Origin of the sequence: Blautia sp. MSJ-19 (genome assembly GCF_018918125.1) — a bacterium.
GTDB lineage: Bacteria > Bacillota > Clostridia > Lachnospirales > Lachnospiraceae > Blautia_A.
In genome coordinates this window covers 115,343-173,013 of record NZ_JAHLQA010000042.1, presented here as the reverse complement: position 1 = coordinate 173,013, position 57,671 = coordinate 115,343, and the positions used below count along the sequence as shown (strand labels likewise).

General features: G+C 44.7%; 52 protein-coding genes, 3 tRNA genes and 1 other RNA gene (2 of these 56 running past the window's edge). 11 read left to right on the top strand and 45 right to left on the bottom strand.

The features are described from left to right. The 8 genes from KQI91_RS14600 to KQI91_RS14565 all read right to left on the bottom strand — a co-directional run. Positions 1-400: the beginning of a DNA gyrase/topoisomerase IV subunit B gene (locus tag KQI91_RS14600; RefSeq protein WP_216393487.1), read on the bottom strand. The gene continues 1,526 nt to the left of window position 1, outside the view; 400 of the gene's 1,926 nt are visible here — the first part of the coding sequence; it begins with the start codon at positions 398-400; its stop codon lies off the left edge, out of view. A gap of 184 nt (positions 401-584) precedes the next feature. After that, positions 585-656: transfer RNA gene (locus KQI91_RS14595), tRNA-Glu, on the bottom strand. Positions 657-760: 104 nt separating this feature from the next. After that, on the bottom strand, positions 761-1,897 hold the full coding sequence (locus tag KQI91_RS14590) for a PTS transporter subunit IIC (protein ID WP_216393486.1): 1,137 nt from the start codon (positions 1,895-1,897) through the stop codon (positions 761-763). A 67-nt stretch (positions 1,898-1,964) separates the two neighbouring features. Further along, the gene (locus KQI91_RS14585; protein ID WP_216393485.1) at positions 1,965-4,118 is read right to left on the bottom strand and encodes an RNA degradosome polyphosphate kinase; all 2,154 of its coding nucleotides are present in this window, start codon (positions 4,116-4,118) and stop codon (positions 1,965-1,967) included. 19 nt (positions 4,119-4,137) lie between these two features. After that, a complete protein-coding gene (locus KQI91_RS14580; RefSeq protein WP_216393484.1) occupies positions 4,138-5,673 on the bottom strand; it encodes a Ppx/GppA phosphatase family protein in 1,536 nt (511 codons plus the stop codon). A gap of 34 nt (positions 5,674-5,707) precedes the next feature. Next, positions 5,708-7,024 carry an ATP-binding protein gene (locus KQI91_RS14575; RefSeq protein WP_216393483.1) on the bottom strand — a complete coding sequence of 439 codons (1,317 nt, stop codon included), beginning with the start codon at positions 7,022-7,024 and terminating at the stop codon, positions 5,708-5,710. A gap of 2 nt (positions 7,025-7,026) precedes the next feature. Continuing rightward, entirely contained in the window at positions 7,027-8,178 is a 1,152-nt protein-coding gene (gene pheA, locus KQI91_RS14570) for a prephenate dehydratase (RefSeq protein ID WP_216393482.1), read from the bottom strand. Then, positions 8,175-9,473: a bifunctional folylpolyglutamate synthase/dihydrofolate synthase gene (locus KQI91_RS14565; protein ID WP_216393481.1), complete on the bottom strand. Its 1,299-nt coding sequence runs from the start codon at positions 9,471-9,473 to the stop codon at positions 8,175-8,177. The genes pheA and KQI91_RS14565 overlap by 4 nt, the downstream gene beginning before the upstream one ends. A gap of 162 nt (positions 9,474-9,635) precedes the next feature. Between KQI91_RS14565 and KQI91_RS14560 the strand changes: the two genes are divergently transcribed. From KQI91_RS14560 to KQI91_RS14550, 3 genes are all read left to right on the top strand, one after another. Beyond that, the gene (locus KQI91_RS14560) at positions 9,636-10,031 is read left to right on the top strand and encodes a putative ABC transporter permease (RefSeq protein WP_216393480.1); all 396 of its coding nucleotides are present in this window, start codon (positions 9,636-9,638) and stop codon (positions 10,029-10,031) included. A gap of 111 nt (positions 10,032-10,142) precedes the next feature. Further along, positions 10,143-11,063, top strand: a complete 921-nt coding sequence (pyrB, locus tag KQI91_RS14555; protein ID WP_216393479.1) for an aspartate carbamoyltransferase — start codon at positions 10,143-10,145, stop codon at positions 11,061-11,063. Next, the gene (locus tag KQI91_RS14550; RefSeq protein ID WP_022214906.1) at positions 11,063-11,500 is read left to right on the top strand and encodes an aspartate carbamoyltransferase regulatory subunit; all 438 of its coding nucleotides are present in this window, start codon (positions 11,063-11,065) and stop codon (positions 11,498-11,500) included. The genes pyrB and KQI91_RS14550 overlap by 1 nt, the downstream gene beginning before the upstream one ends. Before the next feature lie 41 nt (positions 11,501-11,541). On the opposite strand, the gene rnpB is transcribed toward KQI91_RS14550, so the two are convergent. From rnpB to eno, 21 genes are all read right to left on the bottom strand, one after another. After that, positions 11,542-11,893: RNase P RNA component class A (rnpB, locus tag KQI91_RS14545), an RNA gene on the bottom strand. Between the two features lie 46 nt (positions 11,894-11,939). Further along, complete coding sequence (locus KQI91_RS14540; protein WP_216393478.1) at positions 11,940-13,607, bottom strand: nucleoside kinase; 1,668 nt, start codon at positions 13,605-13,607, stop codon at positions 11,940-11,942. A 25-nt stretch (positions 13,608-13,632) separates the two neighbouring features. Then, positions 13,633-14,415 (bottom strand): Nif3-like dinuclear metal center hexameric protein, encoded by a 783-nt coding sequence (locus KQI91_RS14535; protein WP_216393477.1) that lies wholly within the window; start codon positions 14,413-14,415, stop codon positions 13,633-13,635. Beyond that, on the bottom strand, positions 14,393-15,112 hold the full coding sequence (locus KQI91_RS14530; RefSeq protein ID WP_216393476.1) for a tRNA (adenine(22)-N(1))-methyltransferase: 720 nt from the start codon (positions 15,110-15,112) through the stop codon (positions 14,393-14,395). Before KQI91_RS14530 ends, KQI91_RS14535 begins: the two co-directional genes overlap by 23 nt. Beyond that, on the bottom strand, positions 15,112-16,236 hold the full coding sequence (rpoD, locus tag KQI91_RS14525) for an RNA polymerase sigma factor RpoD (RefSeq protein ID WP_216393475.1): 1,125 nt from the start codon (positions 16,234-16,236) through the stop codon (positions 15,112-15,114). The genes KQI91_RS14530 and rpoD overlap by 1 nt, the downstream gene beginning before the upstream one ends. Positions 16,237-16,275: 39 nt before the next feature. Beyond that, entirely contained in the window at positions 16,276-18,075 is a 1,800-nt protein-coding gene (gene dnaG / locus KQI91_RS14520) for a DNA primase (protein WP_216393474.1), read from the bottom strand. A gap of 19 nt (positions 18,076-18,094) precedes the next feature. After that, positions 18,095-19,102, bottom strand: coding sequence for a deoxyguanosinetriphosphate triphosphohydrolase (locus KQI91_RS14515; RefSeq protein ID WP_216393473.1), 1,008 nt, complete (start codon positions 19,100-19,102; stop codon positions 18,095-18,097). A 196-nt stretch (positions 19,103-19,298) separates the two neighbouring features. After that, positions 19,299-19,383 (bottom strand) — tRNA-Leu (locus KQI91_RS14510). A 233-nt stretch (positions 19,384-19,616) separates the two neighbouring features. Beyond that, positions 19,617-19,701 (bottom strand) — tRNA-Leu (locus tag KQI91_RS14505). 113 nt (positions 19,702-19,814) lie between these two features. After that, positions 19,815-21,083: a peptidoglycan-binding protein gene (locus KQI91_RS14500; RefSeq protein ID WP_330654588.1), complete on the bottom strand. Its 1,269-nt coding sequence runs from the start codon at positions 21,081-21,083 to the stop codon at positions 19,815-19,817. Positions 21,084-21,209: 126 nt separating this feature from the next. Next, entirely contained in the window at positions 21,210-22,499 is a 1,290-nt protein-coding gene (gene rseP, locus KQI91_RS14495; protein WP_216393472.1) for an RIP metalloprotease RseP, read from the bottom strand. 1 nt (position 22,500) lies between these two features. Next, positions 22,501-23,643: a 1-deoxy-D-xylulose-5-phosphate reductoisomerase gene (gene dxr, locus KQI91_RS14490; RefSeq protein ID WP_216393471.1), complete on the bottom strand. Its 1,143-nt coding sequence runs from the start codon at positions 23,641-23,643 to the stop codon at positions 22,501-22,503. A 12-nt stretch (positions 23,644-23,655) separates the two neighbouring features. Next, the gene (locus KQI91_RS14485; RefSeq protein ID WP_216393470.1) at positions 23,656-24,450 is read right to left on the bottom strand and encodes a phosphatidate cytidylyltransferase; all 795 of its coding nucleotides are present in this window, start codon (positions 24,448-24,450) and stop codon (positions 23,656-23,658) included. A gap of 2 nt (positions 24,451-24,452) precedes the next feature. Further along, the gene (locus tag KQI91_RS14480; RefSeq protein ID WP_216393469.1) at positions 24,453-25,169 is read right to left on the bottom strand and encodes an isoprenyl transferase; all 717 of its coding nucleotides are present in this window, start codon (positions 25,167-25,169) and stop codon (positions 24,453-24,455) included. A gap of 83 nt (positions 25,170-25,252) precedes the next feature. Next, a complete protein-coding gene (gene frr / locus KQI91_RS14475) occupies positions 25,253-25,804 on the bottom strand; it encodes a ribosome recycling factor (protein ID WP_216393468.1) in 552 nt (183 codons plus the stop codon). A 44-nt stretch (positions 25,805-25,848) separates the two neighbouring features. Then, the gene (gene pyrH / locus KQI91_RS14470) at positions 25,849-26,544 is read right to left on the bottom strand and encodes a UMP kinase (protein WP_216393467.1); all 696 of its coding nucleotides are present in this window, start codon (positions 26,542-26,544) and stop codon (positions 25,849-25,851) included. Between the two features lie 46 nt (positions 26,545-26,590). Continuing rightward, complete coding sequence (locus tag KQI91_RS14465; protein ID WP_216393466.1) at positions 26,591-27,550, bottom strand: hypothetical protein; 960 nt, start codon at positions 27,548-27,550, stop codon at positions 26,591-26,593. Between the two features lie 117 nt (positions 27,551-27,667). Further along, positions 27,668-28,135, bottom strand: coding sequence for an SsrA-binding protein SmpB (gene smpB, locus KQI91_RS14460; protein ID WP_216393465.1), 468 nt, complete (start codon positions 28,133-28,135; stop codon positions 27,668-27,670). Between the two features lie 14 nt (positions 28,136-28,149). Further along, positions 28,150-30,177, bottom strand: a complete 2,028-nt coding sequence (rnr, locus tag KQI91_RS14455; protein ID WP_216393464.1) for a ribonuclease R — start codon at positions 30,175-30,177, stop codon at positions 28,150-28,152. 70 nt (positions 30,178-30,247) lie between these two features. Then, on the bottom strand, positions 30,248-30,487 hold the full coding sequence (gene secG, locus KQI91_RS14450; protein ID WP_216393463.1) for a preprotein translocase subunit SecG: 240 nt from the start codon (positions 30,485-30,487) through the stop codon (positions 30,248-30,250). Between the two features lie 81 nt (positions 30,488-30,568). After that, the gene (gene eno, locus KQI91_RS14445) at positions 30,569-31,912 is read right to left on the bottom strand and encodes a phosphopyruvate hydratase (protein ID WP_216393462.1); all 1,344 of its coding nucleotides are present in this window, start codon (positions 31,910-31,912) and stop codon (positions 30,569-30,571) included. A gap of 509 nt (positions 31,913-32,421) precedes the next feature. Here eno and KQI91_RS14440 point away from each other — a divergent pair. After that, positions 32,422-33,243 carry a polysaccharide deacetylase family protein gene (locus KQI91_RS14440; protein WP_216393461.1) on the top strand — a complete coding sequence of 274 codons (822 nt, stop codon included), beginning with the start codon at positions 32,422-32,424 and terminating at the stop codon, positions 33,241-33,243. Positions 33,244-33,278: 35 nt separating this feature from the next. On the opposite strand, the gene tagD is transcribed toward KQI91_RS14440, so the two are convergent. From tagD to KQI91_RS14425, 3 genes are all read right to left on the bottom strand, one after another. Then, positions 33,279-33,689 carry a glycerol-3-phosphate cytidylyltransferase gene (gene tagD / locus KQI91_RS14435; RefSeq protein ID WP_216393460.1) on the bottom strand — a complete coding sequence of 137 codons (411 nt, stop codon included), beginning with the start codon at positions 33,687-33,689 and terminating at the stop codon, positions 33,279-33,281. A 34-nt stretch (positions 33,690-33,723) separates the two neighbouring features. Beyond that, a complete protein-coding gene (locus KQI91_RS14430; RefSeq protein WP_216393459.1) occupies positions 33,724-35,127 on the bottom strand; it encodes an InlB B-repeat-containing protein in 1,404 nt (467 codons plus the stop codon). 155 nt (positions 35,128-35,282) lie between these two features. Continuing rightward, positions 35,283-36,455: an SGNH/GDSL hydrolase family protein gene (locus KQI91_RS14425; RefSeq protein ID WP_216393458.1), complete on the bottom strand. Its 1,173-nt coding sequence runs from the start codon at positions 36,453-36,455 to the stop codon at positions 35,283-35,285. Between the two features lie 189 nt (positions 36,456-36,644). Between KQI91_RS14425 and KQI91_RS14420 the strand changes: the two genes are divergently transcribed. Next, complete coding sequence (locus KQI91_RS14420; RefSeq protein ID WP_216393457.1) at positions 36,645-37,526, top strand: RluA family pseudouridine synthase; 882 nt, start codon at positions 36,645-36,647, stop codon at positions 37,524-37,526. A 72-nt stretch (positions 37,527-37,598) separates the two neighbouring features. Here KQI91_RS14420 and KQI91_RS14415 read toward each other — a convergent pair whose 3' ends face one another. From KQI91_RS14415 to coaBC, 3 genes are all read right to left on the bottom strand, one after another. After that, a complete protein-coding gene (locus tag KQI91_RS14415; RefSeq protein ID WP_216393456.1) occupies positions 37,599-38,363 on the bottom strand; it encodes a type III pantothenate kinase in 765 nt (254 codons plus the stop codon). Positions 38,364-38,388: 25 nt separating this feature from the next. Then, on the bottom strand, positions 38,389-39,027 hold the full coding sequence (locus KQI91_RS14410; protein WP_216393455.1) for an ECF transporter S component: 639 nt from the start codon (positions 39,025-39,027) through the stop codon (positions 38,389-38,391). Between the two features lie 96 nt (positions 39,028-39,123). Beyond that, complete coding sequence (coaBC, locus tag KQI91_RS14405) at positions 39,124-40,332, bottom strand: bifunctional phosphopantothenoylcysteine decarboxylase/phosphopantothenate--cysteine ligase CoaBC (RefSeq protein WP_216393454.1); 1,209 nt, start codon at positions 40,330-40,332, stop codon at positions 39,124-39,126. A gap of 174 nt (positions 40,333-40,506) precedes the next feature. Between coaBC and KQI91_RS14400 the strand changes: the two genes are divergently transcribed. After that, the gene (locus KQI91_RS14400) at positions 40,507-41,070 is read left to right on the top strand and encodes a tRNA (mnm(5)s(2)U34)-methyltransferase (RefSeq protein WP_216393453.1); all 564 of its coding nucleotides are present in this window, start codon (positions 40,507-40,509) and stop codon (positions 41,068-41,070) included. A gap of 56 nt (positions 41,071-41,126) precedes the next feature. On the opposite strand, the gene KQI91_RS14395 is transcribed toward KQI91_RS14400, so the two are convergent. Continuing rightward, positions 41,127-41,870 carry a peptidylprolyl isomerase gene (locus KQI91_RS14395; protein ID WP_216393452.1) on the bottom strand — a complete coding sequence of 248 codons (744 nt, stop codon included), beginning with the start codon at positions 41,868-41,870 and terminating at the stop codon, positions 41,127-41,129. Between the two features lie 156 nt (positions 41,871-42,026). On the opposite strand from KQI91_RS14395, the gene KQI91_RS14390 reads away from it, so the two are divergent. Further along, complete coding sequence (locus tag KQI91_RS14390) at positions 42,027-42,506, top strand: S-ribosylhomocysteine lyase (RefSeq protein WP_216393451.1); 480 nt, start codon at positions 42,027-42,029, stop codon at positions 42,504-42,506. Positions 42,507-42,588: 82 nt separating this feature from the next. Here the strand turns inward: KQI91_RS14390 and KQI91_RS16220 are convergent, their stop codons facing one another. From KQI91_RS16220 to hydA, 3 genes are all read right to left on the bottom strand, one after another. Beyond that, positions 42,589-43,047, bottom strand: coding sequence for an SH3 domain-containing protein (locus tag KQI91_RS16220; protein ID WP_216393450.1), 459 nt, complete (start codon positions 43,045-43,047; stop codon positions 42,589-42,591). A gap of 96 nt (positions 43,048-43,143) precedes the next feature. After that, entirely contained in the window at positions 43,144-44,181 is a 1,038-nt protein-coding gene (hydE, locus tag KQI91_RS14380) for a [FeFe] hydrogenase H-cluster radical SAM maturase HydE (RefSeq protein ID WP_216393449.1), read from the bottom strand. A 23-nt stretch (positions 44,182-44,204) separates the two neighbouring features. Then, positions 44,205-45,578: a dihydropyrimidinase gene (gene hydA, locus KQI91_RS14375; RefSeq protein ID WP_216393448.1), complete on the bottom strand. Its 1,374-nt coding sequence runs from the start codon at positions 45,576-45,578 to the stop codon at positions 44,205-44,207. A gap of 205 nt (positions 45,579-45,783) precedes the next feature. On the opposite strand from hydA, the gene KQI91_RS14370 reads away from it, so the two are divergent. Next, a complete protein-coding gene (locus tag KQI91_RS14370) occupies positions 45,784-46,431 on the top strand; it encodes a helix-turn-helix transcriptional regulator (RefSeq protein ID WP_216393447.1) in 648 nt (215 codons plus the stop codon). Positions 46,432-46,498: 67 nt separating this feature from the next. Here the strand turns inward: KQI91_RS14370 and KQI91_RS14365 are convergent, their stop codons facing one another. The 6 genes from KQI91_RS14365 to KQI91_RS14340 all read right to left on the bottom strand — a co-directional run bounded on the left by KQI91_RS14365 (position 46,499) and on the right by KQI91_RS14340 (position 53,713). Further along, positions 46,499-47,509 (bottom strand): cytidylate kinase-like family protein, encoded by a 1,011-nt coding sequence (locus KQI91_RS14365; protein ID WP_216393446.1) that lies wholly within the window; start codon positions 47,507-47,509, stop codon positions 46,499-46,501. A 12-nt stretch (positions 47,510-47,521) separates the two neighbouring features. Next, positions 47,522-48,922, bottom strand: coding sequence for a sodium:proton antiporter (locus KQI91_RS14360; protein WP_216393514.1), 1,401 nt, complete (start codon positions 48,920-48,922; stop codon positions 47,522-47,524). Between the two features lie 319 nt (positions 48,923-49,241). Then, a complete protein-coding gene (locus tag KQI91_RS14355; protein ID WP_216393445.1) occupies positions 49,242-50,078 on the bottom strand; it encodes a TPM domain-containing protein in 837 nt (278 codons plus the stop codon). Next, positions 50,079-51,176 (bottom strand): hypothetical protein, encoded by a 1,098-nt coding sequence (locus KQI91_RS14350; protein WP_330654586.1) that lies wholly within the window; start codon positions 51,174-51,176, stop codon positions 50,079-50,081. A gap of 17 nt (positions 51,177-51,193) precedes the next feature. After that, a complete protein-coding gene (locus KQI91_RS14345; protein WP_216393444.1) occupies positions 51,194-52,393 on the bottom strand; it encodes an SPFH domain-containing protein in 1,200 nt (399 codons plus the stop codon). A 75-nt stretch (positions 52,394-52,468) separates the two neighbouring features. Next, positions 52,469-53,713, bottom strand: coding sequence for a DUF1015 domain-containing protein (locus KQI91_RS14340; protein ID WP_216393443.1), 1,245 nt, complete (start codon positions 53,711-53,713; stop codon positions 52,469-52,471). Positions 53,714-53,946: 233 nt separating this feature from the next. Here KQI91_RS14340 and dpaL point away from each other — a divergent pair, with 233 nt between their 5' ends. The 3 genes from dpaL to ygeW all read left to right on the top strand — a co-directional run. Beyond that, the gene (gene dpaL, locus KQI91_RS14335) at positions 53,947-55,176 is read left to right on the top strand and encodes a diaminopropionate ammonia-lyase (RefSeq protein WP_216393442.1); all 1,230 of its coding nucleotides are present in this window, start codon (positions 53,947-53,949) and stop codon (positions 55,174-55,176) included. Between the two features lie 39 nt (positions 55,177-55,215). After that, the gene (locus KQI91_RS14330) at positions 55,216-56,526 is read left to right on the top strand and encodes a YgeY family selenium metabolism-linked hydrolase (RefSeq protein ID WP_216393441.1); all 1,311 of its coding nucleotides are present in this window, start codon (positions 55,216-55,218) and stop codon (positions 56,524-56,526) included. A 112-nt stretch (positions 56,527-56,638) separates the two neighbouring features. After that, positions 56,639-57,671, top strand: the 5' portion of a protein-coding gene (gene ygeW / locus KQI91_RS14325) for a knotted carbamoyltransferase YgeW (protein WP_216393440.1). It continues 161 nt past the right edge of the window; only the first 1,033 of its 1,194 coding nucleotides appear in the window; its start codon is at positions 56,639-56,641; its stop codon lies off the right edge, out of view.

Here is a 57,671-nt window from a genome sequence, read left to right as displayed (position 1 = left end):
CCTTGATATCCAGATAAGTGGAAAGCGCATTGACAACTGAAGAACCAACACCATGAAGACCACCGCTTGTCTTATACGCAGAATTATCAAACTTACCACCTGCATGAAGCGTAGTAAATACCAGACGTTCTGCAGACATTCCTTTTTCATGCATATCTACCGGGATTCCTCGTCCGTTGTCTGTTACTGTACAGGATCCGTCTTTTTCCAGTACTACGTGTATCTGGCTGCAGTAACCCGCCAGATGTTCATCCACCGCATTATCCACGATCTCGTAGATCAGATGATTCAATCCTTTCCGCGATACACTTCCGATATACATACCCGGTCGTTTGCGGACGGCTTCAAGTCCTTCCAAAACAGATATACTCCCAGCATCGTAGGTTTCCTTTTTTGCCATCGATCTATTTTCCTTTCTTATCTTATTTTTTATTTAAATCTCTGTTACTCAAACATTTGTTCTTTATCATACATGATTTTTCCCGAAAAAGTCAAATACTATCTTCCGGATCTACTTTCTCTCCATTCAGGGCAAAAAAATAACCCGAACCTTCCGTTCGGGTCATCTTATCGTTTATTTGGAGCAGCCAGTACGGGAATCGAACCCGTGTTTTCGCCGTGAGAGGGCGACGTCTTAACCCCTTGACCAACTGGCCTTGCGTCAACCGACTCACTTAGTATATATCAGCTTGTCGGAAAATGCAAGCCTTTTTTTCAATTTTTTTAAAAAATTTTTTAAAGGCAGTTTTTTCGCCATTTTTCAGCCAAGATCGATCTTCAGATCACCTGGTTTTATCAGGCCTTTTGCGCGAAAGATCTTGCCGATCACCCAGGTGATCAGAAGTGGCAGCACGAAACAGATCAGTATCATTCCAATCCATTCAAAGGCGCCTGTCTGATACCCTTCCGGCATCTGTGCCCACCCGGTCACAACCCCGATCGGGCCTACCAGACCGGAAGTACCCATCCCGGAAGAAATCGCCGGTCCATTATTTCTCATATGGAACACACAGGTTGCGATCGGTCCGGTGATTGCAGATGTGATCACCGGTGGCAGCCACAGAACCGGTTTCTTCATAAGATTTGGAACCTGCAGCATAGATGTGCCAAGCCCCTGCGCCACAAATCCGCCAATTCCGTTATCCGGAAAACTTAAGATTGCAAAGCCAAGCATATGCGCACAGCATCCTGCTGTTGCTGCCCCGCCTGCAAGTGCCAGACCATTCCAGATCTCCATAGTCACGCTGCCGTCAGCAAGGCCCGCAAGCACTGCTCCGCCACTGATCCCGACAGCCGCACAGATTGCAGCAGAACTGATCGGAAGTGTCAACACGATTCCGACAACTAGAGAAATGATCATTCCCATCCAGAATGGCCGCAGGTCCGTCGCCCATCCGATAAAAGCTCCAAGTGCATCACAGATATTCTTGCAGACCGGAGCCAGCAGCATGGCAAGAACTACACCAACAATAACCGTCACTGCCGGTGTCACGATAATGTCAATCTTTGTCTCCTTTGAAACCAGTTTCCCGATCTCGCAGGTAATGACCGCAACAAAAAACACAGCCAGCGGTCCGCCGGAGCCGCCGATCGCATTGCAGGCAGCCCCGACTGCACATAGTGAGTACATGACCAGAGGCGGTGCCTGCAGAGCATAGCCGATTGCCAGTGCCATCGCCGCACCGGTCACGCTGGTCGCATAACCGCCGATCTCCAACAGCTTTTCTGAAACAAAACTACCCGGGCAGACATTCTGTCCGATGGTATTGATGATCGTACCGATCAGAAGAGACGCAAAAAGTCCAAGTGCCATGGATCCCATTGCATCAATGCCATATCTTTTGAAGGATATGATCACATTCTTTCTTTTCAGAAAGCTCTCTTTTTCGTTATTCATTTTTCTCTTTCCTCTCTTTTTCTCTCCGTCTTGTTCTGAATCTCAGTCTTCCTGCAATCTGGTCAGATCAGTCCTCCGGATCTGCCACAGGCTCTGCCGGAATAAAGACGCGAGAATGTTTTTTCTCTTCATTTTTCTGCTTTTTGGCCCTTTTCTGTGCCTCTGCGCAGAATTCCATCTGAGAATTCACAAGAGCTTTGCCTCTCTTATCCTGCTTCTCGTAAGTGCCATCCGGCTGCAGAAGATGTGCTTTTACATTATCACGGAATTCCAGGTCCAGCACATGCATGATCTCTTTTTTGATCTGCTCATCTTCCACCGGGAATACAATTTCTACCCGGCGGTCAAGATTTCGCGGCATCCAGTCTGCACTTCCCATATAAATCTCATCAATTCCATCATTTTTGAAATAGAAAATACGACTGTGCTCCAGAAATTCTCCAACGATCGAACGTACATGAATATTTTCACTGATACCCGGAATGCCGGTTCTCAGGCAGCAGATGCCGCGGACAAGCAGATTGATCTGCACACCACAGGAGGAAGCATAATAAAGTGCCGCAATGATCGCAGGGTCACACAGCGAATTCATCTTTGCCGTAATCTCTGCCGGTTTTCCCTGTTTTGCATTCTCTGCTTCTCTCTCAATCATCTGCAGAAAACGATTTTTCATCCAGATCGGTGCAACGATCAGACGATTCCATTTCTTCGGTTCAGAATAACCGGAAAGCATGTTAAATACAGCAGTCGCATCCTCGCCAAAGCGTTCATCACAGGTAAAGATGCCACAATCCGTATACAGTTTCGCTGTAGAATCATTGTAGTTTCCGGTTGCCAGATGCACATACCTGCGGATACCGGTCTCTTCACGGCGAACGACCAGTGTGATCTTGCTGTGAGTTTTCAGACCTACCAGGCCATAAATAACATGACAGCCGGCTTTTTCCAGCATCTTCGCCCATACAATGTTGTTTTCCTCATCAAATCTCGCTTTCAGCTCAACCAGAACTGATACCTGTTTTCCATTTTCTGCAGCCTGTGCAAGTGCCGCAATGATCGGAGAATGTCCGCTGACACGATACAGAGTCTGTTTGATTGCAAGGACACCCGGATCCTTTGCTGCCTGACGCACAAAATCCACAACCGGATCAAAACTCATATATGGATGATGCAGGAATACATCTCCCTCCCGTATCACCTGGAAAATGTCCTTGTCATTCTGGAACTGCGGTACCGGAGCCGGTGTATATTTCGGACTCTTATATTCATCAAAGCCCTCCAGCCCATACACTTTCATCAGCATAGTCAGATCCAGAGGTCCCTGAATGCTGTAAATGTCAGCGTCTTTGATCTCAAATTCTTCTTTGAGGATATCCAGAAGTCGTTTATCCATTTTTTCCTCTGCTTCCAGACGGATAACTTCACCCCACTGACGTTTCTTGAGCTGTTTCTGAATCTCAACCAGAAGATCCTCTGCCTCATCTTCGTCAATCGTCAGGTCAGCATTTCTCATGATTCTGTATGGGTGTGCACATACTACATCATTACTTAAAAACAGTTTGCCGATGTTTCGTTCGATAATCTCTTCCAGAAGGATCACCGTTCTCTCACCCTTTTTGGCAGACGGGATCTCTACGATCCTCGGAAGGACAGATGGAACCTGCACTGTCGCAAATTCCAGTTCTTTTGTATGTTTTTTATTGTTTTTCTTGGCAATCAAAGCACCAATGTTCAGTGTCTTATTTCTGATCAGTGGAAATGGTCTGGAAGAATCCATCGCCATAGGAGTCAGTACCGGATATACGTTGTCTTCAAAATAACGGTCTACAAACTCTGCCTGCTTTTCACTCAGATTCTCATGTTCTGCCACCAGATGCAGTCCTACCTTTTCCAGTGCCGGAAGAACCGAACGGTTAAACGTACTGTACTGTACACGCACCAGATCATGTGTCTGTTTGCTTATCTCTTTTAGCTGTTCCTCAGACGACATGCCTGCAATATCTTTTTTCTTATATCCGGCATGCACCTGATCCTTCAGAGATGCCACTCGAACCATGAAGAACTCATCCAGATTGGAAGATGTGATACTCAAAAACTTCAGTCGTTCAAATAATGGCAGACTTTTGTCCCGTGCTTCACTCAGAACACGCTCGTCAAATTTCAGCCAGCTCAGTTCTCGGTTTACATAGTATTCCGGTTTTTCATATTTGCTAAGATCCATGATTTTCCTCCTCACCCGCTTACACTCTGCGTTTGCGTTTCAATACAAGACGAATTCCAAAAACTTCTTCAAAAAACTGCACTTTATCACGAAGCAGCCCCAGTTCCAGTGAAATATCCCGGCTGGAATCAATGATCATCTGCAGTTCTCGGTCTTTCAGTACCACTCTCAGAGCTTCTACCTTCTGATAATGGCTGCGGTCCATTGCATTTGCAAGGCGAAGGATCGCAGTCAGTTTTGCCACCAGAAGATAGCGCTCCCTGTCGATTCCCGGACCATCGGCATAGTTTCCATAGTAGACAAACTCTGTTGTATTATATCTGACAGCGCTGGCAATGATCTTACGTTCTTCTGTTGAAAGCCCGATGATCTCAGTTGCCATAATGATCCGGTAGGAACACTCTGCCACATCTGCCATGCTGATATACTTTCCGCAGTCGTGAAGCTGTACTGCGATCTGCAGAAGTAGACGTTCCCTCGCCCCCATTCCATGAACTCTTTTCATGCTGTCAAAGATCGTCAGTGCAATATCCGTCGTTCCTTTAATATGATCTTTTCCTGTAGAATATCTTTTTGCTATGTTTCTGGATGCTACCAGAATGTCATTTTCAAAATTATGGACACTTTTGATGAATTTTTTCTTTTCACCGTAATCATATGCAATTCCATCCAGCAGCGATACTCCAGGCGCCCATACGGACTCTGCCTGGAATATCTCCAGAAAGCTCTTGCAGATAACCATCGTCGGAATGACCAGAGACGCATATTCCGGGTCAATATCCATCTCCTCGGCAAGTGCCTGTTCCGTCTTGTAGATAGTCTTTTCGTAACGTTTCGTGAATTCATCACTGGTTATGATATGGTCTTCCAGCTCTTCACGAAAGATTGTATCTGTCAGGAAATCTCCCATCAGAATCACATTCCTGATGTCTCGGTCTTTGAGATACAGCCTCTGAAAAGCCGTCAGATCATTTCGAATAAATTCTTTGATCAGCTCATCATAATGTGTCGTTGTTTTTTCCAGCTCTTTCAGCCTTTCACGGATGCGCATACTTCCCATTTTGAAGCTCTGTGTCGTTACCAGCGCATCTTTGTCAAACAGAGAAACCTGCAGGTTTCCTCCACCCACATCCAGGATCGCTGTCCCCTTCTGAATGATTTTCTTGAAACCTGATTCAATTGCCGCAATAGACTTATATCCCAGGAAATGCTGTTCTGCATTACTTAAGATCTCGATCCGGATTCCTGTCCGCTGATAGATCTGTTCCTGCACGATCACCGGATTGACGATCTCTCGAAATGCACTTGTTGCGCATGCACGATAATCAGAGACCCCAAACTCCTTCATCATGCCGCTGAAATCTTTCAGAATAACACAGATCTCATCTACCATCTCCGGTTCCAGACGTCCCTTAGAATATGCTCCTTTGCCAATCTCCAGACGATATCTGACATCATTCAGTTCCCGAAACCCTATTTTCTTTGAGAATTCAAAAATCTTCATGCTGATCTCATAGGAACCTATGTCAATCGCCGCAAAAGTTGTTGCTGCCATACCCCAAACTCCTTCCCATTTGTGTTATGTATTTTTACGCTTCCTTTGTTTCCTCTTTTCCAAGGAGATGATCAATAAACTGCTGCGCAGTACGTCCTGTCAGGCCTCCATGAGAAATCTCCCATTTGCCTGCTTCCAGAAGAAGTTCATCCTCCGGCATTGTAATACCATTACGTTCCGCAAGTGTTTTGACGATCGTATGGAATTCTTTTCTGTCCGGCGCACCGAAGTAGATACGCACACCAAAACGGTATACCAGAGAAAGCTTTTCCTGTACGGTATCAGAGGAATGGATATCATCATCTGCTCCAACTTCCAGTTTGTCTCCGGCTCTTTCTCTTACCAGATGGCGACGATTACTTGTCGCATAGATCAGGATATTTTCCGGTTTGCGTTCCAGCCCGCCCTCAATGACTGCTTTCAGATATTTATATTCAATCTCAAATTCTTCAAAAGAAAGATCATCCATGTAGATAATAAATTTGTAGTTACGGTCTTTAATCTGTGCAATGATCTGATTCAGATCTACAAACTGATGCTTATACACCTCTATGATTCGCAGACCCTCATCATAATATTTATTCAGAATACCTTTGATACTGGAAGACTTGCCGGTTCCTGCATCGCCAAACAGCAGACAGTTATTTGCCTTTCTCCCTCTGACAAATGCCTCCGTGTTCTCAACCAGTTTCTGTTTTGGGATCTCATAGCCAACCAGGTCTTCCAGATTCACATGCGCGATTCTGGTAACCGGCACGATCACTGCACGGCCATTCTGATCATGATCGATACGGAATGCCTTGTGCAGGCCAAGTTTACCCACACCAAAATCTTTGTAGAACTGAACCATATCTGCCATAAATTCGTCAGTATCTTTGGCAACTGCAAGTGTCTTGCTCATATCGCAGATCCTGTCACGGATACGCTTGTTGAACATTTTGCCGGTATCCTGTGGAGCTTCGTAATTACACAGAATACTGCAACAGGATGTATGGAACAGTTTGTCCAGAACATTCAGGTCAAAATCATACAACTCTTTGAAAATCGCAAAATCATGCAATGCAAGCTGATTGATGCTTCCTTCGATCGCACCGCGGATCTCACTTGCTGTACTGAATGCATTTTCATGGTTGACCAGAAGAAGTGTCAGATAATCATGCCACAGGTTTCCGGAAAATCCATAAGAACCCGCAATCTCTATCAGACCATTTACACATTCATAAAATTCTTCTTCCATTTCACTTGCATTAACGGCAGATTTCTCACTGGCATCCATCAATGCAGTCATTTTATCTAAAATGTCTCCGTGCTCAAATCCTCTGTAAAGCACGCATTCTTTTACTCTGGTCATCTTTATTGTTCCTCCTGCTGTCCGTAATTTCCAAGTACTCTCATCCGGTTTGCCTCCGCTTCCAGTCCGCGAAGAGCATTTTTGACTGCCGGATCTTCAAGATTGCCCTCGAAGTCCACAAAAAATCTGTATTCCCATTTCTTACCGGTGATCGGACGGGATTCGATCTTGGTCATGCTCAGTCCGTTGTATATAAAATGAGAAAGCATGTTGTAAAGCGTTCCGCTTTCGTGAGGCAGTTCGAAGCATACACTTACTTTTGCCGCACTCTTTTCATATACCGGATGCGCACTGACAATGATAAATCTGGTGACATTCTCATTGTTGTAACAGATGTTTTCTGCCATAACAGAAAGTTCATAGAGTTCTCCTGCGGCCCTGCTTGCGATCGCCGCCTGTGTTTTATTCAGCTCTTCATGAACTTTTTTGGCTGCTCCGGCTGTATTTTCTGTCTTTACGATTTTCCAGTCCGGATGACCCTCCAGATATTTCTTGCACTGTGCCAGTGCCTGCGGGTGAGAATAAACCGTTTTGATCTCATCCAGAGATGTTCCAGGAATTCCAAGAAGGACATGTTCCACTTTGACACCCTGCTCTCCAACGATATACAGCTGGTATTCTGTCAGAAGATCATAAATATCTGTTACGATCCCTTCCGTAGAATTCTCGATCGGAAGTACCGCATAGTCAGCCTTACCGGATGCAACTTCTTCCATGGCAGCGCGGAAAGTTTTGACATGGTAACTGTTGATATCCTCAGAAAAATATGCCCGCATAGCGGCATAACTGTATGCTCCTTCCACACCCTGAAATACAACGTTGACTCCGGTTAACGGAAGCGCATCTACCATCTGATAATCTTTTTCATCATTTTCTACACCATTCTTGGTCAGAAGCTGATATTGTCTTTTACGACTGATCGCCATGATCTGCTGAAACAGCTCCTGTGCACCAAGCTCATTAAATTCTCCATGTGCAGAATCCTTGAGAACATTGATCTTATCCTGCTCTCTCTTTGGATCCAGCACCTTTTTGCCTGTATGTATCTTATATTCTGCAACATCTTCGCAGACTTTCATTCTCTTTTCAAAAAGTCGTAAGATTTCTTTGTCGATCACGTCGATTTCTTTACGACATTCCAGTAAATCTGTCATGAATCTTTTTCCTCCTGAGTCTTAACAATTGCTGTGATCTCTCCTATAAATGATAGAGATCCGAAAGAAAGGATGACATCCTCCTGTCCCGCCATGGCAAATACTTTTTCTACCGCATCCTGAATACTCTCTGCTGCCTGTACATGCGGATTGCATGGTCTGATTGCCTCTGCCAGCTCTCCTGCAGGCAGTGCACGCGGATTGTCCGGCGTCTCGATCGTAACGATCTGCTGTGCATACGGACAGAGTTTCCGGATAATATAGTGATAATCTTTATCGCGGAACACACCCATGATAAAGAACATTCTGCGTCCTTTAAAATATTTACGCACCGAATCTTCCAGCATGTCTGCTGCTGCCGGATTATGAGCTCCATCTACAATGAATAATGGATCACGATGGATGATCGTAAGACGTCCATTCCACTTCGTATCTTTCAGACCAGTCTTTCGCTGTTCAATCGTCGTCGGATATCCCTTTTGATCCAGGATATTCAACGCTTCAATTGCCAGTGCAGCATTCTCTGTCTGATAAGAGCCGGCCAGAGACAGCTCATAGGTTTCCCCTTTGTATTCCAGTGTCTGTCCGGCAAAATCCTCCTTGACCGCTTTTGCCGCCTCAAGGTCTGCAACCGTCAGATCTGCACTGTTTTCCTGGCATACTCTTTTTATCACAGCCATTGTTTCCGGCTGCTGTCCAACTGTTGCCACTGCACATCCCGGTTTGATGATTCCGGCTTTTTTCTCCGCGATCTCGGCCAGTGTATTTCCAAGAAAGCTCTGATGGTCCATGCTGATCGGTACCAGAACCGCAAGGATCGTATTCTTTATGATATTCGTTGCATCCAGATTGCCGCCCATTCCAACTTCCAGAATGACCAGGTCACAGTTTTCTTCCGCAAAAAATAAAAATGCCACCGCCGTTTCTATTTCAAATGGGGTGGGATGCGCAAGACCTTCCGTGGTCATTTCTTTAATTACTGCAGCAACCCTGGTCACATACCCTGCAAACTGCTCTCTGCTCACTGCCCTGCCGTTCACTTCCATCTTTTCTCTGTATGAATATACAGATGGAGAAATGTATCTTCCGACACAATAACCCGCCTCTGAAAGTGTTGTATACAGATAAGCGATCACCGATCCTTTGCCATTGGTTCCTGCCACATGTACATATTTTAACTGATCCTGGGGATTTCCCAGACGATTCATCAGTTCTTTTATATTTGTAAGATTCAGAGCACCTCCCGCGTATCTTTCCGCGTCTTTTATATATGCCCTGCTTTGCTGATAATCCATTTGCTGTATCTCCTGTGTTTCTGATTTTATTGGTAAACATTCATATGTGTATTTATACAAATATAGCATCTGCGTATCTTTTTTTCAAGAGCGGGCATACTGTTTTTACGGATTCTTAACAACACCGATTTTTATTTTCTTATACCACGGGGAGTATCTGATATGAACCAGAATCTTACAAATTTTTTTCTGTGCGGCTCCATCGGATGGTGTATGGAGATTCTGTGGACAGGACTGCACTCTTTGCTTGCCGGCCAACGTACTATGACAGGAAAAACCTCTCTTCTGATGTTTCCGATCTATGGCTGTGCCGCCATCATTGCACCGCTGTATTCCAGGCTCTCTTCTTTTCCGTTTTTTTATCGTGGGCTTCTTTATACCGCCGGATTTTATCTGGTAGAATTCTTAAGCGGAATTCTGCTGCAACAGTTTCATATGTGTCCCTGGGACTACAGCAGCGCCCGCCTGCAATACCATGGAGTTATCCGTCTGGACTATGCACCGCTGTGGTTTGCTGCCGGATTAATTTTCGAGAAAATACTTTTGAAATCTTCTTGAAAAATCGATTCTACTAGTATATGATTGTGCAAGAGAGAAAATTTCCACAACTGTAACCAAACGATGCAGCAGTAAATTTTCCATACCACAAGTCAATAAGGGAGGTTTCATATGAGACATTTAATGAGCCCGCTGGATCTTTCCAAAGAAGAACTTGACGATCTTCTTACTCTGGCCAGCGACATTGAAAAAAATCCAGCAAAATATGCACATGTCTGCGATGATAAGCGACTTGCCACCTGTTTTTATGAACCAAGCACACGTACACGTTTGAGTTTTGAAGCAGCCATGATGAATCTTGGCGGCAAGGTTTTAGGATTCTCTTCTGCCGGCTCCAGTTCCGCTGCCAAAGGCGAAAGTGTTGCCGATACGATTCGTGTTGTTTCCTGCTATGCAGATATCTGTGCTATGCGTCATCCAAAAGAAGGTGCTCCGCTCGTAGCTTCTATGGCTTCTTCTATTCCTGTTATCAATGCCGGTGACGGCGGTCATCAGCATCCTACTCAGACCCTCACTGATCTTCTTACTATCCGTTCCCTCAAGGGAAGACTTGACAATCTTACCATCGGTCTGTGTGGCGATCTGAAATTCGGACGTACTGTTCATTCTCTGATCGAAGCGCTGGTACTTCGTTACTCCAATGTAAAATTTGTTCTGATCTCACCGGAAGAACTTCGTGTACCGAGCTACATCCGTGAAGATATCCTTGAGAAAAACAACGTAGAATTCGAAGAAGTAGAACGTCTGGAAGATGCACTTCCAAAACTTGACATTCTGTATATGACACGTGTGCAGAAAGAGCGTTTCTTCAACGAAGAAGATTATGTTCGTATGAAAGACTTCTACATCCTGGACAAACAGAAAATGGAACTTGCACCGAAGGATATGTACATTCTTCATCCACTTCCGCGAGTAAACGAAATCGCCGTTGAAGTCGATGACGATCCTCGTGCCGCATACTTCAAGCAGGCACAGTATGGTGTCTATGTTCGTATGGCACTGATTCTTAGATTACTGGAGGTGGAAGTATAATGTTAAACGTTGGAGCACTTCACGAAGGTTTCGTACTCGACCATATCAAAGCCGGCAAAGCCATGACCATCTATCATGACCTCAAGCTGGACAAACTAGACTGTACCGTTGCAATCATCAAAAATGCCAAGAGCAACAAGATGGGTGTTAAAGATATCATCAAAGTAGAATGCCCGATTGAAAATCTTGATCTGGACATCCTTGGATTCATCGATCACAACATCACCGTCAACATCATCAAAGACGAAAAGATCGTTGAAAAAAGAATCCTGAAACTCCCAAAACAGATCACAAACGTTATCAAATGCAAAAACCCTCGCTGCATTACTTCCATCGAGCAGGGTCTGGATCACGTATTCATCCTTGCAGATCCTGAAAAAGAAGTTTACAGATGCAAATACTGTGAAGAAAAATACAGAGGCAAACGCAATAAATAATTACATAAAAAAAGAAACGTCCGCGAAGACGTTTCTTTTTTTATGCAAGCAGACCGATAAGCCGGGTTATGTCATTGAGTGATCATCTGTCTAGGCCAGCCGTTGCCAGCTGGCTCGAGCGACCCACCTGAAAGCACGACGGGCAGCCGTATCGCTTTCGTTTCGGTCTTGCTTCGAATGGAGTTTACATGTGCCCGTTCTGTTACCACAACGGCGGTAGTCTCTTACACTGCCTTTCCACCCTTACCTCCCGCAAGGAAGGCGGTTTATTTCTGTTGCACTGGTCTGGGAGTCACCTCCACCGGACGTTATCCGGCATCCTGCCCTGCGAAGCCCGGACTTTCCTCGTCTGCACCCTTTCGTCTGTACAGCCGCGATCACCTGGCCTGCTTGCACGTTTGCTATTCTAACACGAATGTACTTTTAAGTAAAGAAAAATTTATACATCAAAGCAACTTCCGCCCACAAACTCTCTCAGAAGAGAATTATGCGGGATATCTTCACTTGGAACAGAAATAAAATAATCCAGAAATTTCAGAAGACGTTTGGCTTCCAGATACTCCGGCTCACTCTTATCAATCCCAAACAAAAGAGGTTCTGCATATACCTTGAGACATGCAAGTTCATATACAAGCGCGGAATTGAACATCACATCTGCCTGTTCCTGATACGGAAAAATATTTGCCTCTTCTCCTCTTCGTACAGACGGCCATCTGGCAATGGTATCTTTTGCAGAAGTTCCTCTGGTACGTGCATCACGGACAATACGGCGAATCAGCCTGCCATCAGTAGTTGGAATCCGATTATGTTCATCAATGTTCAGCTGTGTCAGCGCGCTGATATAAATTTTGAATTTGCTCTCTGCCGGAAGTGCATAGCTGAGTTTGTCATTCAGTCCATGGATACCCTCAATGACCAGGACATCCTCTGGTCCAAGCTGAAGAAAATCTCCTTTGTATTCCCGTAAGCCTGTCTTGAAATTAAATACTGGAAGTTCTACCCGTTCTCCGTTCAGAAGTGCCAGCATATCTTTGTTGAACTGCTCCACATCGATTGCTTCCAGACACTCATAATTTTTTTCACCGTATTCATCAAGCGGTGTCTCTTCACGGTTCTTGAAATAATTATCAACACCGATCGGATGTGGTTTCATTCCATGGGCGGTCAGCTGAATGGATAATCTGTGTGAAAAAGAAGTTTTGCCTGATGAAGACGGACCTGCGATCATAATAAATTTTTTATTGCCTTCACTGACGATTCTCTGCGCAATGTCAGAAATCTTTGCCTCCTGAAGAGCTTCCTGAACCAACAGGATATTGCCAATGCCTTCTTTTGTAATACGGTCATTCAGATCACCCACATAAGAAATATCCATCTTTTCCGCCCATTCCTGAGATTCCTTCTGTACCCGAAAAATCTTGCTCTCCGGACAAAACGGCGGAATCACAGATGGCTCTTTCCTTGTCGGAAGTTCCAACACAAATCCCTCGTCATAAAGTTTCAGATCAAAATACTTCACATAACCGGCATGATCTGCCATATAGCCATAAAAATAGTCATCATAATAACCGATATTATAAATATTTACCTTGGATACGCGGCGAAAACGAAACAGTTTTTCCTTATCATACATTCTGTGATGATGAAAAAGCGCGACTGCATCATCGGTGTTGACAGATCTCTTACCAATCGGTGTACACATATCCGCCAGAAGATGCATCTGACCTTTTACCCGATTCAGGAAGTCCTGATCCAGTGTTACTTTGCCGGACATTGTAAAATAATATCCATTTCCAACCGAATAGTGGATCATGACCTTATCCACATTTTTTCTGCCTGCAACATCATAGATCGCACGCAGAAGCACAAGGCAAACAGTCCTCTTGTAAGTCTCAAAGCCAATATGATCTTTTGTTGTGACAAACTCCAGCGTACAGTCACCTTTCAGTTTTTTCTGAAGCTCACGGAGTTTTCCGTCCGTCATCACCAGTATGATCGGTGCTTCTATGTCGTCCTGATACTCATCCGCAATCTCTCTGAAAGATGTGCCAAGTGCATATTCCCGTTCTTTCCCGTCAATCGTAACTTTAACCATTTCCTGATCCATAAGACAGCCCTCCTGTCGTAAACCTTTACAATATCATATACGGACTCTTTACTTTTGCACATGTTATTTTGAGTGACGCAAAGTTTTCTTCCAGAACCTTCTGCATCGCATTCATAAAAATGTATTCTGTACCGTAATGTCCGGCATCTACGATCGTCAGTCCCTGTGCAACCGCATCAATTCCTGTGTGATGGTCAATATCTCCGGTCACATAAACCTCTGCTCCTTTTGCAAGGACATCCGGAATCATGCTTTTGCCGCTCCCCGTGCAGACTGCAGCCTTGTATACAATCCTGTCCGGATCTCCATAGACCTTTACATCATTCAACTCATAAGCTTCTTTTACATATTCTCCGCATTCTCTCAGAGTCATTCTATGCGGAAGCTTTCCCACACGGCCAAAGCCTTCTTCTCCGTGCTCCGTCTGTGCTGTCACAGCAAGCACTTCTCGTTCCGTAAGTTTCAGATAATCTGCGCTGAGTTCTGCCATACCAAGCACATCATAATTGGTATGCATGGCATAATACTGAATTCCATTTCGAATCAGTTTCAGAATCCTCCGCCCTGTAAAAGAATGATTATTGATTTTTTTCTGTCCTTCAAAGATCATCGGATGATGTGTGACGATCATATCAGCCCCGACGGCAATCGCTTCATCAAGTGTTGTTTCTGTCAGATCAAGCGCCAGAAAAACATGGTTCACTTCCGCTTCATCGTCTCCCACCAGAAGTCCGACATTATCCCAGTGTTCTGCCATGCCGACCGGATAACGATGATCCAGCCAGTCAGTCAGTTCCCTTACTTTCATATCTGTGCAAAGCAGCTAAGATCAGCTGCCTTTCCTCCTTTATTTCATCCAGACGTTTCTGAGCTCCCTCTCCAGAAGCACCTTTGAGCTGTTCTTCAATTTGCTCTCTGATACGCAGTTCTCTCTTCAGATATTTATGAAGAACCGGATGAAGCTGTGCCAGAAGCAGCTTTCCAAACATTTCTTCTTCCACTGTCCAGGCCTCTTCTTTTCCCGGAACAGCTTTCATCATCGGATAATATTTTCCCTCTTCCAGAACCATTTCCTCCTGCACGATCCGAAAACCATGTGTCATAAGAAAATGGCGAAAATGCGGCACATCCGACTGAGGCTGCAAAATCATTTCCTGAAATCCGCCAATCACGTTTTCACCCTGTGCAAGAATTTTTTCCATCAGTGGGCCACCCATTCCTGCAATCACAAGTGTATCGCCTTCTTCTTTTGCGACACCCGCCAGCCCGTCACACAGTCTTGTTTCTATGTACTGTTCCAGACCATACTGTGCAATATGTTCCTGTGCTCTGGCAAGAGGTCCTTTGCCAACATCCGTGGCAATCGCTCCCGGTATCCTGTGCTGCATCATGAGATATACCGGCAGATATCCATGATCACAGCCCACATCTACCAGCCGGTTTCCTTCTGTCACCATCCCGGCAATCGTCAGAAGCCTTCTGGAGAGCTGTACACTGCCTGCCATTAATCCAGATAGTCCTTCAGCTTACGGCTGCGGCTCGGGTGGCGAAGTTTGCGAAGCGCTTTTGCCTCAATCTGACGGATACGCTCTCTGGTAACATTAAACTCTTTACCAACTTCTTCCAGTGTACGGGCACGTCCGTCATCCAGACCAAATCTGAGGCGAAGCACTTTCTGCTCTCTCTCTGTCAGTGTTCCAAGCACCTCGATCAGCTGCTCTTTTAACAGAGTAAATGCTGCCGCATCTGCCGGAACCGGAACATTATCGTCCTGGATAAAATCTCCGAGATGGCTGTCTTCCTCTTCACCAATTGGTGTTTCCAGAGAAACCGGCTCCTGAGAGATCTTAAGAATCTCACGTACACGGTCTACCGGCATCTTCATTTCTTCTGCAATTTCTTCCGGGGTAGGTTCACGTCCTAACTCCTGCAGTAACTGACGGGAAACGCGAATCAGCTTGTTAATTGTTTCTACCATGTGTACCGGAATACGAATGGTACGTGCCTGGTCAGCGATCGCTCTTGTGATTGCCTGACGAATCCACCATGTTGCATAGGTGCTGAATTTATATCCTTTGCGGTAATCAAATTTTTCAACCGCCTTGATCAGACCCAGATTTCCTTCCTGAATCAGATCCAGGAACAGCATGCCTCGGCCCACATATCGCTTGGCAATACTTACAACCAGACGAAGGTTGGCTTCTGCCAGACGTTTCTTTGCCTCTTCATCTCCCTGTTCCATCCGCTTCGCCAGTTCAATCTCTTCATCTGCAGTAAGAAGACTCACCTTACCGATCTCTTTCAGATACATGCGGACCGGATCTTCAATGCTGACGCCTTCCGGAACGGACAGATCAATCTTGTCCAGCTCGATTTCTTCCTCGTCATCCATTTTTTCGATATCTGCATCATCATCCAGAATCAGCCCTTCATCATTTCCTGAAATACGAAGTACGTCTACTCCACTGGCTTCCAGAAAGTCCAGAACCTTTTCCATCTGTTCTACTTCCAACGGCTGCTCTTTAAAGAAATCACTGATTTCCTGGTATTCCAGTACATTTTTTTTCTTTTTAGCAAGCTCCAGAAGCTCTACCAGTTTTTCGCTGAATTTGCCCATATTCATTTCCATAGGTGCTCATTCCCTCCATGTAGTGTTTATATTTTAACCTTATTCAAAAGAAATATGCAGTTCCCGGCGTTTTCGCCCAAGTTCTTCCAATTCTTTTTTTGCCTTTACGATCTGCTGCAGTCCTGCCATATCTGTCGGATCCCAGTTACGGTTCCGTTCTGCAAGACTTTCGGATTTTATCCTGAGAAGTGTATCGGCAAATGCCTGATCCTGTTCCTGCTGCGTTTCCAGATGGATCGTTGCATTGAAAAGCGATGCCACTTCCCTCTGCTCCTCACTGTCTGTAAAGCTATTCAGAAGCCGTGCAGGATTCACCTGTCCTTCTTCTTTTTGCTGAAACAGCATCTGTGCCACCTCTCTGTACAACGGAACAATAAAGTCTTCCGGTGTCAGATACTGTGCCACTTTATCAAAGATCCCCGGATAAGTCACCAGCCAGGTCAGCATCAGTTTCTGCGCCTGATCCGATGCGGATTCTTTCTTTTTCTTTGGCTGACCGCCACTGTTCTTTGGCTGTATCCGGTTTTCTGCCGGTGTTCCTTTAAGTGCCAGCGTATTGACTCTTTTGCGAAGATCCTCTGCACTGACTCCATACTGGCTCCGGTATTTTTTTACGATTGCTTCTATATAAAGGTTTCTCTCCAGTTCATCACGAAGCTCCAGCAGCATTTCCGCACATCGCTCAAAAAAGCGGTTCTGTCCCTGCGGCTCTTCCATCGGAAATTCACTCTCTGCGATACTTACGCGGAACATAAAACTGTCCGATGCCTGATTCAGTCGTTCTTCAAATGCCTCCGGTCCCATATTTTTGATAAACTCATCAGGATCCTTATAGGGTTTCAGATTCACGACTCTGGAATTCACGCCTGCCTCACGCAGAATCGGAATCCCACGAAGTGCTGCCCGGATTCCTGCCTCATCGCTGTCATACAGCAGAAGCACTTCCTGCGTATAACGTTTCAGCAGACTGGCATGTCCGGATGTAAGTGCCGTTCCCAGAGAGGCAACCGCATTGGTAAAACCGGCCTGATGCATGGCGATCACATCCATATAGCCCTCACACAGAATCAGATATTTCTTTCTGGTCGTTCTGGCTATATTCAGCCCATAAAGATTCCGGCTTTTGTCAAAGATCTTTGTCTCCGGCGAATTCAGATATTTTGGCTTGCCATCGCCCATCACACGCCCGCCAAAGCCAATGACACGATTATTGACATCCATGATCGGGAAAATCACACGATTCCAGAATTTATCATACATTCCATGACGTTCATCCACATTAAACAGACCGGATTCCCTCAGCCGCTCATCGCTGTAACCTTTGGACTTGAGATATTTATATAATCCACTGCCGAATTTATCAGAATAGCCAAGTCCAAATTTACGCATTGTCTCTTCGCTCAGCTGACGGCTGACAAGATACTGATGCCCCTGCTGTCCGCCTTCTGTACGAAGCTGATAATAATAATACTGTGCAGCATGTTTATTGATCTCCAGAAGTTCTGCCTTCTGCTCTGCTTTTTCTCTCACTTCTTTGGAATATTCGATCTTCGGAAGTTCCACCCCCGCTCTGTCTGCCAGATGCTTCAGTGCCTCTCCAAAAGAATAGTTCTCATATTCCATGATAAAATTGAATACATTTCCACCTGCACCACAGCCAAAGCAGTAATACATCTGCTTACCGGGTGTCACGGAAAAAGAAGGAGTTTTTTCATTATGAAAAGGACAGAGTCCAAAATACGAACTGCCTTTTCTTGTTAGTTTTACGTATTGCGATACCACATCTACAATATCATTCTTCTGACGGACTTCTTCAATGATATCGTCTGAATAACGCATACTCTTCCTCCTCTGTCATTTAATAGCCCTCCCAGGACTTTGGTATGTAGATCTTTCGGAATTTTGCCATCGAATACTGATCCGTCATCCCTGCCAGATAATCACACACTGCCTGTGCTTTTGATTCTCCGCGTTTCATGAGCTGTCGGTATTCTGCAGACATTTCCTCCGGATTTTCAGTATAATATATATAAAGCTTTTTCAGCATTTTGATTGCTTTTGATTCTTCTTTTTTTGCTTCAGGATGTGTATAGACATTCTGAAACATGATCTTACGGAGATCCAGCATTGCCTCATAGATTTCTGCCGACATCTCGATATGATCTTTGTCTATACTGTTTTCGATAATGTCATGTACAAACGTATTCAGCCGCTCTCTGGTCGTATATCCCAGAAGGATCCGTAATGTAACAGGAATATCATCCTCTGTGATGATCCCCGCTCTCTGCGCATCATCCATATCATGATGGATATATGCGATCTTATCAGAAAAACGAACCACCTGTCCCTCCAGTGTCGCAGGACTTCCGCTGATCCGGTGATTCAAAATACCATCTCTGACTTCCCAGGTAAGATTAAGTCCCTCACCGTTTTTTTCGAGGATCTGTGCTACCCGGACACTCTGCCGGTAATGTGCAAAACCGCCCGGATGAATCTCATCCAGGGCCTTTTCACCAGCATGTCCGAATGGAGTATGCCCCAGATCATGCCCCAGTGCGATCGCCTCCACCAGATCTTCATTCAATCTCAGTGCTTTGGCAATCGTCCTTGCAATCTGAGAAACCTCCAGGGTATGTGTCAGGCGATTCCGGTAGTGGTCTCCCTGCGGTGCCAGAAACACCTGCGTCTTATCTTTCATTCTCCGAAAAGCTTTGCAATGCAGGATCCGGTCCCTGTCCCGCTGATAAACCGTACGGACATCGCATTCTTCTTCCGGGCGTTCTCTCCCCCGGGAATGTCCACTGTGTGCCGCATATGGGCTAAGAAGTTCCAGTTCCCTCTGTTCCATAGTTTCTCTGATATTCATAGGCATGCCCTCCACAGTAACGACAAAATACCTCTTATTAATTATATTCTGCATCAAATCTCAAATTCCTCTTTTTTTCAAAAAAAACATTCAGATAAATGAATTCGACATTTGACTGATAAAATTCGTCATCTGTGTATACAGTTCTGTATTGTTTGGGCAAAAGAAAAAGCCCTTGAAAATCAAGGGCTTCGCATGCGGAAGATGGGACTTGAACCCACACGAGCGCAATGCTCACAAGATCCTTAGTCTTGCTCGTCTGCCAGTTCCGACACTTCCGCATATCGCATTTCATTGGGATTCTTTTGCTCTCCCTCGCGACAAGTGATAGTATATCAAACCACTATCTATATGTCAACACTTTTTTTCATTTTTTTCAAAAACTTTTTTTCATGATATTTCTGTACATTTTTATAAAATTCCAAGTCGTTTTTTGCGTTATTGGAACATTACAGAGTAATTTTCTATAACGTCAAAAAAAGCAGACCCGCATGAGTCTGCTTTAAATAAAAAATGCGGAAGATGGGACTTGAACCCACACGAGCGCAATGCTCACAAGATCCTTAGTCTTGCTCGTCTGCCAGTTCCGACACTTCCGCATATCGCATTTCATTGGGATTCTTTTTGTTCTCCCTCGCGACAAGTAGTATCTTACCAGAGAACTGACTTAAAGTCAACACTTTTTTTGTAATTTTTTATTTTTTTTATATTTTTAGTTCAATTCTGCAATTCTGCTGACCGCCACATAGATTTCCTGTATTTTATACCATGTAGGATAATCTGTGATTCCCGTCTCCGGAAGGCCAAACACATTCTGGAATTTCTGTACAGAAGCCTTTGTCTGCTCTCCATAAATACCATCCACCCCTACTTTGGGTATTGCCGGGTAAGCTCCTGCAATGACGTTGAGCTGTTCCTGCATCTGACGTACTTTATCTCCGGTAGATCCGATATTCAGATCATACCCCGGCCACGAAGACGGAATCCCCGAAACTTCCTCAGCAACATTGATATACATATCATCTCCATAAAAATACCGCAGGATCTCAATTGGTGAATACCCCTGGTCTCCCAGCGACTTACTTCCCCACTGAGTCATCCATCCCCGGTTTCTGCACTGCACCTGTCGTCCATCACAATACTGCGTCAGGATCGGCTGACGGACATCCGGTCTGGAGAGATAATTTTCAAACAGTTCATCCGTGATCCTGGAAATACTGTCAAATACATTTCTTCCACGGATCCATTTGTGATCATATGCTGTAGAAGATGTAATGGTAAAATCTTTGCCTTTATTCCGATACCACTCTGTATAGACGCGATTAAGCGTAAAGGACATGATTGCCAGTATATTTGCCCGTATTGTGTCATCCGGCCATGTTGCATAGATCTCACTGCTGGCAACATTTTTTATATAATCTTTATACCTGACATAATAGTCCGGTGCCGTTGTATCATTGACCGAGCCGTCATGCACAACAATATATTCCGGTATAACAACTCTGCTCAGAACGATCTCTCCACTCTCTCCGACCGGTTTGATCTCTGCCTCTTCAATTTTTGGCGGATATTCCGCAAACAGCGTATGTGGCCCGATAACCAGACGTTCAAACTCTGCCTCTGCCTGAAATGCAATTCTTACAGACTGCTGTGCCAGCACCGAAGGAAGCACCTGCACACCCGCAATCTCCGTATCTTCAAATCCTTCTGCCTGCACCTGAACTGTATATTCCGCATATGGCTGTTCTTCTACCGGTTCCATGCTGTACTCCAGCGGAGGCGTTCTCAGATCCAGGGACGGTGTCTGTCCAGATGCATCTGTACGAACCTCTTCAACCGTCTGGCCGCTTTCTCCCGTATAAGAAATCCGAACCAGTGCATTCTCCACCGGTCTACTTCCGTCTTCTGTAAATACACTGACTTTCAGTTCCCCTTTGTCAGGCTGTTCCTGCTGACTCTGCACTTTTTCAAAAAATTCCACGCGATTCTCCTGCCCCAAAGCTCTCCGTATATTCTATGCATTCTGCCGAAAATCTTTACACAAAAAAAGGACAGCGTATTCTGTCAAAAGAATTTCTGTCCTTCTGTATTGTAATATTTGCATTTATCAGAATATCTTAAGAATGTCATTATACATAACGACAACCATCAGAACCATCAATGCCATCAGACCCGCAAAATGAATCCTGCCTTCAATCTCACGATTGATCGGTTTCCTGCGGATTGCCTCAATGATCAGAAACACCAGTCTTCCTCCATCCAGTGCCGGAAGCGGAAGAAGGTTCATAACTCCAAGGTTGGCCGACAGGAGAACCGCCATATTCAACATATTCATCCAAAGCATCAGCGCGCCTTCGCTCTTACTCTCTTCATAAGTTGTACCGATTGCATCCACAACGCCTACCGGACCACTGAGATTCTGGAATCCAAGCTGACCTGTGACCAGTTCTTTCAGACTGAGCAGGGTAGTCCGGATCATATATTTAATTTCCAATGCTCCATATTTCAGCACCTGCAGACCGGAAGTCTTTGTATAACCAAGGTTATAAGAAAAGCCCAGCTGTGGTGTGCGATATTCTCTCGGTGTGATCGTTGCCGTATAATCCAGACCATTTCGGTCATACGTGATTTCTACCGGCTCATCAGACAGCGGATGTTCTGCCAGATACGCATCATATGCCTCACCGTCCGCAATCTCCACACCATTGATGGCTGTGATCGTATCTCCCGGCTGCAGACCTGCCTCCTCAAGGGGCATTCCCTCAATCAGCGATTCTACTGTCATAGAAGATGCATCTGAGCGATTAAATCCCAGCAGATAACGGACAGATACATCCGGCGTATATGTGATATTCTCTGTTTTACCGTCTCTTATGACCTTCAGGTTGACGCTATCCCCTTCCTGAAGTTCATTAAGGTACATATATACATACAGATCTTTTGCAAGATCCACATGATAACCGTCATACTCTGTAATAATATCTCCTGCCTGAAGGCCTGCCTCCGCAGCAGCAGAAGTCCTGTCAACCTCCAGAACCTCTGCCGGATCATATCCGACAAAGCCAACAATGATCACTGCCAACACAAAAGCCAGTATAAAGTTAAAAACCGGTCCTGCTGCAACAACAGAAATCCTGCCCCAGACAGGTGCCGCATTAAAAGAGCCCGGAACATCTTCTTCCGCCGTATCTTCCCCCACCATGGCACAGGAACCGCCAATCGGAAGTAGCTTCAACGAATATCTGGTCTCCCCTTTTTGAACACTCCACAGTCTCGGTCCCATTCCAAGAGAAAACTCCGTCACACTGATACCGTTCAATTTTGCAAAAAGGAAATGTCCAAATTCATGAAACAATATGATTGCACTGAAAATAATAATCGCAATCAGGATCTTCAATCTACCACCTGCTTTCAATCCACTGATATGTATCGTTTTCTACTGCCAGGATCTCCTCAAGAGACGGATTTTCGATCACAGTATGACGTTCCATAGATTCTCCGATAATATCATAAATATCCAGGAAACGGATTTCTCTGTGAAGGAATTTGCGCACCGCAAGTTCATTCGCCGCATTAAATACTGTCGGCATAGAACCACCAGTCCGTGCTGACCGGATTGCCATCGGCAGTCCCAGAAACGTATCCATATCCGGTTCTTCAAACGTGATCTGTCCAAGCTTTGCAAAATCCAGTCGTTCTCCATCCAGATATCTTCTATGAGGATAATACAGTGCATACTGAATCGGCAGTCGCATATCCGGTGTGCCAAGCTGTGCCATGATCCCACCGTCTTTGAACTGAACCATCGAATGGATCACACTCTGTGGCTGCACAACAACCTGGATCTGATCCAGTTCCACGCCAAACAGCCATTTTGCTTCCATAACTTCAAGTCCCTTATTTACCAGTGTTGCAGAATCCACTGTGATTTTCTGTCCCATCACCCAGTTCGGATGCTTTAATGTATCTTCCAGTGTCACATTCTCCAGATCTTTTCGTGTCCTTCCACGGAACGGGCCACCAGAAGCCGTGATCAGAAGTTTATCAATTTCTTCTTTGTGTTCTCCGTTCAGGGACTGAAAGATTGCGCTGTGCTCGCTGTCTACCGGAAGAATCCGGACTCCATATTCCTTTGCCATCGGTATGATCAGATGACCGGCAGTGACCAGTGTCTCTTTATTCGCAAGTGCGATATCCTTGCCTGCACGGATTGCTTCGATCGTCGGACGGATTCCAAGCATTCCCACGATTGCTGTAACCAGGATTTCTGTCTCCGGCATTGCAGCCAGTTCCAGAAGTCCGTCCATTCCTGCTACTACCTTTGTATCCGTATCCTGAATCTTCTGCGCCAGTTCCTGCGCTGCTTTTTCATCCCAGACAGCCACAAGCTTCGGCGAGAATTCCCTCACCTGTTCTTCCAGTTTCTGGATATTGCTGCCTGCACTGATTCCAAGTACCTCAATATCTCCGTTGGCACGTACCACATCCAAAGTCTGTGTTCCAATAGAACCTGTTGAACCTAATATCGCAATTTTTTTCATGCTGTTCTCCTTTTAAAGACCAAGAATCATTTTTGCCAGATAATAAATAACCGGTGCCGTAAAGATCACACTGTCAAAACGGTCCAGAATTCCTCCATGTCCGGGAATCAGCTTACCATAATCTTTGATCCCCTGGTTTCGCTTGATCGCCGATGCTGCCAGGTCTCCAACCATAGAGATCAGCGCTCCGACGCCACAGATAACCGCATATTCCAGCATCGCTCCCTGTGTTGCAGCTGCATAAATTACGCCGAGCAGTGCCGCCCCAACTACACCTCCGACTGCACCTTCCACAGACTTTTTCGGGCTGAGGACCGGTGCCATTTTGTGCTTACCGATCAGCATTCCCACACAGTAGGCACAGGTGTCGCATCCCCAGGAACACAGAAAGATCAGCCACACCAGGAATTTTCCATCAGGAAGATTTCTGGTCAGAAGAATAAAAGAAAGCATTCCTGCCACATAAGCCACACCAAAGAAAGCTGCCATCACCTGATTCGCATTGTATTTTGGATATGTAAATACATATACAAACATCAGAAGTACCAGTGCCAGAAGAATCGCCATCATTCCATATCGTTCAAAATCCAGAAGCACTGCACCATAATACAAAAGAGCCCCAAGATAACCTGCCAGTTCCAGAAGTCCTGTCTGCTCTTTGTGCACGCCCATCGCCTTGTACAGTTCCTGCATACCGATCAGTGAAACACATAACAATGTCACAAACAGTACATATCCGCCGCTTATGATCGTCAGAAGTGCAGCGATCACAAGCAGGATTCCGCTTATGAGTCGTGTTTTAAACATAATTATTCCTCCTTCACGCCTCCATAACGGCGATCTCTACTATTGTACTTTTCGATTGCTCTGATCAGATCTTCTTTATGAAAATCCGGCCATGCAACATCTGTGAAATAGAATTCCGTATATGCCAGCTGCCACATCAGGAAATTTGACAGGCGCTGTTCTCCGCTGGTACGGATCAGCAGATCCGGGTCCGGAACACCTGCCGTATCCAGATAGCCTGCAATCGTATCTTCTGTGATCTCCTGCGGATTCAGCCTGCCTTCAGCCGCATCCTGAGCAAGTTTTCTCATTCCGCGGGTGATTTCATCACGGCTCCCGTAATTCAGGGCAATCTGGAAATACAGCTCATCATAATCCTTGGAAAATTCTTCCAGTTCTTTGATTTTCTCCTGAATATCCGGCGCAAATGCCGTAGGATCTCCGATAATCTTGACACGCATATGATTTTTTTCTGCGCTCTTCATACATTTCTTGAGATAACTGCGAAACAGTTTCATCAGGCCTTCCACTTCTTCTCTGGAACGTTTCCAGTTTTCTGTAGAAAAAGCATAGACAGTGAGATATTTCACTCCCAGATCCTTAATATCATCACAGATCGTCTCAAGATTTGCACAGCCCTTGATATGCCCATAACCGCGCGGCATGCCTTTGGCTTTTGCCCATCTGCCGTTTCCATCAAGAATGATTGCAATATGATTCGGGACTTTTCTATTCTCCATATTTTCTCCTCTCATTCCGGAGAGCGAACAGAAAGAGAGCCCTTTCCGGCTCTCCCTCTCCCTCCATTCTGACTGTATGATGATTATACGGTCAGGATTTCTTTTGCTTTTGCATCCACTGCAGCATCAATGCTCTTGATGAATTTATCTGTAAGCTTCTGAACAGCATCTTCCAGATCTTTTACTTCATCCTCAGAAACATCCTGTTTTGTCAGTTTTTTAAATGCATCGTTCGCATCACGGCGCACGTTACGAACAGCTACTTTGGCTGCTTCACCTTTTTTCTTGACATCTTTTACAAGTTCTTTACGACGTTCTTCTGTAAGTTCCGGAAGAACCAGACGGATGATCTTGCCGTCATTACTCGGGTTCAGTCCAAGATCAGAAGTAAGAATCGCTTTTTCGATTCCTTTGATCAAGCTTCCTTCCCACGGCTGGATCTGAATCATTCTTGCCTCCGGAACAGTGATATTTGCCACCTGCTGAAGCGGTGTAGGGCTTCCATAATAATCTACCGTGATCTTGTCAAGGATATGTGGATTTGCGCGACCCGCACGGATCGTAGTAAGTTCTTCCTCAAATCCTTTCAGTGTTTTTGTCATCTTCTGCTCATATTTCTGCACTCTTTCATCCATTTGTCAAAATCTCCCTCTCCTGTTTTATTTTGTTGTTTTGCTGCTTAGACAGTCACTTTCGTTCCTGTAAATTTACCATGTACCGTATTTACGATGCTGTTTTCTTCTTCCAGGCCAAATACCATCATCGGCATTTTCTGCTCCAGACACATGATAGATGCAGTCAGATCCATCGCCGCAAGTTTCTTATCTACTACTTCTTCAATAGAGATTTCGTCATATTTCACTGCATCTGGATTTACCTTTGGATCACTGTCGTAAATACCGTCAACTGCTTTTGCCAGAAGGATTGCTTCCGCTTCAATCTCTACAGCACGCAGTACAGTTGCTGTATCTGTAGAAAAGTACGGATGTCCTGTACCACCGGCAAAGAACAGAATCTTGCCTTCTGCAAAAGCTTCTTCTACCGCATCTTTGGAATACAGTTTTGTGAATGCACCGCAGACAAACGGTGTGAAAATTTCTGTTTTAAGTCCCAGATATCTGCAGATATCAGAAACATAGATACAGTTCATAACAGTCGCAAGCATTCCGATCTGGTCTGCTTTGTTACGATCGATCGTTTCACTGGTACGTCCTCTCCAGAAGTTTCCACCTCCGATAACGATTCCGACCTGTGTACCTTCCTCGACAACTGTACGGATCTGTTTTGCCACTGCAATGACAGTTGCTTCATCAAATCCTTTTTTTTCTGCTCCGGCAAGTGCCTCCCCGCTTAATTTCAGTAATATTCTTTTCATAAGTTCGTTTATCCTTTCCTCCAATGCCATTCCGCATCGGTATTCTTTACCATACACCTGTTACGATTTCATTTCCATCTTCGTCCACTGAAGTAGAAACCGTAAAGTTAGAATAATAATAATAGCCTGTCGTTCCTGTTGCAGCATCCTCTTCATATTCAGAAGACTGCGCTCCGCCCACTGCACCGACCAGGTCATCGATAGACATACCGATATAACCTTCTGCTGTCTGGATCGTAGAATCGGTCGGATTCGTATTATCTCCATCATTATCAGACGGTGTGCTGGTAGGACTTGGATCGTTGTTGTCACTGTCTGTTGACGGTGTATTATTTGAATTTGAACTGTTATCTTCACTGTCCGGTGACGGAGTCGGTGTCACAGAATCACTGTCTTCCTCATCTACCTCAAGTCCCAGTCTCTTCTTGACATCATTCAGCGTAGAAACTTCCCTGGTACTGTTTGCAGTCATATAAGTTGCATACGGGATCGCATCATCGTCTTTTCCATCCATACGAAGTGTCAGCTGTTTGATCGTAGTAAGTGGAAGATTTCTGAAAAAGCATTCATTTTTTTCTTCGTCTGTATAAGAAATACGGATATCATACGTTACAGTCGAAGAAGACGGTTTCTCATAATAGTAAACTGCATTTTCCCCGCTCTTCAGCGTGAAGCTTCCGTTTACCAGATCATCGCCCCATTCATCTGCTGCCTCTTCATCCTCATCGGAAGGTGTTTCACGAATGTAGATCGCAGCGATCTCTGAACCGGTCTGATTCACGATTGTTACCTTGGATGCGGTAGATGTCTTTTCACCCATAATATTCTTTTCGACTGTTGCTTCCATATTCACAAGCTCTGTTGTTGGTGTAGGAGATACTGCTTCTTCCTGCACCGGTGTCGGTGTCGGCTGTATCACAGAAGTGTCATTCTTTTTTCCACATCCGGCCGCCGCCACTGCAAGTATCATAAATCCGGCTGCCGCCAGATATTTTTTTCTGAACATATCTCATTCCTCCTATTCAAATTGCGGAATAGTTATATCATTTTATCTTTTTCTTTTCATTATACAGGCTATCAAATCGTTGTCAACCAAATGTCTGCGAATTCACACTTTTTTAAATTACAGATTTTTGACTTTAAATTCTCTTTCTGCTTCTCTTCTCTGGTCTTTTTTTGCAATATCCTGTCGCTTATCGTAAAGTTTTTTGCCTCGTGCCACACCGATCTCCAGCTTCACCAGACTATTCTTGAAATACACCTTCAGCGGAACGAGTGTCAGTCCTTTTTCCTGCAGGCTTCCCTCGATCTTATTGATCTCATGGCGGTGCAGAAGCAGTTTTCTGACTCTCATTGGATCCTTATTGAAAATATTTCCCTTTTCGTAAGGACTGATATGCATCCCGTAAATATAAACCTCGCCTTTTTCTACCCGGATAAATGCTTCTTTTACACTGCATTTGCCCATGCGGAGTGACTTCACTTCTGTTCCGGCCAATGCAATCCCGGCCTCATATGTGTCTTCTATAAAATAATCATGAAAGGCTTTTTTGTTATTCGCGATCAGTTTCATTCCGGCTTTTTTTGCCATGAACAACACCTCCTTTATTCAACCACAGTAAAGTCGACAGTCCTTCTCAGTGCATCTGCATCTGCTACACGGACGCGTAACTTCTGTCCCAGATGATATACCTTTTTGGTCAGCTCACCACGGAGTTCATAATTTTCCTCATCAAAAGCATAGTAATCATCGGACAGTGCCGTAATATGCACCAGTCCTTCTACTGTATTTGGCAGCTCGACATAAAGTCCATATGCAGTCACGCCGGAAATGATTCCCTCAAATTCTTCTCCCAGATGATAAGACATATACTCTGCCTTTTTGAGACGGTCTGATTCCCTCTCTGCTTCCTGTGCACGCCTCTCACATACGCTGGACTGTTCTGCCACATTCTCAAGGATTTCTCTGTAATGTTCTGTCTTGCCTTCTCTCTGAAGTCTCCCCCTGATATTATCACGAATGATACGATGGATCTGTAAATCCGGATATCTTCGGATCGGAGAAGTAAAATGACAGTAATATCTTGCAGCAAGTCCAAAATGTCCACTGCATTCTGTTGTATAACGTGCCTGTTTCATAGTTCGCAGCATCAGTCTGCTGATCATTGTCTCATTCGGCATTCCCTGGATCTGCTCCAGAATTTCCTGAATTTCTTTTGGCGAGATCTCTTCCCGTGCTTTTCGTACCTGAATACCCTGATGCCTGAGAAGCGTCAATAGACTTTCCACTCTCTCCGGATCCGGATTTTCGTGCGTACGATACACAAACGGATACTCGCCGCGGCAATATTCTTTTGCCACGGTCTCATTTGCCATCAGCATAAAATCTTCTATGATCTGTGTTGCTACATTTGCCTCATAAGGCTTTACATCGATCGCTCTGCCGGCTCCATTAAGTATGATCTTGCTTTCCGGGAAATCAAAATCAATCGATCCACGGTTATGTCGTTTGCTTCTCAGAAGAGCGGACAGTTCTTTCATCAGGAAAAACATCGGTACGAATTCCTGATATTCTCTGCTAGTTTCAGTATCTCCATCCTCCAGAATGCGGCGCACCTGATTGTAACTCATGCGGCGATCTACACGTATGATCGTTTCTGCAATCTCGTGTCCTACCACAGTTCCTTCTTCATCAATATCCATGAGGCAGCTCAATGTCAGACGATCCTGCCCCTGATTCAATGAACAGATTCCATTGGAAAGACGTTCCGGAAGCATCGGTATCACACGATCTGCAAGGTATACACTTGTTCCCCGCTTCAAAGCTTCCTTATCCAGTGCACTGCCTCCCTGCACATAATTACTTACGTCAGCAATATGCACTCCAAGATGATAAATACCATTTTCTTTTGTAAGAGACACGGCATCATCAAGATCTTTGGCGTCCTCCCCGTCGATCGTTACCGTCACAAGTCCGGTCAGATCTTTGCGGCCGTCTCTGTCTGCTTCCTGCACATGATCCGGCACACGCATCGCCTGATTCATAACCTTTACCGGAAATTCTGTCGGAATACTAAAACTGCGGACAATAGCAAGGATATCTGTACCCGGAGCATTCATACTGCCAAGATTTTCTTTGATTTTTCCTTCTGGTTTGCGATGTTCATTTCCATAATCAACGATCTCCGCCACAACCTTATCCCCGTCACGGACACCCCTGGCATTTTTTGGCGAAATATAGATATCCTTTGAAAACTTCTGATTATCACAGAGAATAAATCCATAATCCCTTTCTCTCTGAAAAGTCCCGACCACTTCCTGGTTAACACGCTCCAGTATCTTGTATACAACACCCTCTCTGCGTTTTCCGCTTTTGGATTCCTTTTTCAGAAGAACCTGCACACGATCCTGGTGCATGGCAGTCCCTGTTGCATCTGCCGGGATAAAGATATCCTCCTCTTCGCCTTCGATTTCCACAAAGCCAAACCCCTTGTGGTTTCCAATAAACGTTCCCTCTTTGACCAGCCCCTGTTTACTGAGTGCACGGATATCTTTTTTCTTTGGTTTAAAGATCTGTTTTTCTTTGGAAAATTTTTTCTGTTTTTTCTTTTCCCAAATTTTCTTTCTGCTCAATTATGCTCCTTTACTTTGAGAAAAAAAAGCACTCTTGTGATTATACAAGAGTGTTTCCTTCTGACAATTCTTAAAAATTCATATTCAAAACTGCTGCCAGTACAAAAAATAACACTGCCATAATTGTGGTAGCTCGAACAAGACCACCTTCCATAGAACGTCCTTTATTTCTTCCCCAGTAGGAATCTGCTGCACCGGAAATCGTTCCACCCAGACCCTGCTGCTTGCCTTCCTGCATCAGAACAACGACAGTAAGAGCAATACAATCTATGGCAAAAATAACAGTAAGAATAGTTCTCAGTATCTGCACTTCGGTTACACCTCCTAATCAACTAGAGGTTATTGTATCATAACAGACCTTTGATTTCAACCGTTTTTACTTATTTCCACGCTAAAAATCCCTGTCCGTACCCTGTTTTTCAAAAGGATTTTCATAGACTGCCATTTTTTCCAGTCGTTCTGCGATCCGAAGCAGCTGATTGTATTTTGCATTTCTGTCTGATCGGCACGGTGCGCCGGTTTTAATCTGTCCTGCCCCCGTCGCAACTGCCAGATCCGCAATAAAATCATCCTCCGTTTCTCCTGATCTGTGAGAGATCACCGCTCTGTATCCCGCACGCTGCGCCATCTCTACGGCATCCATAGCTTCGCTAAGCGTTCCGATCTGATTGACTTTTACAAGAATCGCGTTCGCAGCCTTAAGCTGTATACCACATTTCAGCCTTTTGATATTCGTCACAAACAGATCATCCCCCACAAGCTGCACTCTGCCGCCAAGTCTTTCCGTCATCTTCTGCCATCCATCCCAATCATCTTCCTGCAGTCCGTCTTCAATGGAAACAATCGGAAATTCTTCCAGAAGGCTTTCATAATAATCGATCATTTCTTCTGCATTACGAAGGATTTCTTTTCCCTTCATCTGACTTTCCCCCGGGAAATAGTAGCAGTCCAGTTTTTCATCATACAGTTCGCTGGCCGCCGCATCAATTGCAATCCAGATTTCTTTTCCCGGTCTGTATCCCGCCTTTTCCACTGCCTGCACGATGACTGCAAGAATGTCTCTGGAATCCGCCAGATCCGGTGCAAATCCCCCTTCATCACCAACCGCTGTAGACAACCCTCGCTCTTTTAGAAGAATGCGAAGAAGCTGGTAAATTTCTACACACATGCGAATTCCTTCTTCAAAGTTTTCCGCACCGGCAGGCATGATCATAAATTCCTGCAGATCAACGGTATTGTCCGCATGCTTTCCACCATTCAGGATATTCATCATCGGAACAGGCATTATCTTCGTATGGCATCCCCCAAGATACTGATGCAGCGGAACACGCAATGCCATTGCCGCAGCCCTTGCTACTGCCATGGACACACCAAGCGTGGCATTCGCACCGACACTGCTTTTATTATCTGTCCCGTCTGTATCTATCAGAATCTGATCGATTCGATTCTGATCCAGGGCATTTTCTCCTGTAACTGCATCCGCAAGTCTGGTATTCACATTCTGCACTGCTTTTTCCACGCTGAGCCCCGTATAATAGCCCTTTTTCCCATCGCGTAATTCTACCGCTTCAAACCTTCCGGTAGATGCTCCGGACGGAACAATCGCCCTCGCAGTGTATCCATTTATCCCAATCACTCCTTCTCCTACTGTAACTTCCACTTCCACAGTCGGATTTCCTCTGGAATCCAGCACCTGCCTGGCATGAACTTTTCGAACAGGAAGATAACGAAACATACTCTGACCTCCTTAACTTTCTTTTTTATGATTGACATTTTTTATTTTCTCCTTCTGGCTGGTTTCTATACCTTTGTTTCGTTTTATATTTTCAGTTATTTCTATATCTTTTTTCATTTTTACAGTCTGTTATATTTTTTTCTTATTTTTTTCTATTTTTATATTGACAATCACGATATTATCTGTTATAGTTAGATCATAAAACAAAAGGAACTACAAAATAAAGAAAAAGGAGCGTGAAACCACCGAAAACTTAAGTGATTTCCAGCAATTCAAGAAAGGAAGGTACAGACCACCAGAAACTTAAATGAATTTCCTTTATAATTTATGAAAGAGAGGTACGGACCACCAAGAACGTAAACATCTAATTCCAAATGTTTTAACTTTCACAGGAGGTACATTCCATTGGAAACTGAACAGTAAAAGAGCCACCAGAAATCAAAAATCTGATGGCTCTAATTTTTTACCCTTCTGCATATACTTTCTAAAAACAAATCTCCCGAGGTTCTATGAAATCCTCTCATCCCTTTCCTCTTATTCCAAAACTGATCTTTTTTCTGGCCGGTGCCTTTATCCTTGGTGCCCAGATAGGAAAGCTCCATGCTCACCAAAAAACTTTTTCTGCCTCTCCTGCCTCTTCCGAATCGGTAAGCTGGGGGCTGAGTTTCCAGCAGGAAGGCACGCGTCCGGTCGGCAATGCATCAATTGAAGAACTCCGTCCATACAATGCCTATTATGCTGATGACACCGAAGAAAAAATCCTGTATCTCACTTTTGATGCAGGCTACGAAAACGGAAATACGCCTCTGATTCTGGATGCGCTCAAAAAGCACAATGCCCCTGCCACATTCTTTGTTGTCGGAAACTTTATCGCAGACCAGCCAGAACTTATCCGCCGCATAGTCTCAGAAGGACACACCGTAGGCAATCATACGATGACTCATCCGGATATGTCCGGCATCTCCTCAAAAGAAGCTTTCCAAAAACAGCTTCAGGGCGTGGAAGAACTATATGAATCTGTCACCGGCGAAAAGATGACCAGATTTTATCGTCCACCTCAGGGGATCTACAGCGTGTCCAATCTTTCTATGGCGAAAGAACTGGGGTATTCCACTTTTTTCTGGAGCCTTGCTTATGTGGACTGGATTCAGGATCAGCAGCCTTCCAGAGAAGAAGCCTTCCAGAAACTGCTCAGCCGCATTCATCCCGGTGCAATCGTCCTTCTGCACAATACCTCTTCCACCAACGGGCAGATTCTCGATGAACTGCTGACAAAATGGGAAGAAATGGGCTATCAGTTCCATTCATTAAAAGAACTGACCGGAATCTGAATTCCGGTCAGCCCATTTTAACTGTTCTCTTAATTTTATTTGTCTGATTTTTCTTTTGTATGGAGATCTTCTTTGATCTGTGAACTGGAAATTTCCGGTGTACGTGGAAGATATACCACCTCACATCCCTCTTCCCTGAGGAAGTCAAATTTTCCTTTCCAGTCATCTCCCATCACAAAAGTATCCACATGATACTCTTTGACATCTGTGCGTTTCTGCTCCCAGTTTTCCTCCGGGATCACAAGATCCACATAACGTATCGCTTCCAGAAGCTGTTTGCGTTTCTCATAAGAAAAGTAGCATTTCTTCTGTTTTTCGTTCCAGTTAAATTCATCCGTAGAAAGACCAACGATCAGGTAATCTCCCATCTGTCGTGCCCGACGCAGCAGATTGATATGTCCGTAATGCAGCAGATCAAAGGTTCCGTATGTGATTACACGTTTCATTTCTGTATTCCTCTCTTTATATGAAATCTCTGTCTTAATATCTGTTCAGACATCTCATACAATAATCAAAGATACGAAGATACGTCTCATCAGAATAATGCAGTCCATCATAAATTCCCGCATTGTAACGATTGCTGATCCAGCCATATGTCTGAAGATTTGTACAGGTGTTGATGTACGTAAAAGATTTGTTCTTTCCGGTACACAATTTCTGGTAGATCGTCTTATTAAATGCAGCCACCTGTGCTTCTGTCCTGTTCTTTCCACCGGAGCTGCGAACCATCGCACTGTTTATCGGATTGACAGACATATAGTACATCTTACAGTTATATTTCTTTAAATTCGTCGCAACCTTTTTCATATATGTCACATAGGCAGAGCCACTGCTGAGATCATTGACGCCAAGATTGATGACTACAGCTTTCCGCGCAGACTTCGGCATAGATTTTACAGACCTGAGCAGGGTACTGTATCCGGTACTCTTAAACCAGGTCAGTCCTTCTCCGCCTTTTGCAATAAATTCAACATTGGACGGAGCAGACTCTCCCAGTGCAAGCTTTGTATCTACTGTTCGAGAATCTCCTACCATAAACACTCTGTCATATGCAAAAGCAGAATTTATAGTCGTCGGAGCCTTATCCATAGAGCTTCCGAAAACTACCATATAATATTTGCCACTTTTTCCAGGAATCCTGTCTCCTGCCTTGTAATCAGCATTCGAAAGTTTATTCTTGCCCTTTGTGCGAGACCATCCCAGACACATGTTACCAGAATTCAGATTAACTGCCGGAAATGTTGCCGTTCCAGAGGAATTGGACACATTCTTCCAGTAAGATCCATCGTATTTGTACAATTTGATTCCGGTAACCTTCTGCTGCACCGCATAATATTTGAGATTACTTTTTACTTTAACAGAAGCTCCCGCCTTTTTGGATACTTTTCCGCCGGCTTTTGTCGCCCAGCCCGTAAATTTGTAATTTTCATTAGAACTCAGAGACGGCAGCTTGGCATTATAGCCGGTAACAATCGTCTGTCTCAGACTTGTATATTCTTTTTTTCCGTTTGCCGTGTAAAAGCGCACCGTATATTCTCTGTACAGATTCAGACAGAACTTTGTATTCTGGTTGATCTGGATCTTACGGCCTGCAGAATATTTGTACTGCTGTCCATCAATCTTAGCGATCCAGACCGCTTTATATCCTGATCTGTTTACCTTCGGAAGCTCAATATAGCCGCCTTTTTCTACTGTTCTGGCAAGTTTGCGGTAATAATCGCTGGAAATCTGACCCTTTGCATTTGCAAAAGTAACTTTACAGGTCTGTGTCACAACCGGTTCCTCTGCCGCCCGAACCTTCTGTGGACTTCCAAACACACCAACTACGGCTAACAGCATTACTAAAAGACATACACACTTCCATCTGGCAGTAATTTTTCTCATAAATAACTCCTTATTTTCTTTGCAACTACTCATTTCCAAATAATAACACAGAGTTCTCAAACGCCCTGTGTGTTCACTATAACAGTTTTCATCTGATGATGCAATGTATTTTTAAATCAAATTTCATATTTTCGTCACATTTTCCAATGACCGCTCTATTTGTTCAGAAACTCCATGCAAGAATCATAAATGCGCAGATACGTTTCATTCGAATAATGCACACCATCATAAGTGCCCGTATTATTTTTGCTGCTGATCCATCCGTTTTTCTGCAGACCGCTGCAGATATCCATATATGTATATCCTCCTTTTCGGGTGCAGATCACCGTCCGGATCATACGATTAAAATCCCTCACCTGCTTTTCTGTTCTTGAAACTCTGCCAAGATAATTTTTGATCATGGCGCTGTTTACCGGATTCACAGACATATAATACATTTTGCAATTGTAAGGCTTCAGTTTTGCTGCCATCTTTTTCATATATTCCGGGTAAGAACTGTACATGCCATTTTTCCACAGATCATTTGCCCCCATATTGACGATTACCGCTTTTTTTATGTCTTTAGGCTGCTTTCTGACATCCGCATACAGTTGTTTAAATCCAGTACTCTGCAGCCATTTCAAGCCTTCTCCTCTTTTGCAGATCAGAACAGTATCTGAAGGTTTCGCTCTGCCCAGAGCCACTCCCATTCCATAAGTTCTGGAATCGCCTACAAAATATACTCTTTTAAATTTATTCTGTGTTGCCCGCACCGCAGGTGCCTGATCCTGTGACTGCCGAAACACTACCATATAGTAAGTACCTGTTTTTGATGGAATCCTGTCCCCTGCATAATACTCTGGATTCGAGGATCTGTTTTTTGTTTTTGACCATCCCAGAAACATATCCCCATTCCCGACATCCAGAAGCGGAAATACCGCGGTACCTTTTTCATTGGAAACTGTCCGGTATGCTCTGCCGTCCTCTCTGCACAAAACCACAACTGAGCGGTTCTTTTTGATCGCATAGAGATTCAGATTTCTTGTTATCTTAACTCTGCTGCTTTGCTTTCTCCAGACTTTTCCACCTTTTGTCTTTGCCCATCCAAGACTGATCTGACCTGTTTCCGTCGGGATTGTCCGCAGCGTGATCGTTCTTCCTTTTCTCACCTTCTGCCTCAGCTCTTTATATTCCCTTCCACCATTTCGAGTATAATATCTGACATAGCAGTATGAACTGTCAGATGCTGCTGATACCGGGTGTACATCACCTATCAGAAGGATTGCAAAAAGCAGTAACAGCAGTCCGCATATTCCTTTTCTTCTCCCGAAATCACTGTTCACTTTCATCACATCTCCCCCTGTTATTTTTGATATCCTAATTACAGGATACTTTGTTTATCTTTTAATTGCAATCTTTTTCCATGCTTTTTTGCATATATACTCTGTACTTCCGGAAGAACACCTATTTGACAGATAGTTTCTCCTGTGATAGTCTTCCATTAAAAAGAAATTCTGTTTTAACAATGGAGCACTACTATGGACCGTATTTTTACTTACTCTGTTTCAGATGCGGAGAACGGTATGATCGTTCTTGGCTTTCTTCGCAGGAAAGGATTTTCCAGACACATCCTGACCGCAATGAAAGCCGACCACGAAGCCCTCTCGGTAAACGGACAGAAAGCCGGAGGAAGAACCGTGCTTACCGCCGGTGACTGTTTGCGTGTACGTCTTCAGGAAACCGTTTCCTCCGAGAATATTCTTCCTACTCCCATGGAAATTTCCATATTATATGAAGATGAAGATATTCTCGTGGTCAACAAGCCAGCCGACATGCCTGTCCATCCTTCTATCGGAAACTATACCAATACCCTCGCCAACGGTATCACTGCTTATCTGGAAAGCAAGGGCGAACATTGTCCTTTTCGCTGTATCAACCGTCTGGACCGGGACACTTCCGGCGCACTTATTCTCGCAAAAAACGCATTGAGTGCTGCCGTCCTCTCAGTCCAGATGCGAAATCGTGAGATCCGCCGCACGTATCTGGCTGTCGTTGAGGGAATCACGCACAAAAGAGGAACCATTTCCGCACCGATCAGTCGTGTTGCAGATTCTGTGATTGAACGTCATGTAGATTTTATCAATGGCGAAACAGCAATCACACATTACCAGCGACTGGAAACCAAAAACGGCAATTCTCTTCTCGAGATTCATCTGGAAACCGGACGCACACACCAGATCCGCGTTCATATGGGCTATATCGGTCATCCTCTTCCTGCTGATTATCTTTACCATCCGGTATATGATCAGTTCTGCCGGCAGCCGCTTCACTCTTTTCAACTGGAATTCCGACATCCCATCACCGGCCGGCAACTGTGTCTGACGGCTCCTGTTCCGGAAGATATGTGTAATTTCTTTTAGCTACAGATAAAAACGTAAAAAGCTGTTTTTCCCTCGGAAATATAGATCTCCGTTGTGAAAAACAGCTTTTGTTTATTTATTCTTGTCGTAAACGATCTGAAGGCCTTTCAGGAGAAGATCTCCATCCAGGATCATCTTACGTTTACAGTGTGGAATGATTTTTCTTGACATTCCGCCTGTGGCGATCACAGTCACCTTCTGTCCAAGTTCTTCCTCGATTCTGTCAATGATACCATCCACAGCGGCCGCATTGCCATAAAGAATTCCACTTTTCATACAGTCTACTGTATTCTTTCCAATGATCTTCTTTGGCTCCTCGATACTGATTCCACTCAGCTGTGAAGCTCTGGACGTCAATGCATCCAGAGATATCTGCACACCTGGCAGGATCATGCCTCCAATATAGTGTTTCTTATCATCCACTACCGAAATCGTAGTCGCTGTCCCCATATCGATGATCACAAGCGGAACAGGATACTGTGCCAGAGCTGCAACCGCATCTGCTACTCGATCTGCTCCCATCTCCCCCGGATTATCCAGCATGATATTCAGTCCGGTCTTTACTCCAGGCCCAAGGATCATAGCATCTTTCTTCAGAATTTTCTGTACGGCAAGTCTCGCTGCCGATGTAATCTGCGGTACAACAGAAGAAATAATGGCTCCCTCAATATCCGACCGGTTGATATGATAGATATCAAGGATCGTCTTGATATCTATTGCATATTCCAGTTCGGTCTTTGTACGAATCGTGGAAATTCGTTCCGTAAAATATATTTTTTCTTTATCAATACAGCCAACAACAATGTTGGTGTTTCCAATATCAATGGCTAAAATCATAGTTTTCATTCCTGTCTATAGGCTTTTATGCAGCAGTATCTGGTTTTGCAATCTGAGCTGCCGGAATCAGATGTGCTTTGGAAAGTGCTGTTCCTACAGCCGCTGTGATGATCGTAGAAGAAACCATTTCACTGACTGCATTCACGCCAACCATCAGGCAGCATCCAACGATGATGTTGTGTCCACCCATCAGATTCTGGATCAGTTCTGTATTTCCAAACATCACAACCAATGCCGTCATAAAGAACAGAGTATTCAGAAAAGCGGAAAAGAATCCGGTCACTGCGCAGGACACATAAGTGTTGGCTTTTTTGTGAATGCCTCTGTAAATAAAACCGATACAGATTCCATCAAGAATACGTGGTCCAAAGCACTGTACGGCAGTCATAAACGGATTGATCTGGAACAGTGCTGATCCCAGTGCACTTACTCCACCAATTCCCATTGCCTGCATAAAACTGGTCAGACCAAAAACAGCTCCTGCGATCGCGCCGCCTGTCGGGCCAAGTACGATGGCGCAGACTGCAACCGGAATCACGTTAAATGTTACTGCCAGCGGACCAATGTTCAGATATCCCAGTGGTGTGTAAGCCATCAGGAAAAGGATTCCTGCCATAAGGCCAAGAATAGTCAGCTGTGATGTGGTAAATTTCTTTGTTTTCATGTTTTCCTCCTTGTTATCGTTCCCTTACGCGGGATACAATACGGTGCGGAATTGCGGGCATATGAATTTTTATTTACCCGCCTCCTGGTAAACGGGTTACTGTTCCTCTCTTTCTTTCTGAATCGAGAGAATTTTATCCAGGATGACGTTGGCTGCATCCTCCTTGCTCATAAGCTGGAGTGATACGTCTTCATCCTGTGTAATCAGAGTCAGAACATTGGTATCTCCCTGGAATCCTGCTCCTGCCACTTTGAGATTATTGGCAGCAACCATATCCAGATGTTTTTTTCCAAGTTTGGCTCTGGAATTACCAAGCATATTCTGAGTTTCCATGGAAAATCCACACAAAAACTGACCAGGCAGCCGATGTTCTCCAAGATATCCAAGGATATCGTCTGTCTTCTCCAGTTCAATGCTCATCTGTTCGTCATGCTTTTTGACCTTATCCTCATAAACATTTGCCGGGCGATAGTCTGCCACTGCCGCAGCTTTGATGATAATGTCCTGCTCAAAGCTTACAGATGTCACTGCATCAAACATTTCTCTGGCGGTTACAACCGGAACAAGTTTCACAAACGGTGGTGGCTCAATTGCACACGGTCCGCTTACAAGCGTCACGTCTGCCCCGCGGAGCATGGCTGCTCTTGCCAGCGCATAGCCCATCTTTCCAGAAGAATGATTGGTGATATAACGCACAGGATCGATCGATTCCTGTGTAGGTCCGGCAGTTACAAGAACCTTCCGGCCCAGGAGATCCTTTTCCCTGGCAATCTCTCTGAGAATATAATCCAACAGCATTTCCGGCTCCGGCATTTTGCCGGCTCCCGTATCCCCACATGCCAGATAACCACTGGCAGGTTCGATCACTTCGTATCCATAATGCTGCAGGATCGCCAGATTATCCTGAACGATCGGATTTTCATACATATTTGTATTCATGGCAGGTGAAACGATCTTTTTACATTTACATGCCATGATCGTAGTTGTCAGCATATCATCTGCAATTCCGTGTGCCAGCTTGCCGATCACATTTGCGCTCGCCGGTGCGATCATCACCACATCCGCCTGCTTTGCGATGGAAACATGCTCCACACTGAACTGAAAATTTCTGTCAAAGGTATCCACCAGGCATTTGTTTCCGGTGAGTGTTTCAAACGTAATAGGATTGATAAAATTCGTGGCATTCTGTGTCATCAGCACATGTACCTGTGCATGAAGTTTCTTCAAAGCACTTGCAAGATATGCAATCTTGTATGCCGCAATACTTCCGGTTACTCCCAGAAGGACGGTTTTGCCTTTTAACATCTCGTTCTCCTCCTTTGGCTGACAATGCTTTTCTGCATCTGTTTCATTATAACAGTCCTGTGTGTAATTGCAATGTATTTTTCCCGTGTTCGATTTTTTGTACAGCATTTTATTGAAACTCACAAAAATCTATACTATAGTAAATACAGTTTATTGTAATTTCGGAGGTTCTATATGAAAGCAGTTCAGATCACACAATGGTGTGCCCGTTTCATCCGCGAACAGGTACAGTCCGGTGACATCTGCATAGATGCCACTATGGGAAACGGCAACGATACCCTTCTTCTCAGCAAATTATGCAAAGAAAAAGGACACGTATTCGCTTTTGATATTCAGGAACAGGCACTCACCAATACACGCAGAAAACTTCAGGAAGCAGATGCACCGGAAAACTATACCCTTCTTCTGGAATCGCACACAGACATCGATCACTACGTCGATCCAGGTACTGTCAGCTGCATTACCTTTAACCTCGGATATCTTCCAGGCGGAGACCATGCAAAAGCCACTCACGCAGATTCCAGTATACAGGCCCTGGAAAAAAGTCTTTCTCTTCTGAAAAAGGGCGGTCTGATTTCTCTGTGCATCTACAGTGGAGGCGATTCTGGTTTTGAAGAGCGTGATGCCGTACTTGCATGGCTCAAAAACCTGGACAGCCGCCAGTATCTGGTAATCCGCAGCGACTATTATAACCGCCCCAATGATCCGCCTATTCCAGTTCTGATCATCCGCCAGTAAAACAAAAGGGACGGAGTTCATGGCACTGAATACCATGAACTTCATCCCCTGTTCCATCAGTCTGTAATCCTGATGCTCTCGATCACCGGCTGCTCATCCGCCTTGATCGTTCCGTTATCATCTGTTGGTTTTGCTTCTTTGCAAATCTTGTCTACAATATCCATTCCATCTGTCACGCTGCCAAATGCCGCGTAGTCTCCATCCAGAAAGATGCTGTCCGACTGCACGATAAAGAATTGTGAGCTTGCACTGTCCGGATCTGAAGACCTGGCCATGGAAATCGTTCCTCTGACATGAGAAATATCATTCTTTACACCATTGCTGGAAAACTCACCTTTGATCGTCTCTCCGGAACCGCCGGTTCCGTTTCCCTTCGGATCTCCGCCCTGCATCATAAAGCCATCCATGATCCTCCAGAAGGTCAGCCCGTCATAAAAGCCTTCCTGTGCCAGCTTTACGAAATTGGTGACTGTGACCGGTGCTGTATCCGCATCCAGTTCCACCAGAATATCTCCGTAATCGCGGATGCTGATATCTGCATGATGAATGCCTGTCAGTTCTTCGCTTGTATCAAGAACCTCTGTCTCTGCTCCCTCTCCGTCTGCACCATCAGTAAATCCTGCTTCTTCTGCCTCTTCTTCGCTTGCCACATTCTGTACTTTTTCGGTATCTTTATCTTCTGATTTGTCGTCTGTACTTTCTGTTTTTGTGTCTTCTGCACTTTTGCTGCTGCCGCATCCCGTAAGTGTACCCGCAGCCAATACAACTGCAAAAAGCACTGCCAGAACTCTGGATTTCATGATCTGTTCCTCCTGTCTTATCTTTTTTACCATATCGCTGTTGTGAACAGTTGTCATCAATATACCATTATGAAGATGCAAAGTCAAATCCTGACTTGTAACCATCGCCGGGCTCTGCTACAATAAAAAGCAGTATACAGAAAGGACGAATCTACCATGAAAAAAATCGCAAGTTTTACCATAGACCACATCAAACTTCAACCAGGTATTTATGTCTCCCGCAAGGACTACCTTGGTGATCAGGTCATTACTACTTTTGATATCCGTATGACTTCCCCCAATGAAGAACCCGTTATGAACACAGCAGAACTCCATGCCATGGAACACCTGGCAGCTACTTTTCTCCGCAACCACGCAGAATTCGGTCAGAAAATCATCTACTGGGGACCAATGGGATGCCGCACCGGCAACTATCTTCTTCTCGCAGGGGATTACGAATCTAAAGATATCGTGCCCCTCATGACCGAGATGTTTGAATTTATCCGCGACTTTGAAGGTGAAATCCCGGGAGCTTCCGCAAAGGATTGCGGAAACTATCTGGATATGAACCTTGGCATGGCAAAATATCTGGCAGATAAATATTTGACAAATGTGCTTTATGATATCAAGCCAGAACGCCTGACTTACCCGGAATAATCCTGCAATTTTCCTATATATTTCAAAAAGCTGAACCTCTGTAATCAGAAGTTCAGCTTTTTATAAGTGATCTGTCAGAATCCTACTGGGCAGCCGCTGTCGCATCCGCAGTTGTGGTACCCGCCGGAGCTTCTGTAGATACATACTGTGCATTTACATAGCCAGTCTGGTCATTAATGCTGACCTCTACCCACTGTCCATCCTCACTCACACCGGTACTGGTCAATGTCTGTCCAACCGTTGTTCCGGTAATGATCTGTGCATCTGTACTGCAATCAGAACGAACATTTACACCTTCAATCGCATAATAAGTTGCATCTTGTTTTATGATATTTACACCGCTCGCAGTCTGTGACATTTCCGGTGCCGGCGTTGGTGTTGCCTCCGGTGTCGGTGTCACTTCCGGTGTTGGTGTCGCAGTTGGAGTCGGAGTTGCTTCAATCACAGTCACCGTAGAATCCTCTCCACCGGTGCTGTATCCGCATCCGGACGCCGCCACAGCCAGCCCGGCAAGCACGATCAGTAATCTGGATTTCTTCATAGAAATAATTTCCTCCTTTATAGCGCATAAGCATAACAACACTATACTCCAATACTGGTATATTATGCAAGCCTTTTTTCACAGCCTGCAATTGCATTACTGTTTGTAATCCCCCCGGTCTGTCACGATCTCACAGCCGATAGTTTCCATCCTTCTGTTCAGGCACATCCTGCATTCTGCCGCTTCATCTCCTGTACAGATCTTGCCATCGTAAAGCATATACTTCTTTCTCACCGAAACCGGCGACAGATTTGGCATCACTACATTCGCTCCGGAAAGCACTCCCAGTTCTCTGCCTTTTGGATGAATCGTTCCCAGTGCCGTTGTTGCAGGAAGCAGCACTTTGGGCAGCATCAGACGCAACAGGGCAAGATAGAACAACGTATCATCCAGCGTTCCACTTCGTTCATTGCAGAACGGCGTATCCTGATGCGCAATAAATGGACCGATTCCCACCATTTCAGGATTCAGTTCTTTCAGGAAAAGAAAATCTTCTACAAGATCATCTACTGTCTGAAGTGGTGAACCCACCATAAAACCGGCTCCAGTCTGATATCCAAGTTTCTTGAGTGTCCGCAGACAGTTTTTGCGATGTTCACAGGACATCTTCGGTGGATGCAGACGGCTGTAATGACGTGGATCGGCGGTTTCATGACGCAGAAGATAGCGATCCGCTCCTGCCTCCCTGAACGCACGATAGCTGTCTTCTGATTTTTCGCCGATTGAAAGTGTCACTGCGCAGTCCGGATACTTTTCTTTGATCTTACGCACAATCTGTACGATCTTCTGATCCGTATAAAATCCATCCTCTCCACCCTGCAGGACAAACGTACGAAAGCCCAGTTCATATCCCTGGCTGCAGCATTCCAGGATTTCTTCCTCTGTCAGTCTGTAACGCTGTGCATTTTCATTACTTCGTCTTATCCCACAGTAAAAACAGTCATTTTTACAATAATTGGTAAATTCAATCAGCCCGCGTACATAAATCTTATTTCCATATACCTGCTGCCGTACCTGATTTGCCAGCTCACGTGCATACTGATCCCCCTCTGGGGAACGATTCGCCAGAAGCCAGTGAAATTCTTCTGCAGTCAGCATCTGTTCCTGATGCAGTTTATCAATTAAATTTTTCATCTGTTCTCTCCATCCGTCCAGCCTTATATCTGCTTTTTTCCTCTGGCGATATATCTGCCAAGCTTCTCCTGGATCAGTTTTCCATTTTCTACTGCCAGATTTCCTCTCAGAAATACCTTGTCGATTCCGCATTGCAGCTCAAAGCCCTCAAACGGGTTATTATCTGTATTGTACGCGTGAGTTTCAGCCGAAATCACACTCTCTTTTTCCGGGTCCAGCACGACAATATCTGCATCACTTCCAGGCGCGATCACACCTTTTTGCGGATAAACCCCATACAGCTTCGCCGGATTTTCAGCCAAAAACTTACACATCTGTTCCTGCGTGATCCTGCCTTTTTTCACTCCATAAGTATAGAGAAGTGTTCCTCTTGTCTGCACCCCCGGAAGACCTCCAGGTATCTTTGTGAAATCGTCTTTTCCAAGTGCTTTCTGTGCAAGCGTAAAACTGCACTGATCTGTAGCCACCGTCTGAATCTCTTCTTTTGCAAGTGCCTCCCACAGACAATCCTGATCCTCTTTTTTGCGGATCGGAGGTGCACAGACATAAACAGCCCCCTGAAAATCAGGTTTGGAATACACACTGTCTTCCAGCAGAAGATACTGTGGACATGTCTCTGCATATACTTCCTGTCCATCTTCCCTTGCACGCATAACTTCTTCAAAAGCCTTTTTGTTAGTAAGATGCACGACCATTACCGGTGCATTGGCTTCTTTTGCAATAACAAGCAGACGATGTACAGCTTCTGCCTCCATAGTGTCCGGACGTACCAGCGGATGATTTTCCGGTCCCAGTCTGCCTTCTTTTTTTGCCTCTGCGATCAGCGCATCGATCACTCCTGCATTCTCGCAGTGCACTCCGGCAAAACAGCCACACTCGCCCAGCTTTTTCAGAATTTTATACATATCGCAGTCATTCACGATCATAGCCGGATAAGTCATATACAGTTTAAAACTTGTGATTCCGTGATCGATCATATCCTGAACTTCCTGTTCTGTCTTTTCATTCCACTCCACGATTGACATATGGAAGGAATAGTCACAGGAACATTTGTTATCTGCCTTCTGATGCCATTTATCCAGTCCTTCTCTGAGAGTATGTCCTCCTTTGTCCTGAGACGCATAATCAATAACCAGCGTAGTTCCCCCAAGTATCGCTGCTTTTGTTCCAGTCTCAAAATCATCTGCCGTCACAGTTCCTGCCACTTCCAGATCAAAATGTGTATGTCCATCTATAAACCCCGGGAAAAGCAGCTTTCCGCTCACATCGAGCTGCTCCGCATCATCTGCTGCGAGATTTTTCCCTACCTGAACAATTTTTTCACCTTCCACCAGTACATCAAGCTGCTCTGATCGTTCGCCTGTGACAACTGTTCCGTTTTTTAATAAATATTTCACATCTTTCACCCCCAAAACATTTTTGTTTGCTGATAAAATAAATATAGCATTCTTCCATGGCAGCAGCAACTATTATCTACGCATTCGGACATAATTTGAACAATTTTTTTAAGGCATACTTAATTTTTATAAGAAAAATCTTTATCTTAAAAAAATTTTATGTTATATTAATAATAGTTATCTAATATGTGGAGGAGGAATACGAATGGGACGTCTGACTGTATTAAAACAGATTGCCAGAGATCTTGCTTCTCAATTTGGTCCTGACTGTGAAATCGTAATACACGATCTCAAGACCAACGATCCAGAGCATTCCATTGTTTATATTGAAAACGGTCATGTCACGGGCAGAGGAATCGGCGACGGACCTTCCAATGCCGTTTTTGACGTAATCAGACATAACAACAAAAAGGGAGATCACCCGGAGGAAGAAATCCAGGATCACTCCGGATATCTGATGAAAACCTCAGATGGTAAGATTTTAAAATGCAGCACTTCCTATATCCGTGATGATGACGGAACCCTGCATTATGTATTTGGAATCAATTATGATATCACCAAACTGACTATGATCGAAAGTGCCCTGCACTCCCTGGTCACTCCGGTAAACAAAGAAGAAAAACCAAAAGAGATCACACACAGTGTCAATGACCTGCTTGATCATCTGATCGAAGAATCAGTTGCTCTGGTCGGCAAACCGGTTGCATTAATGAACAAAGAGGACAAAGTAACCGCGATCCAGTTCCTGAATGACTCCGGTGCATTCCTGATCACCAAATCCGGAGACAAAGTCGCCAATTATTTTGGCATTTCCAAATATACCCTGTACAGCTATATTGATGTAAACAAATAAAAAAATCCGCAGGCTGCTGTTCCATCCCGAACAACATTCTGCGGATTTTTATCTTATGTATATTCTTTTATCTTCGTTCCTGTGTCTGCTGATTCAGCAGTCGTTTGATCACATCGATGGTTTCTTTGATACCATAGTTCGCACTGTTGATGCAGAGATCATAATTCTCCGGCTTGCCCCATTTTTCGCCAGTGTAAAACTCATAATATCTTCTGTGCTGTTTATCCATCTTCTTCAGAAAACGCACTGCCTGCTTCATGTCCATGTTGCGGACATCCATAACATGCTGCACACGTACCTGAAACGGTGCACTGATAAAGATGCTGATATGCGGAATATGATTGTTTTTAAGAATTGCATCTGCACAGCGTCCCATGATCAGACAGTCTTCCGTCTTTGCCAGTTCGCAGATCAAATCACTCATATTAAAAAACACCGCATCCTGTTTGGACAATCCATGATAGCGATTCAGCTCTTTGAGCTTGGTTTTCAGGCTTTCATGCGTTTTTTTGCCATATTTATTAAATTCAGTAAAGTTTTCTTTATCCTGTACCTCGCCTTTTTCTGCTTCCAGACGTTTCAGAACCTGATCAAAGATCTCAACATCATAATAGTTGATACGCAGATTATCCGCGAGCTCAAATCCGATATCATTGCCGGCGCTTCCCTGTGTACGGCTGATGCAGATCACAAGATGGTCATTTTCTGAAATTTTTTCTCTTCTGGCTGCCAGGTTCAGTGCAACACGCTCTGCATCCAGAATATCCGTAGATCCAAACATATTCGGAAGCTGTTCAATTGCTTTCAGGATTTCGTCATACTCTGTCATCAGACGACTTTTTTCTTTTTCATCTTTGATGGTACGTGCCATATTACTGATCAACGCAAGCTCGCTTCGAAGAAGGTGTCCATCCGGCTTGGTATACATCAGCATACTTAAGGTACGGATCGTTGAGTCACGGTTTCCTGTAAAAGTACGTCCGAGGGCTGATCCCAGAACACGGTATACTTCTGCATCCAGATCGTAGATACGATTGGCAAGTTCTGTATAAATTTCACGATTGATATTTTCTGACATAACTCTCCCCCCTTACATAAAGAACACAAGCATATCCAATATAAATACCGGAACCAGAAATACCAGTGACCATAATATGTATCCGAAGAAGGACGGCATATTGACACCGTTTTCGTCAGAAATAGATTTTACCATGAAGTTCGGTGCATTACCAATATATGTATTCGCTCCCATGAATACTGCACCGCAGGAAATCGCAGACAACAGTTTCACCGGAACTGTGCCAAGACTCGTGGTAACTCCATTCATAAAACCAAGGGTTCCCGCTGTGGTAAGGAACACCAGATATGTTGGTGTATTATCCAGAAAACTGGACAGTGCGCCGGTCGCCCAGAACATTTCGCGTGGACTGGAAAGCCCAATATGCGGACCAAGTGCTTTCAGAAGCATCAGTGCCGGCTGCATAGTAATAAAGATACCTATGAACAGTACCGCAACCTCCTGGATTGCTCCCCATGTAAAATGGTTTCTTCTTCGAATACTTTTGTCTGTCGTTTTGAAAGACAGAAAAGCAGCAAGAAGGATCATCACTATCTCGATCAGTGCCGGATAAGTCAGTGTCACTTCTCCGAAAATATGAATTCCCAGCACCTCACCTGCTGCATTCTGGAATGCAGAAAGACTCGGAAGCACACCGCTTAAAATGACCGCTGCCACGATCATGATCAGGAAAATAATATTATGCAATCCGTCAATGTGGAATTCTGTACCAGGTTTGCTGATATCCGGTTTACGTCCCTGTGCAATATCCTTACGATATGCCCGTTTGTCAACATGATAGAATACAAACAGCATGATCACCATGTTAAAGAGCAGAACCGGAAACAGATGCAGGCTCCAGAAAAACGGTACGCCCCTCATAAATCCCATAAGAAGCGGCGGATCTCCGATCGGTGTCAGGCATCCTCCCATATTGGATACCATAAAAATGAAAAATACCATAATGTGGCTTTTTCGCTTTCTCCAGGAATTCATTTTAATTACCGGACGGACCATCAGCATACTTGCTCCGGTAGTTCCGATACAGCTGGATAAAAGTGTTCCGAAGGCAAGAAGGCAGGCATTTACACGAGGCGAACCTGCAAAGTCTCCCTCCATGGTAATATTACCGGAAACACAGAAAAGTCCAAACAGAAGAACGATAAAAGTCAGATAATCGTTTACGATACATTCAAGGACTGTCTCCGTTGCTTTCCCTGCGCCATACACAATCGCAAAAGGAATTATCATCAGCAAGATCCACATAAGAACCACATGCGGCTGATGTGCTTCCCACCACTCCGCTCTGACCAGTGGCATTACTGCGATGCACAACAGAAGTCCTGCAAAAGGAATGCACAGCCAGACCGGCACCTGAGTAGTCGTCTCTCCACTGCCAGCTGCCCAGACACCTGTCGAATACATCAAAAGCATTGTCAGAAGCATTCCAAGAAATGTTACTGTTTTTTTCAAAGATGTCACCCCCACGTTTAGTTTTCAACCAGTGGTGATTATAACATACCTGTTGCAAATTACAATTGCACTTTCACTCAACAAATTCTGCATTTTTCCTATCGTTTTTGTGCATCTTTCCTATATATTGTATTTTTATCAGTACATTGCTGTACTTCTTCAAAGTATTTCCATGTCAGATTGTGCATTTTTGATGCAAATTAACGGACAGACAAAATAACAGAAACGGAGTTTTGCAGTACTCAAAAAGCACTGTGCAAAACTCCGTTCCATTCGTTTGTTAATAATTGCTGCTGGAACCAGAAAAGCTTTCCCCACCACTCGAAAAACTTCCCGAATCATTGTCATCATTTTTGGGTTTGGCAGTCTGACTGACTGTCTCATACAGAAAAATATCGTGTTTTTCACTTAGTTCCAGTCCGCCATCTGCTGTGTATGCACTGGCATCCGCCTGCTGTACACGTGTTTTCATCTTCCGTACCTGATACCAGGTCAGAACCCCTGTCGGAATGATCATGATCACAAATGCCATAAGCAGATCTGTAAGGAATCGTCCGGCTGCCGAATCCTCACTGATATCCATCGGCCGTATCTTCTGCCCTTCCGCAATGCGGTCAAGTCCCGCGGTCAGGTCATGGATCAGAGACTGATATCCGCCAAACGGATCATCCGCTTTCAGATACGTCTTGCATTTATCCAGCATTTTGTCCTGAATTTTCGTAGAAAAATCATTCTGCGTCTCTCCACGGAATACGATGGTAATGTTTCTCACTCCCGGCTGATGAAAAATACACATACCTTCATGAGTATCTCCATAACCGATCTCATTATCCTGCATAAATTCTGCTGCATACTGACGATAATCCTCATCCTCTCCCACATCAGGAGAAATCCAGAGAACTGCATCATATCCGTATGTATCATATATATCTGATAATTCCCCGTTGAGTTCTGTAATCTCATCCTCGCTCAGGATTCCGCAATCATCAAAGACCCAGGACATCTCCTCATTTTCCGCTGTCGTATCTGTATCCGCCGCATACACGGATGCCGGTACCGACATACAGAGAGTCATGGCCAGCAGTGATCCGCCTAAGATAATTTTCATTTTCTTCATTCAGATCACCCCCATAAATCGCAAAGCCGTAACGATCGCTGTCATGGCAATCGTCAGCGGAATATGATGCTTAAACCAATATTTTACCGCCAGATCCTTGCCTACCGGAAGATCACCGATCAGGCGTCCTGTCTGTCCATTCATGGCAAACGAATATGTTTTGCCATTCCACTTTGTATTCAGGAACCATACAGGAAACAGGCCATATTTTACTTTGCCTTTATTTGTCACGGTAATCTTCTCCTGTTTTGGTGTTACAGTTGCATATCCTTTGACACTCGCCTCAAAGCAGTTCTTAACGCTCTGTTCCATACGTTCATACACACGACCGGTCAGTTCATCCGGTTCCTGATCATACTTATCTGCCATATAACCGGAAAGATAAGAAAGATTGAACTCTGTCAGATCCTGGTATTCATATGGCTCGATCGCCTCCATCATGGTATCGTCGATTGCTTTGGAGCCATCCACCGGTATCTTCTTGAAATTTATCTTGCCGGCACGGGCAACATGATAAAATCTGGTTGCAGTATAGGTATAATCATCATCTTCCCAGACTCTGGTCCGTGTCGCCTCGTAGCTGAATCTTCCGGCTGTATCCAGATCAAACAGCCAGAAAGGAACATAGACCGCCTTAATCTCTTCGAGATGGTTTTCATCTTTAAATACCTTCGGAAGAAGCGGCTTTCCCTCATAATGCGCCTTGAGTGCCTGCATCGCTTCCTTTTTGGATTTCATAAACGGAATAATATAGTCCGGGCGATAAGTATCTTTAAACTGTTCCGGCATGATCATCGGATTGTCACAATACGGGCAAACCGTCGCTCCTGTCGTTTTTTCAGCCAGTACCTCTGCGCCACAGGACGGACAGCTCCATACCGCCATATCCGACTTCTCATCCGACTGCCACTGCTCCGGTTCAAACCCTTCCCAGTGCTCTGTCTTATCTTCTTTAGCTGTATCCTGCTGTTCCGCCAGCTTATCCAATTCTTCCAGTGAGTATTCCGTTCCGCAATACTCGCACTTCATTTTCTGAGATTTACTGTCAAACGCAAGCCCCGCTGAACAATTCGGGCATTTGTAATTTAATGTATCCACCTGATCACCTCCTCAGGTTATGGTCTCGGTTTTCCACATTCCTGACAGAATTTTCCTGTATTTACCGTTCCACAGCTGCAGGTCCACGGTCCCGCCGGACGCGGCTGTCCGCATTCGGAACAGAATTTCCCTGTGTTGACTGCGCCACACGCACAGGTCCACCCGGTATTTTGCTGTGGCTGCATCTGAGGTTGTACATTCTGCGCCTGCTGCCCCATCGCATACAGATTCTGTGCGTTTGCTCCTCCGATATTTCCCGCCATATTCATTGCTGCAAATGCCATTGCCGGTCCTGTCTTCTGATTGGATGCAGCTGCCTGCATAGCACTTGCCTGTGCACCAACCATATGTGCAGCTGCCATCGTTGGATTACGGAATGCTGCATTTCTCTGCAGTTCTTTGATCATCGCTTCGTCTTCTTCAGATGCTTTCACACTGGATACTCCAAGAGAAACAATACGGATTCCCCTCAGATTATCCCACTTTTCAGAAAGAACCTGATTCAGTGCATCAGAAAGTTCCTGGGTATGCCCCGGAAGTGCACTGTAACGAATTCCCAGTTCAGAGATTCTTGCAAATGCCGGCTGCAAAGCTGTCATCAGTTCACTCTTGAGCTGTCCGTCAATCTCTTCTCTTTCATAATCCTGTTCTACATTTCCACATACATTTGTATAGAAAAGAATCGGATTTGCAATGCGGTAACTGTACTCGCCAAAACATTTAATGGAAATATCGATATCCAGCCCGACATTGGCATCCACCACACGGAACGGTACCGGATTCGGTGTACCATATTTATTACCTACGAGTTCCTTTGTATTAACAAAATATACTCTCTGATCTTTTGGAGTCTCACCTCCAAAGGTAAAACGTTTGCCGATCTGCTGAAAAACGCTGCGAAGTCCCTCTCCCAGATCTCCACAGAAAACAGATGGTTCTGTGGACATGTCGTATACATATTCTCCTGGTTCTGCGCAGGCATCTACAACTTTACCCTGTTCTACGATCAGCATACACTGCCCGTCATTGACTGCGATCACAGAGCCATTGGAAATGATATTTTCCGAGCCATGCTTGTTTGCAGATCTTCCCGAAACCTTTTTATGTGCTTTCGTAACCAGTACATCTGCCGGCATGGATTCACAGTAGAAATATTCTTTCCACTGATCCGCCATAACTCCACCTGCTGCTCCTGCTGCCGCTTTGATCAATCCCATACGTAATTCCTCCTTTTTAAACTGTTTTCTTTCAGAGTTTCTTTTATTTTGCTCAATTGACCTGTCTCGTTTTTCTCAGGAAAGTTTATGAATAAACAGACCGCTTCGAAGTTTTGGTTCAAACCACGTGGACTTCGGCGGCATCAGTTTACTCTCATCTGCAATCTGCATCAGATCTTCCATTGCCGTCGGGAACATGGCGAATGCTACTCCTCCCGTCTTATCTGCTATTTCAGCAAGCTCACTGAGTTTGTGGCTTCCACCCACAAAGCGGATTCTCTTATCTGTTCTGGGATCACCGATACCCAGAATCGGAGTAAGGACTTTTTCCTGAAGGATGGAAACATCCAGCTGACCTACCACATCTTTTTTCTCATAAACATCTTCCCATGCTTTTAGGTGATACCAGTTGCCGCCCACATACATACCCATGCAGTGTTTTTCTACCGGTTTACACGGAAATCCCGGCATGATCATCAATTCAAAATTAAATTTCAGGCTGGCAATAAACGCATGCTCGTCCATTCCATTCAGATCATTTACAACTCTGTTGTATGCAAGGATCGTGAGCTGATCATACGGAAATACCACGGAAAGGAAATAATTGAATTCTTCACTGCCATCATAATCCGGATGCTCTGCTCTTCTCTTAAGTCCCACTTTTACTGCAGATGCCGCTCTGTGATGTCCATCTGCAATATATATGGAAGGAATTTTTCCAAACTTCTCTGCGATCAGTTTCTTCTCATTTTCTCCGTCAACTACCCAGACACGGTGTCCAATCTCATCATCTGCAACAAAATCATATACTGCTTCATGAGATGATTTCCACTGCTCCATCAGATCAAGCAGTTCCTTCGGATATCTGCAGGCAAGATAGATCGGACCGGTATTTGCATCACACACATCCACATGGCGGATACGATCTTGTTCTTTATCTTCTCTGGTCAGTTCATGTTTCTTCACAACACCATTCATATAATCATCGATCGAACAGCATCCCACCAGCCCCGTCTGTGTTTTTCCTTTGCGGGTCAGCTCATATATATAGTAGCACGGTGTCTCGTCCTGCTTCATCACACCATTTTCTTCCATATCTATAAGATTCTGTCTTGCACGTTCATATACTTTTGGATCATACAGATCCGTCTCTGCCGGAAGATCCATTTCTGCACGGTCCACATGCAGGAAAGAATCCGGATTCTGATCACCTATCGCCTTTGCTTCTGCACGGTCCACTACATCATACGGAAGCGCCGCTACATCTGCCGCCTTTTCCGGAACAGGACGCAAGGCTCGAAACGCCTGAAAAATAGCCATATTACTTATCTCCTTTTCTGTCTCATCACTTGTGTAAAAGATAACTTTATTTTATCATAGTGCCTCTCCCTTTTCAATAAATGCCACTTTTTTTCTGGTGTACTAACTTTTTTTGTAAAAGCCTAAAAGTTTTTGCATTTTCTATTGCAAATTTGTATATTTATGATATGATAGATTTAGAAAGAAAAGAAAAATTATGAGTTCAAAATAAATTTTTTAAGGAGGGTTTTCACATGACAGAAGGTTTAAAATGGACTGTCAATCACGTTGCAAAATCTGACGACAAACATCTCGAGTTAATGTCAGAGGAGAACGTGAAAAAAGCCAACGAATTTCACAAGAGTTTCCCGCAATATACAGTAACGCCTCTTCAGAATCTTGCTGAGCTGGCATCCTACCTCGGTGTTAAGAGCATTCACTGCAAAGATGAATCTTATCGTTTCGGACTGAACGCTTTTAAGGTTCTCGGCGGTTCCTACGCAATGGGACGTTACATAGCCAAAGAAGTTGGCAAAGATATCAGTGAGCTTCCATATGCGGTTCTTTCTTCTGAGGAATTAAGAAAGGAATTCGGACAGGCTACCTTCTTCACTGCAACAGATGGAAACCACGGACGTGGAGTTGCATGGGCTGCCAAACGTCTCGGACAGAAGGCAGTTGTCCGCATGCCAAAGGGCACAACCAAAACACGTTTTGACAACATCGCCAAAGAAGGTGCTACTGTTACCATCGAAGAAGTCAACTATGATGACTGCGTAAGAATGGCTGCAGCTGAGGCAGCCAAGACAGAGCACGGTATCATCGTTCAGGATACTGCCTGGGACGGATATGAAGAAATCCCGTCATGGATCATGCAGGGATATGGAACTATGGTCATGGAAGCTGACCAGCAGCTCAAAGAAGCCGGCATCGACCGCCCGACACACGTATTCGTTCAGGCAGGTGTTGGTTCTCTTGCAGGAGCAGTTGTTGGATACTTTGCTCACAAATACAAAGAAAACCCGCCAGTTATGGTTGTCTGCGAAGCAAGTGCTGCGGACTGCCTGTACCGTTCTGCTATGAAAGAATCCGGCGATCTTGTAAACGTAGGCGGTGACCTTCAGACGATCATGGCCGGTCTCGCATGCGGTGAGGCAAACACCATCGGATGGGATATCTTAAGAAACCATGTTTCTGTATTCGCATCCTGCCCTGACTGGATGAGTGCAAAAGCAACAAGAATCTACGCTAACCCGCTTGGCAATGACCCGCACATCGTTTCCGGTGAATCCGGATCCGTTCCGCTTGGTCTGTGCTTCACTGCTCTTCATGACGAAGATGCAAAAGATCTCAAAGAAGCCCTGAAGCTGGATGAGAATTCCAACGTTCTCGTAATCTCCACAGAAGGTGACACCGATCCGGTTCGTTACCGCGAGATCGTATGGGATGGCCTGTACGGAACAAATGAATCTTTAAGCGAATAACCTTTAAACAATTTCTATATACATGGGAGGACCTTTAAAATGGATTACGGCAAAATCAAAGAAGCTGCTCAGAACTATCAGGAGGACATGGTCAAATTCTTAAGAGCGATCGTTAAGAATCCTGGAGAAAGCTGCGACGAAAGAAAACATATCGAAACAATCGAAGCTGAAATGAAAAAACTGAACTTCGATGAAGTTACGATCGACCCACAGGGTAACGTGATCGGTTACATGGGAACCGGTGACAAGATCATCGCTTTTGATGCTCATATCGATACGGTTGGTATCGGTAACATCGAAAACTGGAACTTTGATCCATATGAAGGATATGAAACAGAAGAAGAAATCGGTGGACGTGGTGTATCTGACCAGTGTGGCGGTCTCGTATCTGCTGTATACGGTGCCAAGATCATGAAAGACATGAATCTGATCCCGGAAGGATGCAAGATCATGGTAGTCGGAACTGTTCAGGAAGAAGACTGTGACGGTCTCTGCTGGCAGTACATTATTAACGAAGACAAGATCCGTCCAGAATTCGTAGTTTCCACAGAACCGACAGACGGCGGTATCTACAGAGGACAGCGTGGACGTATGGAAATCCGTATCGATGTCAAAGGTGTTTCCTGCCATGGTTCTGCTCCGGAACGTGGTGACAACGCCATCTACAAAATGGCTGACATCCTTCAGGATGTACGTTCCCTCAACGAGAACGATGACGCTGATGAGACAGAGATCAAAGGTCTTGTTAAAATGCTCAACCCGAAATTCAATCCTGACTGGGAAGAGGCTCGTTTCCTTGGACGCGGTACTGTAACTGTATCCCAGATCTTCTACACCTCACCTAGCCGTTGTGCAGTAGCTGACTCCTGTGCAGTATCTCTTGACCGTCGTATGACATTCGGAGAGACATGGGAAAGCTGCCTGGATGAGATCCGTGCTCTTCCAAACGTTAAAAAATATGGCGATGACGTTGTCGTATCCATGTACAACTATGACCGTCCATCTTACACAGGATGCAAATACGAGATCGAATGCTACTTCCCGACATGGGCAATTCCGAAAGATCACAAAGTAACAAAAGCTCTTGAAGACGCTTACAAGAACCTGTATGGCGAAACCCGTCTTGGAAACGCAGAGACAGAAGAAATGAGAAAAGCTCGTCCACTTACTGATAAATGGACATTCTCTACAAATGGTGTTTCTATTATGGGACGTAATGGAATTCCTTGCATCGGATTCGGCCCTGGAGCAGAAGCCCAGGCACATGCCCCGAACGAAAAGACATGGAAAGTGGATCTCGTAAGATGCGCAGCTGTTTACGCTGCACTGCCGACATCTTACTGCAAGTAATCAGTCGGGATTTTTTGAGGAAGGTTTTGTTGGTTGTATTTGGGGATGAGGATTGCAGTGTGGCTGCTGCAATCCTGAATAAAAAAATTATTTTTAAAGGAGAATTTTTCGAATGAAAACTTTACAGGATTATATTGATAAACTTAACAGCTTAAACTTTAAGGAAATGTACAACAATGACTTTTTCTGGACATGGGATAAGACTGATGAGGAACTTGAGGCTGTATTTACTGTTGCTGATGCTCTTCGTTTCATGAGAGAGAACAACATCTCTACTAAGGTATTCGAGAGTGGTCTTGGTATTTCTATCTTCCGTGATAACTCTACACGTACTCGTTTCTCTTTCGCTTCTGCCTGCAACCTGCTTGGTCTTGAAGTTCAGGATCTGGATGAGAAGAAATCTCAGATCGCTCATGGTGAGACTGTTCGTGAGACAGCTAACATGGTATCCTTCATGGCTGATGTAATCGGTATCCGTGATGATATGTACATCGGCAAGGGTCATGCTTATCAGAAAGAATTTATGGACGCTGTTACAGAGGGAAACAAAGATGGTATCCTTGAGCAGAGACCTACTCTTGTAAACCTGCAGTGTGATGTTGACCATCCGACACAGTGTATGGCTGATATGCTTCACATCATCCATGAGTTCGGCGGTGTTGAGAACCTCAAAGGCAAAAAACTTGCCATGACATGGGCTTACTCTCCTTCTTATGGTAAACCGCTCTCCGTTCCGCAGGGTGTTATCGGTCTGATGACTCGTTTCGGTATGGACGTTGTTCTGGCTCATCCGGAAGGATATGATGTAATGCCAGAAGTTGAAGAAATCGCTAAGAAGAACGCTGAAGCTACAGGCGGATCCTTCACAAAGACAAACGATATGACAGAAGCATTCAAGGATGCTGATATCGTATATCCAAAGAGCTGGGCTCCATTCGCAGCTATGGAAAAACGTACAAACCTGTACGCAGAAGGTGACTTCGACGGAATCGACAAACTGGAAAAAGAACTTCTTGCTCAGAACGCAGAGCACAAAGACTGGGCTTGCACAGAAGAGCTTATGAAGACAACAAAAGATGGAAAAGCTCTGTATCTGCACTGCCTGCCGGCTGACATCACTGGTGTAAGCTGTGAAACAGGTGAAG

Excerpts from the sequence above, each read along its gene's own strand:
- KQI91_RS14585 (WP_216393485.1), bottom strand. The coding sequence starts at position 4,118 with ATGGATCTTAGCAAATATGAAAAACCGGAATACTATGTAAACCGAGAA.
- KQI91_RS14465 (WP_216393466.1), bottom strand. The coding sequence starts at position 27,550 with ATGTTCAGAAAAAAATATCTGGCGGCAGCCGGATTTATGATACTTGCA.
- tagD (WP_216393460.1), bottom strand. The coding sequence starts at position 33,689 with ATGAAACGTGTAATCACATACGGAACCTTTGATCTGCTGCATTACGGA.
- KQI91_RS14540 (WP_216393478.1), bottom strand. The coding sequence starts at position 13,607 with ATGGATCAGGAAATGGTTAAAGTTACGATTGACGGGAAAGAACGGGAA.
- KQI91_RS14515 (WP_216393473.1), bottom strand. The coding sequence starts at position 19,102 with ATGAATATCAGAGAAACTATGGAACAGAGGGAACTGGAACTTCTTAGC.
- KQI91_RS14360 (WP_216393514.1), bottom strand. The coding sequence starts at position 48,922 with ATGCTTTTGATGTATTCGACAGGTGTCTGGGCAGCTGGCAGTGGAGAG.
- KQI91_RS14400 (WP_216393453.1), top strand. The coding sequence starts at position 40,507 with ATGAAAGCAGTTCAGATCACACAATGGTGTGCCCGTTTCATCCGCGAA.
- KQI91_RS14345 (WP_216393444.1), bottom strand. The coding sequence starts at position 52,393 with ATGGGATTGATCAAAGCGGCAGCAGGAGCAGCAGGTGGAGTTATGGCG.
- KQI91_RS14530 (WP_216393476.1), bottom strand. The coding sequence starts at position 15,112 with ATGGCAGGCAGTGTACAGCTCTCCAGAAGGCTTCTGACGATTGCCGGG.
- KQI91_RS14425 (WP_216393458.1), bottom strand. The coding sequence starts at position 36,455 with ATGAAAGTGAACAGTGATTTCGGGAGAAGAAAAGGAATATGCGGACTG.
- KQI91_RS14355 (WP_216393445.1), bottom strand. The coding sequence starts at position 50,078 with ATGAAGAAAATGAAAATTATCTTAGGCGGATCACTGCTGGCCATGACT.
- KQI91_RS14580 (WP_216393484.1), bottom strand. The coding sequence starts at position 5,673 with ATGGCAGCAACAACTTTTGCGGCGATTGACATAGGTTCCTATGAGATC.
- KQI91_RS14340 (WP_216393443.1), bottom strand. The coding sequence starts at position 53,713 with ATGGCTATTTTTCAGGCGTTTCGAGCCTTGCGTCCTGTTCCGGAAAAG.
- KQI91_RS14390 (WP_216393451.1), top strand. The coding sequence starts at position 42,027 with ATGAAAAAAATCGCAAGTTTTACCATAGACCACATCAAACTTCAACCA.
- KQI91_RS14535 (WP_216393477.1), bottom strand. The coding sequence starts at position 14,415 with ATGAAAGTAAGGGAACTGACTGACTGGCTGGATCATCGTTATCCGGTC.
- dnaG (WP_216393474.1), bottom strand. The coding sequence starts at position 18,075 with ATGCGTTATTCAGACGATATCATTGAAGAAGTCCGTCAGAAGAATGAT.
- smpB (WP_216393465.1), bottom strand. The coding sequence starts at position 28,135 with ATGGCAAAAAAAGCCGGAATGAAACTGATCGCGAATAACAAAAAAGCC.
- rpoD (WP_216393475.1), bottom strand. The coding sequence starts at position 16,236 with ATGGAAATGAATATGGGCAAATTCAGCGAAAAACTGGTAGAGCTTCTG.
- hydE (WP_216393449.1), bottom strand. The coding sequence starts at position 44,181 with ATGAAAAATTTAATTGATAAACTGCATCAGGAACAGATGCTGACTGCA.
- pheA (WP_216393482.1), bottom strand. The coding sequence starts at position 8,178 with ATGACAGATTTACTGGAATGTCGTAAAGAAATCGACGTGATCGACAAA.
- KQI91_RS14560 (WP_216393480.1), top strand. The coding sequence starts at position 9,636 with ATGAACCAGAATCTTACAAATTTTTTTCTGTGCGGCTCCATCGGATGG.
- KQI91_RS14370 (WP_216393447.1), top strand. The coding sequence starts at position 45,784 with ATGGGACGTCTGACTGTATTAAAACAGATTGCCAGAGATCTTGCTTCT.
- KQI91_RS14590 (WP_216393486.1), bottom strand. The coding sequence starts at position 1,897 with ATGAATAACGAAAAAGAGAGCTTTCTGAAAAGAAAGAATGTGATCATA.
- dxr (WP_216393471.1), bottom strand. The coding sequence starts at position 23,643 with ATGAAAAAAATTGCGATATTAGGTTCAACAGGTTCTATTGGAACACAG.
- KQI91_RS14480 (WP_216393469.1), bottom strand. The coding sequence starts at position 25,169 with ATGGAGAATAGAAAAGTCCCGAATCATATTGCAATCATTCTTGATGGA.
- pyrB (WP_216393479.1), top strand. The coding sequence starts at position 10,143 with ATGAGACATTTAATGAGCCCGCTGGATCTTTCCAAAGAAGAACTTGAC.
- KQI91_RS14365 (WP_216393446.1), bottom strand. The coding sequence starts at position 47,509 with ATGTCAGAAAATATCAATCGTGAAATTTATACAGAACTTGCCAATCGT.
- coaBC (WP_216393454.1), bottom strand. The coding sequence starts at position 40,332 with ATGTTAAAAGGCAAAACCGTCCTTCTGGGAGTAACCGGAAGTATTGCG.
- dpaL (WP_216393442.1), top strand. The coding sequence starts at position 53,947 with ATGACAGAAGGTTTAAAATGGACTGTCAATCACGTTGCAAAATCTGAC.
- eno (WP_216393462.1), bottom strand. The coding sequence starts at position 31,912 with ATGTTTCGTTATCTTCCTGTTCGAAAAGTTCATGCCAGGCAGGTGCTG.
- frr (WP_216393468.1), bottom strand. The coding sequence starts at position 25,804 with ATGGATGAAAGAGTGCAGAAATATGAGCAGAAGATGACAAAAACACTG.
- KQI91_RS14395 (WP_216393452.1), bottom strand. The coding sequence starts at position 41,870 with ATGAAATCCAGAGTTCTGGCAGTGCTTTTTGCAGTTGTATTGGCTGCG.
- KQI91_RS14565 (WP_216393481.1), bottom strand. The coding sequence starts at position 9,473 with ATGGATTATCAGCAAAGCAGGGCATATATAAAAGACGCGGAAAGATAC.
- pyrH (WP_216393467.1), bottom strand. The coding sequence starts at position 26,544 with ATGAAAAGAATATTACTGAAATTAAGCGGGGAGGCACTTGCCGGAGCA.
- KQI91_RS14410 (WP_216393455.1), bottom strand. The coding sequence starts at position 39,027 with ATGAAAACAAAGAAATTTACCACATCACAGCTGACTATTCTTGGCCTT.
- KQI91_RS14420 (WP_216393457.1), top strand. The coding sequence starts at position 36,645 with ATGGACCGTATTTTTACTTACTCTGTTTCAGATGCGGAGAACGGTATG.
- KQI91_RS14485 (WP_216393470.1), bottom strand. The coding sequence starts at position 24,450 with ATGTTTAAAACACGACTCATAAGCGGAATCCTGCTTGTGATCGCTGCA.
- KQI91_RS14575 (WP_216393483.1), bottom strand. The coding sequence starts at position 7,024 with ATGACCAGAGTAAAAGAATGCGTGCTTTACAGAGGATTTGAGCACGGA.
- KQI91_RS14440 (WP_216393461.1), top strand. The coding sequence starts at position 32,422 with ATGAAATCCTCTCATCCCTTTCCTCTTATTCCAAAACTGATCTTTTTT.
- KQI91_RS14430 (WP_216393459.1), bottom strand. The coding sequence starts at position 35,127 with ATGAGAAAAATTACTGCCAGATGGAAGTGTGTATGTCTTTTAGTAATG.
- KQI91_RS14330 (WP_216393441.1), top strand. The coding sequence starts at position 55,216 with ATGGATTACGGCAAAATCAAAGAAGCTGCTCAGAACTATCAGGAGGAC.
- KQI91_RS14550 (WP_022214906.1), top strand. The coding sequence starts at position 11,063 with ATGTTAAACGTTGGAGCACTTCACGAAGGTTTCGTACTCGACCATATC.
- KQI91_RS14415 (WP_216393456.1), bottom strand. The coding sequence starts at position 38,363 with ATGATTTTAGCCATTGATATTGGAAACACCAACATTGTTGTTGGCTGT.
- KQI91_RS16220 (WP_216393450.1), bottom strand. The coding sequence starts at position 43,047 with ATGAAGAAATCCAGATTACTGATCGTGCTTGCCGGGCTGGCTGTGGCG.